We start from the raw sequence: 57671 nt of genomic DNA, 5'->3' as shown, positions 1-57671 counted from the left end.
CACCTGCCGCAGCCTACCCGGCGGCCCTCACGACGGCCCGGCATCCCTCACGACGGCCCGTGACCGCGTGCGCGCAGCCGCCGCCAGGCCGCGAGCCCGTCCGGCACCCACTCCCAGTCGTCGACGCGGCGTTCCAGCTCGGCGAGCGGCAGGAAGGCGTGCCAGGCCACCTCCTCCACCTGCGGGCGCACCGGCAGCTCGCAGCGCACCTCGTACACCGACGACCACCAGCTCAGCTCCCCGTCCTGGTAGAGGAACTTGAACAGGGGCGCGGGCCGGGGCAGCCCGGTGACCCCCAGCTCCTCCTCGGCCTCGCGCAGCGCCGCGTCGTCGTAGGACTCGCCCGCGCCGACCACACCGCCGACGAACATGTCGTACAGGGAGGGGAAGACCAGTTTCCGGGGGGTGCGGCGGTGGACGAAGACCCGGCCCGCCGCGTCCCGGGCCAGGACGAACACGCAGCGGTGGCGAAGGCCGCGCGCGTAGACGTCGGCGCGCCGGGCCTGCCCGGTCACGGTGTCGTGCTCGTCGACGATGTCCAGGATTTCGTCAGCCGGATTCATGGGCCCATGAAAGCATCCGGCCGCAGCCCGCAGCCCGCAGCCCGCAGCCCGCAGCCCGCAGCCCGCAGCCCGCAGCCCGCAGCCCGCAGCCCGCAGCCCGCAGCCCGCAGCCCGCAGCCCGCAGCCCGCAGCCCGCAGCCCGCAGCCCCCGCCTTCGACGCGCTCGGGGCCGTTCAGTGCGGCTGGAGGTCGCGGGCCTCCTCCTGGGACGCGCTGCCCGACGGCATCGCGGGATGCAGCCCGAGCAGCACGATGCCCGCGACGATCGCCGCGAGCCCGGCGGCCTCCCAGGCCAGCGCTCCGGTGTCGGTCCGCAGCCGGTCGCCGAGGAAGCCGACCGCGCAGGCGATCCCCGCGAGCGGCTGGGCCGCCGTGAGGGCGGGCAGCGACATGCGCAGCGGGGCCGTCTCGAAGGCGCTCTGCACGAGGACGAGTCCGCTCACCCCGAGCGCGATCACCGCGTACGGCTGCCAGCTCGCCATCAGCTCCGGCCAGCCGCCGCGCGACAGGCGCTGGCCGCTGATCCGGGTCAGCGCGTCCTGGAGTCCGTAGAGCATGCCCGCCGCGACGGCAAGCAGGACCGGGGCCGCCACGCTGAGCCGGGCGTGCTTGGCGAGCGCGGCGAGCAGCAGGGCGATGCCGACCACCAGACCCACGATCAGCCAGTGCCGCAGCGCCCCCGCGACCGCGACGCCACCCTGGGGCTGGCCCGCCACGATGAACGCGGTGACCCCGCCCGCGAGCAGCGCAAGACCCGCCCAGCCCTGGCGGCCGAGCGGCTGGTGGGTCTGGAGTCTGGACAGCCACATGGCGAAGAACAAGTTGGTCGCCACCAGCGGTTCGACCAGGGACACCTCGCCCCAGCCGAGCGCGAGGGCGCTCAGAGCCATACCCGCGACCATCAGGCCTATCCCCGCCAGCCAGCGCGGCATCCGCACCAGGTCGAGCAGCAGCCTCGGGGAGAGGAAGTCGCTCAGCGGGGCGTGCTGCGCCGCGTTCTGCTGCAACACGAAGCCCGAGCCCAGACAACACGCTGCGCTCACGGCGAGGACGAGGACCAGGACCGACACGACGTACACCTCAAGTACGGCCGGGGGGCGCTGCCTTGGCCGACGATAGCGCCCCGGACAGGCGGCTGCCCGCCGGGTGCCCGCAGTCGGGCGGTTGACGCCGGGTGGGTGCCGCCCGAAGATCTGACCCACGGGTAACGTGGCGGACGAGCGGAGTGAGCGGCCGATGGCGTACGACGCCGATGTGATCGTGGTCGGGGCGGGGCTCGCGGGCCTGGTGGCCACGGCGGAGCTGGTGGACGCCGGCAAGAAGGTGATCCTGCTCGACCAGGAGCCCGAACAGTCCATCGGTGGCCAGGCGCACTGGTCCTTCGGCGGGCTCTTCCTCGTGGACTCGCCCGAGCAGCGCCGCATGCGGATCAAGGACAGCCGGGCGCTCGCGCTCCAGGACTGGTACGGCACGGCCGGCTTCGACCGGGCCGAGGACCGCTGGCCGCGTGCGTGGGCCGAGGCCTACGTCGACTTCGCGGCCGGCGAGAAACGGGCGTGGCTGCGGGCCAGGGGCGTGCGGTTCTTCCCTGTGGTGGGCTGGGCCGAACGGGGCGGCTACGACGCCACCGGGCATGGCAACTCCGTTCCCCGCTTCCACATCACCTGGGGCACCGGGCCCGGCATCGTCGCCCCGTTCGAGCGGAGGGTGCGGGAGGGCGCCGCCCGGGGGCTTGTTCGGTTCGCGTTCCGCCACCGGGTGACGGGGCTCGGCCGCACGGCCGGCGTCATCGACACGGTGACCGGCGAGATCCTGGAGCCGTCGGGCGCCGCGCGCGGAACCGCGTCCACCCGGACCGTCACCGGTGCCTTCGAGCTTAAGGCGCAGGCCGTGATCGTGACCAGCGGCGGCATCGGCGGCAACCACGATCTCGTCCGCGCCCAGTGGCCCCCGCGGCTCGGCACCCCGCCCGAGCACATGCTCTGCGGGGTGCCCGCCCATGTGGACGGCCTCATGCTCGGCATCACCGAACAGGCCGGGGCCCACCACATCAACGGCGACCGCATGTGGCACTACACCGAGGGCATCCAGAACTGGAACCCGATCTGGGCCCGGCACGGCATACGCATCCTGCCGGGGCCCTCCTCGCTCTGGCTGGACGCGCGCGGCAGCCGCCTGCCGGTGCCGCTCTTCCCCGGCTTCGACACGCTCGGCACGCTGGAGCACATCATGCGGACCGGGTACGACTACACGTGGTTCGTGCTCGACCAGAAGATCATCGGCAAGGAGTTCGCCCTCTCCGGCTCCGAGCAGAACCCCGACCTGACCGGCAAGTCGGTGCGCGGGGTCATCGGGCGGGCCAGGGCCGAGGTGCCGGGCCCGGTCAAGGCGTTCATGGACCACGGCGCGGACTTCGTCGTCGAGAGGGACCTCGCGTCCCTGGTGCGCGGCATGAACGCGCTCACCAAGGAGCCGCTGATCGACGAGAGCGCCCTGCGCCGCGAAATCCGGGCCCGCGACCGCGAGATCGCCAACCCCTTCACCAAGGACCTCCAGGTCACCGCCATCCGGGGCGCGCGCCGCTACCTCGGCGACAAACTCATCCGCACCGCGCCCCCGCACCGCCTCCTGGACCCGGCGGCCGGCCCGCTGATCGCGGTCAAGCTCCACATCCTGACCCGCAAGTCGCTCGGCGGCCTGGAGACCGACCTGTCCTCGCGCGTCCTCACCCCTGGCGGCGACCCCCTTCCGGGCGTGTACGCGGCGGGCGAGGCGGCGGGCTTCGGCGGCGGAGGCGTCCACGGCTACCGCTCCCTAGAAGGCACCTTCCTGGGCGGGTGCGTCTTCTCCGGCCGCGCGGCGGGGCGGGCGGCGGCCCGCGCGGTGTCGTAGCGGCCTGCGGCAGCGCCGGGCCGCGCGGCGACGAGAAGTCGATCATGCGGTGGCCCCCGCACGGCAAGCGCGCATTGGGGCGGCGTCCCTTTCGTGTTCACGCGCGCGTTCTACGGTCACGACCGCGCCAACTCCCTTGAGTTGGAAGCGCGTTCACCGAAAGGGCGGCCATCCCGCATGCCGAGCGAGGCCGAGAGCACCACGTACGACGGGCAGGGTCGGGCGCTGAGGGGCGGGCGGCTCGGCGGGGCGGGCGTGCTGGCCTCGGTCCTCGCCGCGAGCGCGCCCCTGGTCGTCGTGGCCGGGGTGATGCCGGCCGCGTTCGCCGCGACGGGCGTGGTCGGCCAGCCGCTCCTCTTCGTGGTCATGGGAGGTGTGCTCGCCCTGTTCGGCGTCGGGTACGCCGAGATGAGCCGCCAGGTGCGCCACGCCGGCGCGCTCTACGCCTGCGTCGCGCGCGGACTCGGACCGACCGCGGGCGCCGCCGCCTCCTGGGGGGCGCTCACCGCCTACAGCGCGCTGCAATCCGGCCTCTACGGCCTGCTCGGAGCCGAGGTCTCGGGGCTCCTCGCCGCCCATCTGCGGGTGACCATCGACTGGTGGGTGCCCGCGCTGCTCGCGGCGGCCCTGGTCGGCGCCCTGGCCCGGCGGGGGGTCGCCCTCGGTGCCACGGTGCTCGGCGTGCTCCTGGCCGCCGAGGTCGCGCTCGTCCTCGTCTTCGACGTCGCGGCCCTCGCGCATCCGGCCGAGGGCCGGATCTCGCCGCACGCCTTCAACCCGCACCTGCTGGCCAGGGGCGGCGTCGGGATCGCGCTGTGTTTCTGCGCCGCCGCGTTCACCGGCTTCGAGCAGGCCCCGGTCTACGCCGAGGAGACCCGCCGCGCCGGCGTCGTGGTCAAGCGCGTCGTACTGCTCGCCATCGGCTGTGTGACAGCCCTGTTCGCGCTCAGTTCCTGGGCGCTGACCCTCGCCTCGGGCCCGCGCGACGTCGCGGACTCCGCGCAGAAACAGGGCGCGGGGCTGCTGTTCGCCCTCGCCGACAAGGACCTCGGCGGCACCTTCACCGACGTACTCCACGTCGTGTTCGTGACCGGTGTGTTCGCGGCGCTGCTCAGCGTCCACCAGGTCGTGTCCCGGTACGCCTTCGCCATGGGCCGTGAGGGACTGCTGCCCGCCGCTGTGGGCCGCACCACCGCGGGCGGCGCCCCGGCCGCGGGCTCACTGCTCCAGACCGCGCTCTCGGTGACCCTCGTGGCCGCTTTCGCGCTCACCGACCAGGGACCGCCCGGCGACGCGACGGCGCCGGTCACGCACCTGTTCACCTGGGCGAGCACGACGGGCGCGCTCGGCGTGGTGCTGCTCCTGGCCGCCGTCTCGCTCGCGGTGATCGTCTTCTTCGCGCGCCACGGCGCTCCCGCCGCCCAGTGGTGGCGGCTTCTCGCGGCGGGCGTCGCGGGCATCGCCCTGCTCGGGGTCGCCGCGTACACCGTCAAGCAATTCCCGGTGCTCATCGGCGTGGGCCCGGGTGACGCGGTGTCGAGGCTGCTGCCCGGGATCGTCGTCCTCGCGTGGGCGGGCGGCCTGCTCCAGGGGTTCGTGCTGCGGGCGAGGAGACCCGGGACGCACGCCCGGATCGGCCGGGGCGGGGAGCCGGAGCGCCCGGCCCCGCGCGGTGCGCCGGCCCCTGAACCGCCCACCGGAATTCTGACGGAACGGTGACGTGCGGCTCCGGCCCCTGGCACGACCCGCCCCCGGGTGTTCGAATCAGGGGGTGACACCAGAACCAACCCCGTCGCCGCCACGGGGCACCCCCATCGGCCGCAGGCTCGTGCTCGGCATGCTCGGGTTCGGTGTGGCGGGCGTCGCCTCCGCACCCTACGTCCAGGGCGGCGTCGAATCCTTCCTCGGCGCCGCCGCCGACAAGGACCCCACCGGACTCACCAGCCTGCTGCCCAACGGCGGCGGCTTCCGCTACTACTCGGTGACCTCATCGGTCCCCACCAAGAGCGCCGCCGACTACCGCCTCACCGTCGACGGCATGGTCACAAGACCCACGACCTACACCCTCGACGCCCTGCGCGCGCTGCCGCAGACCCGTCTGGTGCGCGATGTGCAGTGCGTGACCGGCTGGCGGGTGCCCGGCACCCCCTTCGCGGGCGTCCAGCTCTCGCGCCTCCTGGATGCGGCGGGCGTACGTCCCGGAGCCGGCGCGGTCCGCTTCACCTGCTTCGACGGGGCCTACAGCGAAAGCCTCACCCTCGAACAGGCGCGCCGCGACGACGTTCTGGTCGCCCTGAGCATGCAGGACAAGCCGGTCAGCCACGTCCACGGCGGCCCGGTCCGTCTGTATGTGGCGCCGATGTACTTCTACAAGTCGGCGAAATGGCTCTCCGGGATCACGGTGACGGAGAAGGCCGAGCGGGGTTACTGGGAGGAGCGAGGCTATGACACCGACGCCTGGGTCGGCCGGTCCAACGGACGCGACGACACCCCCACCGCCCCCTGAACTCCCTGGCGCCGTACGGAGGTTCACGCCCGGTGTGCGCTGGGTGCACCGCGTGACGGCCTGGCTGATGGGGGCCTGTGTGATCACTGCGGCGATCCTCTACGTGCCGCAGTTCGCCGAGGCCGTCGGACGCCGCGAACTGGTCGTGCGGGTGCATGAGATCTGCGGAGTGCTGCTGCCGGCGCCGGCCCTCGTCGGGCTCGCCTCACGGGCCTTTCGCGCGGAGCTCGGCCGGCTCAACCGCTTCCACCCCTACGACCGGACCTGGCTGCGCAGCGCACTGCGCCGGCTCCACGCGCCGCGGCCCGCCGGGAAGTTCAACGCGGGGCAGAAGGTGTACGCGGGCTGGATCGCGGGCGCCGCGCTGGTGATGCTGGGCACCGGGGTGCTGATGTGGTTCACCCACCTCGCGCCCATCGAGGTGCGCACGGGCTCCACGTTCGTGCACGACTGGCTGTCGCTGGCCATCGGCATCGTCGTCGCCGGCCATGTGTGGATGGCGCTCGGCGACCCGGAGGCACGCCGTGGCATGCGCACCGGGTCGGTCGAGCGGACGTGGGCGACGCGCGAACACCCTTTGTGGGAGCCGGAGTCGGAGTCCGACGGCGCGGCGGAACGCGCGCGCCTAGATCACGAGTGACAGCAGGAGCACGAAGCCGAGCGCCACCACCGAGATGATCGTCTCCATCACCGACCAGGTCTTGACCGTCTGGCCGACGTCCATCCCGAAGTACTCCTTCACCAGCCAGAACCCGGCGTCGTTGACGTGGCTGAAGAAGAGCGAGCCTGCGCCGACGGCGAGCACGAGCAGCGCCGTGTGCGCGCTGGACATGTCGGCTGCGAGCGGCGCCACCAGACCCGCGGCGGAGATGGTGGCCACCGTCGCGGAGCCGGTCGCGAGGCGGATCGCCACCGCGATCAGCCAGGCAAGGAGCAGGGAGGGGATCGCCCAGTCCTTGGAGAGGTCCAGGATCATGTGGCCGACGCCCGCGTCGATCAGGGTCTGCTTGAAACCGCCGCCCGCGCCCACGATCAGCAGGATGCCCGCGATCGGCGCGAGGGACTTCTCGACGGTCGTCGAGAGCCGCTCCCTCGTGAAGCCGGCGGCCCGGCCAAGGGTGAAGAGGGCGACGAGGACGGCCGCGAGCAGGGCGATCAGCGGCGATCCGACGACGTCGGCGACGCGCTGCACCTGGTCCTTGGGGTCGTCGACGACGATGTCGACCAGTGCCTTGGCCAGCATCAAAGCGACCGGGAGCAGCACGGTGGCCAGCGTCGCGCCGAAACCGGGGCGGCGCTCCAGGTCCTCGGAGGGGCGGGCCGGGATCATCTTGTCGGGGGCCGGGATGTCGACCCAGCGGGCGGCGTACTTCGAGAACACCGGCCCCGCGATGATCACGGTCGGGATGGCGACCACGACGCCGAGGGCGAGGGTGATGCCCAGGTTGGCGCCGATCGCGTCGATGGCGACCAGCGGCCCGGGGTGCGGCGGGATGAGGCCGTGCATCACGGAGAGCCCGGCCAGCGCGGGAATGCCGATCCGCATCAGGGAGTAGTTGCCGCGCTTGGCGACGAGCAGCACCACGGGGATCAGCAGCACGATGCCGACCTCGAAGAACAGCGGAAGCCCGATGATCGCGGCGATGGCCACCATCGCCCAGGGCATGGCCCGTCCGCCGGACTTGCCGGCCTTGGCCAAGATGGTGTCCACGATCTGGTCCGCGCCGCCGGAGTCGGCGAGCAGGCGGCCCAGGATCGCACCGAGCGCGATGAGCACGCCGACCCCCGCGACCGTGCTGCCGAGCCCGGCGCTGAAGCTGGCGATGGCCTTGTCGAGCGGCGCGCCCGCGAAGGCGCCGAGCGCGAGGGAGCCGATGGTCAGGGCCAAGAAGGCGTGCAGTTTGAACCGGGTGATGAGCAGGACGATGACGGCGATGCCCGCGAGTACGGCGATGCCCAGCTGGGTGTGGCCGGCCGAAGTGATCGGTTGCGTGGCGTCCGCTGCCAGGAACTCGACGCTGAGTCTGGTCACGGTGGAAATCCTTAGATGGTGAGCGTTCGCAGCGCGGTGGCGGCGCGCTCCGCGATGTCCTCGGGGGTGCCGCCGACGTCGACGGCGACGCCCGCCTCGTCGGCGCCGAGCGGCTGGAGGGTGGCGAACTGCGAGTCGAGCAGCGCGGCCGGCATGAAGTGGCCCCTGCGCTCCGCCATCCGCCGCTCGATGAGCGCGCGGTCGCCGGTCAGGTGCAGGAAGACGATCCCCGGGGCGGCCGCCCGCAGCCGGTCGCGGTAGCTCCGCTTGAGCGCGGAGCTGCTGACGACCCCGCCGAGTCCGGCGCGCCCGTGCGCCCACGCGCCGATCGCGTCGAGCCAGGGCAGGCGGTCGGCGTCGTCGAGCGGGATGCCCGCGGACATCTTGGCGACGTTGGCCTCGGGGTGGAAGTCGTCGCCCTCGGCGTAGGGGACGCCGAGCCGTGCCGCCACCAGCGGTCCGATGGTGGTCTTGCCGGTCCCGGCGACGCCCATCACCACGATGGTCAGGGGGGAGTTCATGCGGTGGTGCCTCGCTGTCCTCATCGACATCGATGTCCGTCGCGCACACTCAAACCCATTAGGTACGACATATTCAAGAGGTCGTGATGTAAAAGTCATACTTTTGAAGCCTCCTTGCGCCCCCGTAGGCTTGGCCCATGACGACTGGGGCCCGGGGCCTTCACCCGCATGTGCTCGAACGCCTCGGCCTGGCGATCACCGCAGGTGACTACGCGCCGGGCAGCGTGCTGCGCACCGATGAGCTGGCCCAGCGCTTCGACGTCTCGCGCACCGTGGTCCGCGAGGTGGTCCGGGTCCTGGAATCCATGTATCTGGTCGAGTCCCGGCGCCGGGTCGGCGTGACCGTACAGCCGCCCGAGCGGTGGAACGTCTATGACCCGCAGGTCATCCGGTGGCGCCTGGCCGGCGCCGACCGCCCCCGCCAGCTGCGCTCCCTGACCGTGCTGCGCTCCGCAGTGGAGCCGGCGGCCGCCGGGCTCGCGGCCCTGCACGCCACTCCCGAGCAGTGCGCCGACCTCACCGAGCGGGCCCTCGGCATGGTGGCCACCTCGCGCGGGCGCCGGCTGGAGGCGTACCTCGTACACGACGTCGCCTTCCACCGGATCGTGCTCAACGCCTCGGGCAACGAGATGTTCGCCCGGCTCGGCGACGTGGTGGCGGAGGTCCTGACCGGCCGCACCCACCACCGGGTGATGTTCCCCGACCCCGATCCGGCGGCCGTCACTTTGCATGTGCGGGTGGCCGAGGCGGTGCGCGCGCGAGACGCGGCGGAGGCGGAGCGGCTGACCCGGGAGATCGCGGTGGGAGCCCTCCAGGAACTCGACGTCCTCGCGCCCTAGGTACCCTGAGCAACAAAAACAGGCACCGGATACCTTTCGGTTACCTCAGAAACATCTCAAATCTGCCCGTACGTGACATTGGACACTGCCAAACTGTGCCGACAGCGGGGAGTATGGGCCGCCGGCCCGTGCCAGGGTGACGATCTGCATCACCGACGCGAACCGGTCCCGCACGACCGCATGACCCCTCACAAAGGCGAACTACTCCATGAGTGACCGCACCATGCCTGCGGCCGAGCCCCAGAGTGCCCCCGCGGGGGCGAGCACGGGCACCCCCCACATCGACGCCGGTGACGCCGGTTACAGCAAGGACCTCAAGTCCCGCCACATCAACATGATCGCCATCGGCGGCGCGATAGGCACCGGCCTCTTCCTCGGTGCCGGCGGCCGGATGGCGGGCGCGGGCCCCTCGCTGGCCATCGCGTACGCGGTCTGCGGCGTCTTCGCCTTCTTCGTCGTACGGGCCCTCGGTGAGCTCGTGCTCTACCGCCCCTCCTCGGGCGCCTTCGTCTCCTACGCCCGTGAGTTCATGGGCGAGAAGGGCGCCTACACGGCGGGCTGGCTGTACTTCCTGAACTGGTCCACCACCGCCGTCGCCGACATCACCGCGGCCGCGACCTATGCCCACTTCTGGGCCATGTTCAGCAGCGTCCCGCAGTGGGTCTGCGCGCTCGTCGCGCTCGCCGTCGTGCTCACCGCCAACCTGATCTCGGTGAAGTACTTCGGCGAGATGGAGTTCTGGTTCGCGATCATCAAGGTCGTCGCGCTCGTGGCCTTCATGCTGGTCGGCATCTACCTCGTGGTGACCCAGCACGACGTCGACGGCTCCACGCCCGGCTTCGCCAACATCACCAGCCACGGCGGCATCTTCCCGATGGGCATGCTGCCCATGCTGCTGGTCATCCAGGGCGTCGTCTTCGCGTACGCCTCGGTGGAGCTGTGCGGCGTCGCCGCCGGCGAGACGGAGAACCCGCAGAAGATCCTGCCCAAGGCGATCAACTCGATCATGTGGCGCGTCGGCATCTTCTACGTCGGCTCCGTGGTGCTGCTCGCGCTGCTGCTTCCGTACACCGAGTACTCCGAGAACCAGAGCCCGTTCGTCACCGTCCTCGACAAGGTCGGCGTGCCGGGTGCGGCCGGCGTGATGAACCTCGTGGTCCTCACCGCGGCGCTCTCCAGCCTGAACTCCGGCCTGTACTCCACCGGCCGGATCCTGCGCTCGATGTCGCTCGCGGGCTCCGCGCCCAAGTTCGTCGGCGTGATGAACAAGGGCAAGGTCCCCTACGGCGGCGTCCTGTTCACGGCGTTCTTCGGTGTCCTCGGCGTCGCCCTCAACGGCTTCGTGCCCGACGACGCCTTCGAGATCGTGCTCAACTTCGCCTCCATCGGCATCCTCGGCACCTGGGCGATGATCATGATCTGCTCGCTGCTGTTCTGGCGCCGCGCCCAGGAGGGCCGCCTCCAGCGCCCCTCCTACAAGCTGCCCTGGGCGCCCTACACCCAGATCGTGACGCTGGTCTTCCTCGCGGCCGTGGCGTTCTTGATGTGGTACGGCGGGGGAGTGGGCCGCACCACGATCTACTGCCTGCCGATCATCGCGGCGCTGCTCGTCGGCGGCTGGTACGTGGTGCGCAAGCGCGTCGGCGTGCTCGCCGCGGCCAAGCCCGAGGCGTAGCCTCACCGAGTCCCGGCTCCTTCGAGAGGGCGGTACCTCCGACCACGGGGGGCCGCCCTTTCGCGCGTCCGGTCCGCGTCCGCCCCTCGCCGGGTCCGCGTACGATCCACGCCCCGTCGGCGCCCGACCCGCGTCCGAGTCCACGCCGGGCTCATGCCCCCACGTGCCGCAGCCGGGCTGCGGCCGCCGCGAGCATCATCTCCAGGGCGGCCGGATAGGCGCTGCGGCCCATCTCCGCCACCAGGACCGGCGCCGTGGCGGCCACATGCGGATGGGTGTCCGCGCCGAGCGCCGCGTACCGCTCCCGCCAGGTCCGCTCCTCCAGCGCCCGGGACTGCTCGGACAGCGTGAGCACGGTCGCGTCGAGCGCCGCGAACGCCAGCGTCTGGTCCACGAACACGTGGTAGATCCGCACCGCCTCGGCGTCCGGGAACCCGGCCCCGCGCAGGATCTTGAGGATGGTCTCCACCGACCGCATCTCGTGCGCGCGCCCGGTCACCCGCGTGCAGGTGAGCACCGCCGCCCGGGGATGCGCCTGGTAGTCGGCGTGGATGCGCAGGCCGAGCGAGCGCAGGTCCGCCCGCCAGTCGCCGGACGGCCGCCACACGCGCAGGGTGCGCCCGATCAGTTCGTCCGCCACCGCGAGCAGCAGGTCGTCGGTGTCCTGGAAGTACCGGTAGAGCGCGCTCGGATCCGCGCCGAGCGCCGTGCCGAGCCTGCGCACGGTCAGCGCCGCCGCGCCGTGCTCCCCGATCAGGCGCAGCGCCGTCTCGACGATCAGGCCCTCCGACAAGACCGTGCCCCGCTTGGTGGGCCGGCGACGGCGCCGCTCGCCGTCCGCCACCACTCGCTCGCTCATGCGCCGCACCCTACGAACCGGGTGCCCTTATGACAACAGCGTTGACGCAATCGGGCCGCGAGGAGTTCGATGTGCCGCCATCGGGGCCGATGAGCGCCCCTCGGCGAAGGAGCCCGCGTGCGCACTCCCTACGGCAGCGACCCACCCGTTCTGCGCAAGAGCCTCGGCGTCCTGGACGGCGTCGCCATCGCCGCGTCCTCCACGGCGGCCACCACCAGCATCGGCATCGGCCTCGGCGTCACCGCCGGCGCCGTGGGCTCCCACCTGCCGATCGTCATGCTGCTCGCGTTCGTCCCGATCCTGGGCATCGCGAGCGCGTACACCCGGCTCAACAAGGTCGAGCCCAACATGGGCAGCGGCTATGTGTGGGTGGGCCGCTCGCTCAGCCCCTGGCTGGGCTTTCTGACCGGCTGGATCGGCATCGTCTCCACCGTCGTCTTCCTCGCCTACACCACCGCCGTGACCGGCTCCGCGCTGCTCCAACTGGCCGGCGAGACGGGCCTGCGCACCCTCTTCGGCCTTCGCCTGGACCCGGACTCCACGGCCCAGTCCACCGCGATCGGCATCCTCGTCCTGGTCGCCGTCACCTTCACCGCCGTCGTCGGCACCCGCTCGGCCGCCACCCTCCAGAAGTGGCTCCTGGTCTTCGAGTACGCGGTGCTGCTCGGCTTCTGCGGCTACGGACTGATCCAGGGCCCGCACCCCTTCAGCCTCGACTGGCTGAACCCCTTCACCATCCCCTCCGGGCAGGCACTCGCCCAAGGGCTGCTGCTCTCCGTGTTCTGCTACTGGGGCTTCGAGTCGACCTTCAGCGTGAACGAGGAGATACGAGACCCCGAGGACGCCTCGAAGGCGGGCCTCATCACCCTGTTCACCATGCTCGGCCTCTTTTTGCTCGGCTCCTTCGCCTTCCAACGGGTGCTCAGCCAGGACGAGTTGGTGGGCCACGGCGCCCAGGGGCTCACCTTCTTCGGCGACCGCCTCGCCGCCCAGCCGCTCGCGGCCCTTCCACTGGTCGCCCTGGTCTTCTCGGCGACCGCGTCCCTCCAGTCCGGCGTCATCCCCACCGTGCGCGGCATGTTCGCGATGAGCCGCGACCGCACGCTCGGCCCGCTCTGGCTCAAGGTCAGCCCCCGGTACGGGACCCCGGTCGCCGGCACCCTCGCCGTCGGCGCCGTCGCGGCGGCCATCGCCGTGCTCTCGCTGGTCATCCCCAAGATCGGCGATTTGATCCTGGCCTCGGTCAACGCCATCGGGATCGTGGTGTCCCTGTACTACGCGCTGACCGCCCTGGCCGCGGCCGGCCGCTTCCGCGGCGCCCTGAGGACGAGCCCGGGCGAGGCCGTGCGGGCCGTGGTGATCCCGGTGCTCAGCGCGCTCTTCCTGCTCGGCCTCGGCGGCTACCTCGCCTGGACCTTCTACACCTCGGCCGACCACTTCGAAGTCAGCCCCGACAACGGCTGGTTCATGCTGGCCTGCCCGGCGGCGATGCTGCTGAGCGGGTTCGCCGTGGGGGCCTGGGCGAAATGGGTGAGGAAGTCCCCGTACTTCGTCACCGGCCTGTCCGCCACCGAGGCCGGGGCGGCGCCGCAGCTGGGCGCCGCGTCCGAGGCCGTCTGAGCCGTCCGCCAGGATGGCCGGGCACCGTACCCCGAACCGTGTGGCCCACCCGCGCCGGCCTTCCTCGCCCTGCCTCCCGCGGAGAACCTTCCTCCGGCCTCCCGCACAGAACCGCGCCGTCTCCCTGCCTCCCCACAGGGACCTGCCCCACACACAGAACCGCACCTCCCTCCCTGTCCCCCCGCACAGAAACGGATCCCGCATGCGCCACGACCCCGCCGACCTCGTCTTCACCGGCGGCCCGGTCCTCACCCTGGACGCCGCCCGCACCCGTGCCACCTCCGTCGCCGTCACCGCGGGTCGCGTCACCGCCGTCGGACACGACGAGGTGCGCGAACTGATCGGCCCCAGGACCGAAGTCGTCGACCTCCACGGCAAGTTGCTGATCCCGGGCTTCCAGGACGCCCATGTCCACCCGGTATCGGCCGGCATCGAGCTGGCGCGCTGCGACCTCACGGGCACGCGTACGGCGGCCGACACCCTCGCGGCGGTACGGGCCTACGCCGACACCCACCCCGAGCAGGAGTGGATCACCGGCGGCGGCTGGTCCATGGAGGCTTTCGAGGGCGGCAGCCCGACCCGCGACCTCCTCGACCGCGTCGTGCCGGACCGCCCCGTCTACCTCCCCAACCGGGACCACCACGGCGCCTGGGTCAACACCACGGCCCTCACGCTCGCCGGGATCACCCGGGACACACCCGAGCCCGCCGACGGCCGCATCGAGCGCGACGCGGCGGGCGAGCCGACCGGCCTGCTCCAGGAGGGTGCCATGGACCTGGTCGGCCGGCTCACCCCCCGCTCCACCCCCGCCGAACGCCTCGCGGCGCTGCTGCGCGCCCAGGCCCACCTCCACGCGTACGGGATCACCGCCTGGCAGGACGCGATCGTCGGTACTTTCGGCTCGATGGACGACCCCGCCGACGCCTACGGGAGCGCCGCCCGGGACGGCTCGCTCACCGCGCGGGTCGTCGGCGCCCTGTGGTGGGACCGCGAGCGCGGCGCCGAGCAGATCCCCGAACTGGTGGAGAAGCGCCGGGAGTTGGGCCATGGACGCTTCCGCGCCGGATCGGTCAAGATCATGCTGGACGGCGTCGCCGAGACCGGCACGGCGGCGCTGCTCGGCCCCTACCTCGACGCCTGCGGATGCGCCACCGCGAACACCGGCACCAGTTTCGTGGACCCGGAGCAACTGCGTTCCCATGTGACGGAGCTGGACGCGCTGGGCTTCCAGGCGCACTTCCACGCGCTCGGTGACCGTGCCGTGCGCGACGCCCTTGACGCGGTGGGCGCGGCCCGCGAGAAGAACGGGTGGACCGACACCCGCCCGCACCTGGCCCACCTCCAGATCGTCCACCCCGACGACATCGCCCGCTTCCGCGCGCTGGGCGCCACCGCCAACATCCAGCCCCTGTGGGCCTCCCACGAACCCCAGATGGACGAGCTGACCATCCCCTTCATCGGCGAGGAGCGGGCCGGGTGGCAGTATCCGTTCGCGGCGCTGCTGGGCGCCGGGGCGACGGTGGCGGCGGGCTCGGACTGGCCGGTCAGCAGCCCCGACCCGATGCAGGGCATCCACACGGCGGTGAACCGGGTCGCGCCCGGCGAGAAGGGCCCGGTGTTCCTGCCGGCACAGCGCATCACCCTGACCGCCGCGTTCGCCGCGTACACCTCGGGCACGGCGTACGTGAACCACCTCGACGACACGGGCTCCATCCGGGCGGGCGCCCTCGCCGACCTCGCGGTGCTCGACCGCGACCCGTACGCGGGGCCGCCCGAGGAGATCGGCGACACCCGGGTGCTCGCGACCTATGTGGGAGGCCGACGCGTGCACCAGGTCTCCTCATAGGGTGTATTCCTGATACGTCCGACGGCAGGGTAGAGGGAGTGGCGGCATGGCGCAGCAGGTCCAAGGGGTCATCGCACCGGGCAGGAACCAGCCCGTACGGGTGGAGACCATCGTGGTGCCCGACCCGGGCCCCGGCGAGGCGGTGGTGAAGATCCAGGCCTGCGGCGTCTGCCACACCGATCTGCACTACAAGCAGGGCGGCATCAACGACGACTTCCCGTTCCTGCTGGGCCACGAGGCGTCCGGGATCGTGGAGTCGGTGGGCGAGGGCGTCACCGACGTCGCGCCCGGCGACTTCGTGATCCTCAACTGGCGCGCGGTGTGCGGCGGTTGCCGGGCCTGCCTGCGGGGCCGGCCGCAGTACTGCTTCAACACGCACAACGCGCGGCAGAAGATGACGCTCCTTGACGGCACCGAGCTGTCGCCGGCCCTCGGCATCGGGGCGTTCGCCGAGAAGACCCTGGTGGCGGCCGGCCAGTGCACCAAGGTCGACCCGGCGGTCTCGCCGGCCGTGGCGGGGCTGCTCGGCTGCGGGGTGATGGCGGGCATCGGCGCCGCCATCAACACCGGCAACGTGGGCCGGGGCGACTCGGTCGCCGTCATCGGCTGCGGCGGCGTGGGCGACGCGGCGATCGTGGGCGCGAGGCTCGCGGGCGCGGCGCGGATCATCGCCATCGACATCGACGACCGCAAGCTCGCCACCGCCAAGTCGATGGGCGCCACGCACACCGTCAACTCCCGTGAGCAGGACGTCGTGGAGACGGTCCGCGAGCTGACCGGGGGCAACGGCGCGGACGTCGTCATCGAGGCGGTGGGCCACCCCGAGACGTACAAGCAGGCGTTCTACGCCCGCGACTTGGCGGGCACGGTCGTCCTGGTCGGCGTGCCCACCCCCGAGATGACCCTGGAGCTCCCGCTCCTTGACGTCTTCGGCCGGGGCGGCGCCCTGAAGTCCTCCTGGTACGGCGACTGCCTGCCGTCCCGCGACTTCCCGATGCTGATCGATCTGCACCAGCAGGGCCGGATCGATCTCGGAGCGTTCGTCACCGAGACGATCGCGCTCGACGAGGTCGAGAAGGCATTTGAGCGTATGCACGAAGGCGATGTACTGCGTTCGGTGGTGGAGTTCTGATGAGCGTTCGCGCGCGTATCGATCATTTGGTCACGTCCGGCACGTTCGCTCTCGACGGCGGTACCTGGGACGTCGACAACAACGTGTGGATCGTCGGGGACGACGAGGAGGCCGTCGTCATCGACGCGGCGCACGACGCCGACGCGATCCTGGCGGCGCTGGGCGGGCGCACGCTGCGGGCGATCGTCTGCACGCACGCTCACAACGACCACATCGACGCCGCGCCCGCGCTGGCGGATGCGACGGGTGCGCCGGTCCTGCTCCACCCGGACGACCTTCCGCTGTGGAAGCAGACGCATCCGGACCGGCTCCCGGACGGCGACCTCACCGACGGGCAGCGTCTGCCCGTCGCCGGGGCGGCCCTGGAGGTCATCCACACCCCGGGCCACGCGCCCGGCGCGGTGTGCCTGTACGCCCCCTCCCTCGGCACGGTCTTCACGGGCGACACCCTGTTCGCCGGCGGCCCCGGCGCGACGGGCCGCTCCTTCTCGGACTTCCCGACGATCATCGACTCGCTCAGGGAGCGGGTGCTGACGCTCCCGCCGGACACAGTGGTGCGGACGGGGCACGGGGACACGACGACGATCGGCGCGGAGGCGCCCGCGCTGGGGGAGTGGGTGGCGCGGGGGCACTGAGGCGATCGCGTCAGGCCCGGGTCGGCGCCGATCCGGCGGCGCGGGCGTTCGGGTGCGGGGAGCGGTCGCTTCTCGCGCGGTTCCCCGCGCCCCTCAGTATCCGGCGCCGGCCCGCATGGGCATGTTGAGCCTGTCCGGCGATTGAGGACGAGCGCCCTTCAGGCGCGACCGGGGTCTGGGGCGGAGCCCCAGGAGGCTCTTTCACCCCCGGTGGGTACAGGGAAGGGGCGGGGAGGGGCCTGCGAAGCCGGGGCGGAGCCCCGGGTCAGGCCGACGGGCCCGGGCCGGCCCACGCCGAGAGGTGGCGCGCGCTTTCGAAGCGACGCACCCGCCCGTCCACCGGATCGACGAACTCCAGCGCCCTCGCGAGCAGTTGAAGCGGCGCTTCGAACTCGCCCGGCCCCGGCCCCCGCTCCGGCAGCACCACCGGATACACCGGATCGTTCAGAATGGGCAGCCCCAACCCGTTCATATGGACCCGCAACTGATGGGTACGCCCCGTCGCGGGCAGCAACCGGTACCGCCCCAGCGCCCCGCGCCGCTCCACCAGCTCGATCCGGCTCTCCGCGTTGACCTCCCCCGCCTCCTCCCGCGCCGCCATCACCCCCCGCTCCTTCACGATCCGGCTGCGCACCGTCACGGGCAGCGCCACCCCGGGCTCGTGGGCGGCCACGGCTTCGTACTCCTTGCGCACCCGGCGCCCGCTGAACAGACCCTGGTACGCCCCCCGGTCCTCGGGCCGTACGACGAAGAGCGCGAGACCCGCGGTGAGCCGGTCGAGCCGGTGGGCGGGCTGGAGCGCTGGCAGGGCCAGCTCCCGCCGCAGCCTGGCCAGCGCGGTCTCGGTGATGTGCCGGCCCCGTGGCGTGGTGGCGAGGAAGTGCGGCTTGTCCGCGATCACGATCCGCTCGTCGCGGTGGACGATGCCCACGTCGAACGGCACCGGCGTCTCCGGCGCGAAGTCCCGGTGGAACCACACATACGCCCCGGCCCGGTACGCCTCCGTGCCGAGCAGCACCCCATCGGCGCCCACGAACCGCCCCTCGCGCAGCATCGAGGCCACCCGGTCCGCGCCGATGGCCCCCGCGAACCGGCCCATCAGATGATCACCGACCGTCGCCCATGCGCCCTCCGGATCGGCGGGCAGCCGCACACGCACCGGATCGACGCCGTCGCGCTGGGCGAGCGGTGCGGCCGGGGTCCTGGATCTGCGTCTCACGGAACCAGAGAACCCCACCGGGCCCGCCAGAAGCAAGAGAGGCCCAGGTCAGCACCGGTCGCGCACAGGCCACGCGCCGGGCCGACGCATTCCGCGCATCCGCCCCGCACTGCCTTCCGCCCGCCGAAGAGGCATGCTGCCTACAGGGTTTGCGCCGAAACACCCGATTAGTCCCTGTGAGGGCACGCACGGCATGCAGGGCACGTCAAGAACGTAAGGCTTGGGTCCACGATGAGCGAAGAGTCGGTCATGGGCGGCGCCTGCTATCTGCTCACCACGAGTGAACTGGTGCCCGGCGACGTCATCGCGACGGACCCGGAGGGCCCCTGGCTCGTCGTGGTGAGTACGGCGCCCGCCACCGAGACCAGGACCAGACTGCGGCTGCGTCCGCTGACCGGCGGATCCGGCGTGGAACGCGTACTGCCGCGCTACGAACGCCAAGTCGTCCGCAGGTCGCGGGTCGACCCCGAGGGACTGCCCGGGCCCGCGCCCTGGGCGGCACCTCGGGGGAGGCAGGTGGTGGTGACGGGCCTCGGCGCCCTGAGCCCACTCGGCGGTGACGCGCCGGGACTGTGGCAGGGGCTGCTCGACGGCCGCTGCGGGGTGTCGGTGATGCGGGGGCCGGGGTTCGACGGGCTGCCGGTGCGGCTGGCGGCCCGGTCCGCAGTCGACCCGGCCGAGCTGCTGCCGAGGGCGGTGGCCCGCCGGATGAACAGATCCGCCCAGTTCGCGCTGCTCGCCGCCCGCGAGGCCTGGCGCGACGCGGGGCTCGACCCCGCGGGATCCGTCGCGTCGGGGCTGCGCCCGGAGCGTACCGGGGTGTCGATGGGCACGATCATCGGCGGCGCGCCCGTCCTGGTCGAGAACCGGCTCGCCCTGGACGCGCGCGGGCCCCGGGCGGTCTCCCCCCACACCACCCCCATGATCGTGCCGTCCGCTTCGGCCGCCCAGATATCCAAGGACCTGGACATCCGGGGCCAGTCCCGTACCTTCGTGTCCGCGTGCGCGTCCGGCACGGAAGCGATCGGGCAGGCCATCGACGCGGTGCGGGACGGACGGCTCGACCTCGTCGTCGCGGGCGGCACCGAGGCGGTGATCACCCCGGAGATCCTTGCGGCCTTCGCCGCGATGCGGGCCGTGTCGACGCGCAACGACCAACCCGAGCACGCATCGAGGCCGTTCGACGACGCCCGCGACGGATTCGTCCTGGGCGAGGGCGCGGGCATCGTCATCCTGGAGGCCGAGGAGCACGCCCGCGCGCGCGGCGCCCGCGTCTACTGCGAGGCGGCCGGCTGGGGGCTGTCCGCGGACGCGTACCACATGGCGGCGCCGCAGCCCGAGGGCCGGGGCGTCGAGGCCGCACTGCGCCGCGCACTCGCGGACGCGGGCGCCACCGTCGCCGATGTCGCCCACATCAACGCCCACGCCACGGCCACGATTGAGGGCGACCGCACGGAGGCGCTGGCGCTCGGCCGGCTCTTCGGCCACCAGATCCGGGACATCCCCGTCACCGCCAACAAGGGCGCCCTGGGGCATCTTCAGGGGGAGCGGGCGCGGTGGAGGCGGTCGCGGCGGTGTTCACCCTGCGCGACGGTCTGATCCCGCCGACGGTCGGCTGCGACGACCCCGAGGAAGGCCTGGGCCTGGACATCGTCCGTGGCACCCCGCGCCCCCTCCCACCCTGCGGCAACCTGGTCCTCAGCAATTCGTTCGGCTTCGGCGGCCACAACGCGGTGCTGGCTTTGCGAAGGCTGTGACCCTGGGGCGCCGACTGCGTAAACGAGGGGGTGTTCTGTTCTCTCGACGACCTCAAGGCCGCACTCGAGAACTGGGCCAAGGTCTGGAATCACGACGCCCGGCCGTTCAAGTGGACCAAGACCGCCGACCAGATCCTCGACCGCGTCTGCCGCTGCTGCTCACGCATCTCCGAACCAGATCACCGGGGTCATTCCATCGGCCTCGGAAGCGATCGGGAGGGCGTGGCGTAATGGAGACGGAACCCACGCGGCGGCAGGAAGAGCCCGTGACGCTGCCTGCGCGGAAGGAACGTCCCGCACCCCGGCCGGTGGCCGGTTGTCCCGAGTGCGCGCGGCTGGGCCGGCTCCCAAAGGCCGCCGCGATGGAGCGGGACAGCAGCACGATCGCTGGCTGCGACATCCTGCCGCGGATGCACGGGACCGGCCACTGACCCGGGCATGCTCCCCGCCGCCGTGGTGGAGCAGATGGCCGAGACCATGAGGGCCACGGAGACTTCCGCCCGGTGAGGGCGGGAGACGGTCTGACCAGGGCCGTCAAGCAGAAGGTGCGGTGCAGGCATGACCGACCCCCCGCGACAAGACCGAGGCCGGCGGAGAGAAGCCCCCGCCCCAGCCCGCCGCTTAGCCGGCCCCCAACCGTCGAGAGAGGGAATCTCACTGTGACGTCCATGCTGGAAACCCCCGTCGCCCTCCGGCATGGGCGGGACCTTGTCAGTCCCGAGCTGTTCGAGAAGGTGTCGGAGTTCTGCGCGCAGGAGTACGGGCACGAGTTGTCCACCGCCCGTCGGACCGTGGACCAGGCCCTTGCCTTCCTCAAGGTCACGGGCAACACCCGCGCCTTCGACATGACCCCGTCCGACGCCGTGGGCCTCGGATGGCGCTCGTTCGTGCTCCACACCCAGGCATACGCCGCGTGGTGCCACGAACAGGAGTGGATCCTGACCCAGGCAACCCGCTCGTTCGTCTGTGGCAGCGACCGCATCGCCCAGTTCCAGGACCAGGGCTGGCAGCTGGAGCCCGGCGGGAAGCGCGTCTGCTTCGAGTCCACCTGTGCCAACCGGGACCACCTGTGGACCGGCGACCTGACCGTGTACGGCCTCAGTCCTGACCAGGTGGCCGAGCGTTCTTCGCACTACGGGGCGTAGCTCGGTTGCCTTGCCCCCGGGACGGAGCATCTGGGCTGTTGGGCACGTGGTTGGTCACGCCGCACCCCAGAAACGCAGAAAACCCCAGATCAACTGGGGTTCTCGCTGGTGTCCGAGGGGGGACTTGAACCCCCACGCCCGATAAAGGGCACTAGCACCTCAAGCTAGCGCGTCTGCCATTCCGCCACCCGGACAAGGTGTCTGTCTCGCGGGCCGTGCCCGTTCCGACGTGGAAAACAATAGCAAACATCCGGGGGTGCTCGATCACCCTCTTGGCCTGCGTGAACTCCGGATGTCGGGGACGGGCCGCCCTTGGGCGCCGAGGGGGCGCGGGGGCAGGATGGGGAGGACGACACGGAGCGACAGCGGGAGGAAGCAGCGTGAGCGAATCGAGCACGACCCGGACCGGCGGCCTGACCGGCGAGGACGAGGTCGTCGGCCTCTGTCGCGATCTGATCAGGATCGACACCAGCAACTACGGCGACCACTCGGGGCCGGGTGAGCGCGCGGCCGCGGAGTACGTCGCGGAAAAGCTCGCAGAGGTCGGCCTCGAGCCGAAGATCTTCGAGTCGCACAAGGGCCGCGCCTCCACCGTCGCCCGGATCGCGGGCGAGGACCCCTCGCGGCCCGCGCTGCTCATCCACGGCCACACCGACGTCGTGCCCGCCAACGCCGACGACTGGACCCACGACCCGTTCGGCGGCGAGATCGTCGACGGCTGTGTCTGGGGCCGGGGCGCCGTCGACATGAAGGACATGGACGCGATGACCCTGGCGGTCGTGCGCGACCGGCTGCGCAGCGGGCGCAAGCCCCCGCGCGACATCGTCCTCGCCTTCCTCGCCGACGAGGAGGCCGGCGGCACCTACGGGGCGCGCTTCCTCGTGGACAAGCACCCCCAACTCTTCGAGGGCGTCACCGAGGCCATCAGCGAGGTCGGCGGCTTCTCCTTCACCGTCAACGAGAAGCTGCGGCTCTATCTGGTCGAGACGGCCCAGAAGGGCATGCACTGGATGAAGCTGACCGTGGACGGCACCGCCGGACACGGCTCGATGATCCACAAGGACAACGCCATCACCGAGCTGTCCGAGGCGGTGGCGCGACTTGGCCGGCACAAGTTCCCGGTGCGGGTGACCAAGACGCTGCGCCACTTCCTCGACGAGCTCTCCGACGCGCTGGGCACCGAGCTCGACCCCGAGAACATGGACGACACGCTCGCCAAGCTCGGCGGCATCGCCAAGCTCATCGGCGCCTCCCTCCAGAACACCGCCAACCCCACCCAGCTGGGCGCCGGTTACAAGGTCAACGTCATCCCCGGGCAGGCCACCGCCCATGTGGACGGGCGCTTCCTGCCGGGGTACGAGGAGGAGTTCCTGGCCGACCTCGACCGGATCCTCGGCCCGCGCGTCAAGCGGGAGGACGTCCACGCGGACAAGGCCCTGGAGACCACCTTCGACGGGGCCCTGGTCGACGCCATGCAGACCGCGCTCCAGGCCGAGGACCCGATCGCGCGCGCCGTGCCGTACATGCTCTCGGCCGGCACCGACGCCAAGTCCTTCGACGACCTCGGCATCCGGGGCTTCGGCTTCGCGCCGCTGAAGCTGCCGCCGGAGCTGGACTTCGCGGGCATGTTCCACGGCGTGGACGAGCGGGTGCCGGTGGACGGCCTGAAGTTCGGCGTACGCGTCCTGGACCGGTTCATCGACGCGTCCTGAGGCGGGGCCCTGCTGACGCGTCCTGACGCGGAGTCCGCTCCGTTAATCGTCTGAGCGTACGTATCGGACTGAGAAGAGTGAATGTGCTCATATGCTCGTAGCTCCATAACTTCCCCCTCGTTACAGGGTGTGCGGTCCGCGGCTGGGATCGCACCTTTGCCAACAAGGAGGAAATTATGATCAAGAAGGTCGTCGCTGCTGCGGCTGTCACCGGTTCTCTGGTTCTCGCGGGCGCGGGCATTGCCGCTGCCGACGCGGGCGCGCAGGGCGCCGCCGTGAACTCCCCGGGCGTCGCGTCCGGCAATGTCCTCCAGGTCCCCGTTCACGTGCCGGTGAACGTGTGCGGCAACACGGTGTCCGTGATCGGCCTGCTGAACCCCGCCTTCGGCAACACCTGCGTCAACAAGTGACGTTGTGCCTCTACCCGTGAGGGTCTGAGCCGGGCGGCCCCGGAGTGCGCGCCATGCACTCCGGGGCCGCCGGGCGTTCCACCTCGGGCGCGACGGCGCGACCGGGTTTTCCGCAAGGCAGAGGGCAGGGGAACGAATCCATGCGACAGGTCACCCGCAAGTCACTGATCACCATGGCGGCCGCGAGCGGTGTCATCGCCCTGGGCAGCGGCGCGGCGCACGCCGACTCGGGGGCTCAGGGCAGTGCGTCGAACTCGCCGGGCGTGCTGTCCGGCAACGCCGTCCAGGTGCCGGTGCACGTGCCGGTCAACGCCTGCGGCAACACCGTCACCGTGATCGGCGCGCTCAACCCGGCGTTCGCCAACCACTGCGCCAACACGGGCGGTGGGCACCGGGGCGGCGTCGGAGCGGGCGCCAAGGGTCACACCAGTGGCTCGCCCGGCGTCGGCTCGGGCAACACCATCCAGGCGCCCATCGACGTCCCCGTCAACGTGTGCGGGAACAGTGTGAACGTGGTGGGCGTCGGCAACCCGGTGTTCGGCAACGACTGTGTGAACGGCGAAAGCGGCCACCAGCGCCACCCGCAGCACCCGGGCCACCCACAGCACCCGGGCCGGCCCCACCACCCCGGGCACCCGGGGCAGCACCAGCCGCCGTGCACGCCGGGGCAGCCGGGCCACCCCGGCGTTCCGCAGCACCCCGGTCAGCCGGGTCACCCCGGCCACCCCGGTGTGCCGCAGCACCCGGTGGGGCCCATCGCGCACCAGCCGGGCGCGCCCGCTCACCCGGCCGGGCCGGCGATGCCCGTCGGTACGGGTCACACCGCCGCCCCGGTCACCGCCGTCGTGGCCGCCACCGCGCGCACCAGCGCCCCGGCCGCGCTGGCGCACACCGGCTCGGACGGCATGGGCTACGCCGTCCCGGCCGCCGCGGGGCTGCTCCTCGGCGGCGCGGTGCTCTACCGCCGTGGACGTGCCGCGCGCTAGCACCACGGCCGCGCCACACGGCGGATCGGACGGAGCGGGCCCCGCACACGCGGGGCCCGCTCCGTCGTCACCCCGTGCGTGCCCGCGTCACCACGTGGCACGCACCTGACGGATGATCCGCCTGCGCAGCCGCACTCGGCGGCTTCCGTCGCGACGCAGACTCAGTCGGTCCAACTCCCAGTGTCCGTACTCGGCATGGTCGGTCAGCAGACGCGTCGCTTCCTTGCGGGACACCCCGCGCGGCACGTACACGTCGACAAATTCGTATTCCGGCATCGCATCTATTGTGCGGGCAGAGGCCCGGTACGGATAGCGTCTGCACTATGTCTGATGCTGCGCAGCCCACCGCTGCCGAGGTACGTGCCGCCGCCGAGGCGGTCAAAGCCGCGCTGGACCGTCACCTCGATGCGGTGGAACGCCGCACGGGGGACGACGATCCGGACGTGTACGAGGCCTTCAACGCGCTCGCGGCGGCAGCCGAGGCGTACGACGAACGGCTCTACGACCGCTACGACGAGGTGACCCCCTTCGAGATCCCCGGCGCCGACGACTCCCTGCCGCCCTACGCGGGCCCGGAAGAACCGCACGCCCTCAGCGTCCTCATCCGGCGCGACTACGCCGTGGCCGAGCCCCAGCGGCTCCTCGCCCAGGCCCGGCGGATCACCGATCTCGACCCCGGCGTGGACGACGCCGACGACGCCGGCGTGGCCGAGCACACCCTGCCGGTGGTCGGCAGCAGCGTCCATGCCGCGCTCGGGGTGCTCTTCGGCGAGTACGAACCGGACGAAATCGCCTCGCGGCACAAGGAGTTCGGCCTGGAGGAGGGCGATTCCACGCTGTGGGTGTCGGCCGTCGACGAGCTGCCCGAGCCGGGGGAGTGGCTGAGCACGCCGTTCGACCACGCCGACCCCCAGCGCGTGGTGTGCCGCTTCGACGTGAGCGCCGTCTTCGACGAGGAGGAGCTGGAGGACGACCTCGACGACGAGGACGATCTGCGGCCCGCACCCTGAGTCCCCGTCCACCACGGCAGAGGCCGCGCACCCCGCCCGGGGTGCGCGGCCTCCGCCGTGTGCGTGGGGCGCCGCCCGGCTACTCCCCGGTCTTCAGAAGACCCCGCAGCAGCGGCGCGAGCCGGGTCGTGCGCGGCGGCGGCAGGACCTCCGCGACCGCGCGGGGCAGAGCCTGGTCGACGCCGTGGACCACGGACAGATGCCGCTCCGCCCGGCCGAACGCCGTATACACCCAGGCCCGGTTGAGCCCCTGCGCCGCGTCACCCGGCAGCACCACGACCACCGCGGGCCAGCGCATCCCGGCCGCCTGGTGCGCGGTGAGCGCCCAGCCGTGCCGCAGCGCGGACTCGACGCGCTCCTTCGGTACGAGGACGGGCGTGCCGGCGCAGTCGAGCCGCAGGCCCTCCGCGTCCGCCCCGACGACCGTGCCCGTCACCGTACGGCCCACTACCTCCGCGTACGCCACCCGGTCGCCCGGGTCGAAGCCGCCGAAGCGGCCGGGGCCGGGGTTGAGGCGCTGCTTCAGGGCCGCGTTCAGCGCGCGGGTTCCCGCCGAGCCGCCGTGGCCGACCGTCACCACCTGGGTCTGCTCGGCCGGGATGCCGATCGCCCGGGGGATGGAATCGGCCAGGAGCTGCACCGAGCGGTGCACGGCCTCGCCCGCGTCCCGCACGGGGACGATCACGACCTCCTTGCCGGGGGCCTCTACCTGGTTGAGCTCGCCGATGCCGATGCCGGAGACCAGCTCGCCGACCGGGCCGGGGTCGGGGACGCGGGAGGCCACCACCGGGCAGATCCGGGCGGTCAGCACATCCTGGAAGACCAGACCGGCGCCCGCCGGGCGGAGCACACCCGGGTCGCCGCTCAGGACGAGCCGGCAGCCGTCGGGCAGCGATTCCACAAGCATGGCCGCGGTCTCCACGTCCAGCTGTGTCGCGTCCTGCACCACCAGGACGTCCAGGGCGAGCGCGCCCTCCGCGTCCCGCCCCGGGCCGTCGGCGGACAGCAGGCCCGCGACGGTGAACGCGGCCAGCGGGCCCGTCAGTTGGGCCAGGCGGCGCTGTCCGTCCACGGTGTGCGCCGCGCCGGCGGCCCGCAGTCCGGCGGCGGCCGCGGCCGTCACCACCGAGGCCGACTCGGCGCGCGCCGCCTCGCCGCCGGTGTGGGCGACCAGGCCGCTGCCCGCGACCGCGCGGACCAGCTCCCCGGCGTCTGGCCACACCGAACCGTCGTCCCGCACCGGTGCGTTGAGCAACCGGGCCAGGCCGTCGGCCAGGCTCTCCTCGGCCAGCGCGTACCGGTCGAGCCCGAGCAGCACCTCGACAGGCTCCGCCGGTTCGCCGTCCTCGGTCTCCGGCGCCGCCTCGGTCCGGACGTCGTCCGCGCCCTCTTCCAGGCCGGGCCGGTCCGGGAGGCCGTCCTGGAAGACCAGCACCACGCCCTCGGCGACGGCCTGCTGCACCGCTTCGTCCGGGTCGGGCACGGACCGGGCGGCCAGGGCCTTGCGTACGTCGTCCGCGAGCAGCGCGGTGTGCCCGCGCGCGGCCGCCTGTTCCAGGATCCAGCCCACGAGCGCGGCCGACCTGCGCTCGTCGTCGGGCCGGCACGCCTCGCCGAGCAGCGCCCGCGCGAAGCCGTCGGCCTGCTCGGGGCGTACCCCGGGCACCGCGAGGAGCTGCCAGGGGTCGCCGCCCAGACGTTCGGCCGCCTGTTCGCCGAGGACGCCGGTGACCTGTACGGCCAGTGTCTCGGGGGCGCCGCCCCGGGTCAGCACGGTCCGTACGGCGGCCAGCGCCTCGGCCGATGTGGCGGGCGGCTGCGCCGGTTCTGGCGCGCGGGGGCGGGCTGCGGCGGCGTCCTGGGCGGGGCCGGGGCCGGGGGCGGGCCTGCGGGGGGCGGGCGGGGGGCCGGCGAAGAACGCGGCGCCCGACTTCTCGCCCTTCTCCACGGCCCGCACCGCCGCGAGCAGGTCGGCCGCCTGGCCGCTCAGCTTGGTGCCGGCCGGGATCGGCGCCTCCTTCTCGGCCTTGCGCCGCTCGATCCTGGCCCGCAACTCCCGCTGCGCCGCGAGTTCGGCGGCCGCCTCGGAAATCCCAGCCCCGTCGGCGTCAACCCCGGCTTCCGGGTTTCCGGGTGCGTCGGAGTTGGCGCCGTCGGTTTCCGCATCCCCGGGCGCGTCATCACCGGGGTCGGCCTCCGGCTCCCCGGCGGCGTCGGCAGTGGCGTCCGAATCCGGGCCGGCAACCGCGTCGGCGTCAGCGTCCGCTACCTGGCCCCCAGCTGCGTCAGCGTCGGCCTCCGGGGTTCCGGTCGCGTCGGCGTCGGCGTCCGCTACCTGGCCCCCAGCTGCGTCAGCGTCGGCCTCCGGGGTTCCGGTCGCGTCGGCGTCGGCGTCGGCGTCCGCTTCCGGGCTCCCGGCTGAGTCGGCGCCAGCATCAGCCTTCGGCGTCCCAGCCGCGTCGGCGTTGGCGTCCGCATCCGGCCCCCCGGCCGTGCCGGCCAGCGCATCGGCCTCCGGGGTTCCAGTCGCGTCGTCGCCGGACTCCGAGGCACGGGGCAGGTCGGCGCCGACCGCCCCGGTGGCATCGTCGCCCTGGCCCTCGCCCCCGGCGCCCCCGGCGCCCCCCGCGCCCCCGTCAGCCGCCTCCGCCCGCGCCGCCGCGACCTCCGCCACCCCCACCTCGACCGCCTCCGGCGTACCCTCCGCCACCGGCCCGGCGGGGCCGTTCGCGGTCGCGACTCGGGCCACCTCCGTCTCGGCGGGTTCGTCGGCCGTGGATCCAGGGGCCGAGCCCTGGGGAAGCGCAGTCACAGCGTGCTCCAGTCCTGATCGGGATAGCGGTGCACGGGCGCCGACACATCGTCGAGCGCCTGGCAGATCTCGTCAGGAAGACTAAGGGTCTCCACTGACAACGCCGCCGCGAGCTGGTGTGCCGTGCGCGCGCCGACGATCGGCGCCACCACTCCCGGCCGGTCCCTCACCCATGCCAGCGCCACCTGAAGGGGTGTCGTGGCCAGACCGTCCGCGGCTATCGCGACCGCGTCCACGATCCGGCTCGCCGCGTCGTCCAGGTAGGGCGCGACGAACGCCGAAAGACCCTCCGACGCGCCCCGCGAGTCCGCCGGCGTGCCGTGCCGGTACTTGCCCGTCAGGACGCCACGACCCAGCGGCGACGAGGGCAGCAACCCCACACCCAGGTCGAGCGCGGCGGGCAGCACCTCGCGCTCCACCCCGCGCTGGAGCAGCGAGTACTCCATCTGCGTGCTCGCGAGGCGGGTCCGGGTGCCGGGCGCGGCGAGCTGCCAGGTCGCGGCCTTGGCGAGCTGCCAGCCGCTGAAGTTGGAGATGCCCGCATAGCGCGCCCGCCCGCTGGCGACCGCGATGTCCAGCGCCTGGAGGGTTTCGTCCAGCGGGGTCTCGCAGTCGAAGGCGTGCACCTGCCACAGGTCCACATGGTCGGTGCCGAGCCGTTCGAGCGAGGCGTCCAGCGCGCTCAGGAGGTGGCCGCGCGAACCGTCGAACCGGCGGTCGGGGTCGGGCACGCTGCCCGCCTTGGTCGCAAGGACCAGGTCCCCGCGCGGCACCAGACGCTCCATCATCCGGCCGAGCAGATACTCCGCGTCCCCGCCGCCGTACACGTCGGCCGTGTCGATCAGTGTGCCGCCCGCTTCCCAGAACCCCTTCAGGAGGTCGGCGGCGTCCTGCTCGCCGACGTCCCGGCCCCAGGTCAGGGTGCCGAGCCCGATCCGGGATACGCGCAGGCCCGTGCGGCCGAGATGCCTCTGCTCCATGGGCGCGAGATTACTGGCCAAGGACCTGCGGGGAGAGAGCCTGTGGACAACTCGGCCCTGCCGCATCACCGCGGCGCGCGCTAGAGTCCCCGGCACAGGAACGTTACTCATGAGTAAGACGCGGGAGCGGACGCGCACGGACGCGTCCTGACGAGTAAGGGGATCGGCCATGCGGCTCGGCATCAACCTCGGCTACTGGGGCGCGGGAATGGACGGCGACAACCTCGCCGTGGCCAAGGAGGCGGACAGGCTCGGCTACGACGTGTGCTGGGCGGCCGAGGCCTACGGTTCGGACGCGCCCACCGTGCTCGCCTGGGTCGCGGCCCAGACCGAGCGCATCGACGTCGGCTCGGCGATCCTCCAGATCCCGGCCCGCCAGCCCGCGATGACCGCGATGACGGCCGCCACCCTCGACTCGCTGTCCGGCGGCCGCTTCCGCCTCGGCCTCGGCGTCTCGGGACCGCAGGTCTCCGAGGGCTGGTACGGCGTCAAGTTCGACAAACCGCTGGCGCGCACCCGCGAGTACGTCGAGATCGTCCGCAAGGCGATGACGCGCGAGCGTCTTTCCTACGAGGGCGAGCACTGGACGCTGCCGCTGCCCGGCGGCCCGGGCAAGCCCATCAAGCTGACCGTGCACCCCGAGCGCGAGCACATCCCGCTCTACATCGCCGCGATCGGCCCGAAGAACCTGGAGCAGACCGGTGAGATCGCCGACGGCGCCCTGCTGATCTTCCCGGCCGCCGAGCACATCGAAGCCACCGCGATCTCCCATCTGCGCGCGGGCCGCGAGAAGGCCGGTCTGAGCATGGAGGGCTTCGACGTCTGCCCCACGCTGCCGATCGCGCTCGGCGCCGACGCGGACGTCCCGGCGCTCGCCGACATGTTCCGCCCCTACACCGCGCTGTACGTCGGCGGTATGGGCAGCCGCAAGCAGAACTTCTACAACCAGCTCGCCCAGCGCATGGGATACGAGAAGGAAGCCGCCGAGATCCAGGACAAGTACCTCTCCGGCGACAAGGCGGGCGCGGGCGCCGCGGTGCCCCAGCAGCTCATCGACTCGACCACGCTGCTCGGCTCGGTGGAGCGCATCGCCGACCGGATGGAGGCCTACGCCGCCGCCGGTGTCACCACCCTCACCCTGGCCCCCGCCGGCTTCACGCTCGACGAGCGGCTTGCCTCGTTGCGCGCGGGCACCGAGGCGCTGGAGCGCGCGGGCCTGGCGTAAGGGGGTAGGTGTACCGCGGCCGTGGTGGGGGCTCGGGGGTCTTCCCCGCCACGGCCGTCACGTCTATCAACGCCCGGGCCGCCCGCGCGGTTACGGTGCGGGGGGCACCGCACATTCCTTCGTTCGGCCCAGCGTGGCGCGACCCCTGTTGCCGCCGCCGGCATGCCGCATTTGACTCGGTTGCGCAGAGTCCTGCGCGCACCCGGAGGTACGGCAACGATGCTCTCGGCCAAGAGCCTGTTCCAGGAAATCCTCGACCACGACGAGTCGTTCCGTCTTTTCTGCTCCATCGCGGCCAGCGGCGAGGCGCAGGGCGGCTGGGAGAACCGCCGGATCGCCGCCCTCCTGCCCGACAAGTGCCGCGACCTGGCCCCCAAGGCGGCCCGGCACGGCGCCGACGAGGACAAGCACGGCCGGATCTTCCACGCCCTCCTGAAAAGACGCGGCCTCAAGCCCGTGGACGTACCCGGCGACACCGACTACACGCGGCTGCTGGAGCGGCGCGGGATCGGCCTCGGTCACGACCAGCTCCGGCGCGAGGAACAGCTCACCGAACGGGACGTCGTGGTCTACCTCGCGTACAGCCGCGTCACCGAGCAGCGCGCCGGCGAACAGATGCGGCTGCTGCGCAGGCACTTCGGCGACCACCCCGACATCGGGCGCGCGGTGCGGATGATCGCCGAGGACGAGGACAACCATCTCGCGTACTGCCACGAGGAGTTGCTGCGCCTGGCCCGGGCCGGGCACGGCCCCGCGATCCACCGGGCGCTGCGGGCGTGCGCCCTCGCCGAGATCCGCGTCCACCGCGACGTGAGCCTCGCCGTCATGGCCCACATGGGCCGCATCCTGGGCTGGTCCGGCGCCAAGGCGGCGCTCCTGAGGGCCGCGATCCACGCCGTGTACGCCTATGAACGGCTTGCGGGGTGGCGCCGCATGGTCACCCTGGCCATGCCGCAGCGGCGCGACGCGCTGGGCGGCCCCGCCCTGCCCGCGCCCGGCTTCGCCTGACGGGAGCGCCGGTGGGACAGGGCCCGGCGCCCCGGCTACAGCCAGCCGCGCCGCTTGAACAGGCGGTACAGGCCGAGTTCCAGGACCACCATCAACGCGATCAGCGCCGGGTAGCTCCACCTCCAGTGCAGCTCCGGCATGTGGTCGAAGTTCATGCCGTAGACACCGGCCAGCATGGTGGGGACCGCAGCCATCGCCGCCCACGCCGAGATCTTGCGCATGTCGTCGTTCTGGCGGACGCTCACCTGCGCGAGATGGGCCGAGAGGATGTCCGAGAGCAGCCGGTCAAGGCCCTCCACCGCCTCGTTGGCCCGCATCAGGTGGTCGTCCACATCGCGGAAGAACGGCTGCGAGTCGGCGTTCACGAACGGCACGCCCGCGCTCGCGAGCCGCTGCACCGGCTGCGCCAGGGGGCCCGTCGCCCGGCGGAACTCCAGGAGCTGGCGCTTGAAGGTGTAGATCCGCGACGCGGTGTTCTTCGTGTCGTCGCCGCCGCTCGGCGAGAAGATCCGCGCCTCCAGCTCCTCCAGGTCGGTCTGGAGCTCGGCCGCCACCTCGGTGTAGTGGTCGACCACGGCGTCGCTCACCGCGTACAGGACGGTCGTCGGCCCGTGCCGCAACAGCTCCGGCTCGGCCTCCAGGCGTTGGCGCACGGCCTTGAGCGGCGCGCCCTCCCCGTGCCGGACCGTCACCACGAAGCCGTCGCCGACGAACAGCATCAGCTCCCCGGTGGACACGGTGTCGCTCTCGGGCTCGTACGCGACGGGCTTGAGGACCATGAACAGCGAGTCGTCATAGACGTCAAGCTTGGGCCGCTGATGGGCCTTCAAGGCATCCTCGACGGCCAGCTCGTGCAGCCCGAACTCGGTGCTGACCAGGTCGAACTCCTCCTCGGTCGGCTCATGCAGCCCCACCCAGAGGAAACTGTCGCCGGTGGCGCGCGCCTGCGCGAGGGCGTCCGAGAAGTCCTTGGGGCCCTCGGTCCGGCGGCCCTGGCGGTAGATGGCACAGTCGACGATCATCGCGGGCATTCTCCCGTGAACGGGAGCCGCCCGCACCCGCGGTGCACCGGCCGCCTAGGCTGACGCCCATGGCCACGCTGATCCTCGTACGTCACGGACGTTCCACCGCCAACACGGCGGGGGTGCTGGCCGGCTGGACGCCGGGTGTCGCCCTCGACCAGCGGGGCGCCGCCCAGGCCGCCGCCCTGCCCGCCCGGCTCGCCGGGGTGCCGCTCGCCGCCGTCGTCACCAGCCCCTTGCAGCGCTGCCGCGAGACGGTGCGCCCGCTCCTCGACGCCCGCCCGGGACTGCCGCTGCACCCCGAGGACCTGATCGGGGAGTGCCACTACGGCGACTGGTCGGGCGGCAAACTCGCCGAACTGTCCGCCGATCCGCTGATGGAGGTCGTGCAGCAGCACCCCTCCAACGCGGCCTTCCCCGGCGGCGAGTCGATGCGCGCGATGCAGGCCAGGGCCGTCGAAGCCGTACGGGGCTGGAACACGCGCATCGAGACCGAGCACGGCTCCGACGCCACTTATGTCATGTGTTCGCACGGCGACATCATCAAGTCCGTCGTGGCGGACGCCCTCGGCATGCATCTGGACCTCTTTCAGCGGATCTCGGTTGAACCGTGTTCCCTGACCGTGATCCGCTACACCCGCCTGCGGCCCTATCTCCTGCGCCTTGGAGACACCGGCGACCTCGCCTCACTGCTGCCGCGCGAGACCCCCGCGCAGGATCAGGCGGAGGTCGGTGGCGGTGCGGGAGCACCGTGATCGCTCGGCGCAGTAGGGTGGACGCGCCGAAAACCGCTGCTCCAACTCCGAACTAGGGAGACCAGAACGTGTCCCGTCAGGTGTTCTTCTACGACCCGCCGGACCGTTTCGTGGCCGGCACGGTCGGGCTCCCCGGGCGCCGTACGTTCTTCCTCCAGGCGTCCGCCGGCGGCCGCACCACCAGTGTGGCGCTGGAGAAGACCCAGGTTGCCGCGTTGGCCGAGCGGATCGACGAGCTGCTTGACGAGGTCGTGCGCAGGACGGGGGAAACGCCCCCGTGCCCGCCGTCGCCCCGCCCGACGTCACCGACAGCGCGCCGCTCGACTCGCCGGTCGAGGAGGAGTTCCGGGTCGGCACCATGGCCCTGGCCTGGGACGGCGACGAGCAGCGCATGATCATCGAGGCGCAGGCCCTGGTCGAGCTCGACGCCGAGACCGAGGACGACCTGGCCGAGGCCGAGGAGCGGATGCTCCAGGACGAGGAGAACGGCCCGCCGATGCTGCGGGTGCGCCTGACCGGCGCCCAGGCCAGGGCCTTCGCCAAGCGGGCCCTGGACGTGGTCAACGCGGGGCGGCCGCCGTGCCCGCTGTGCAGCCTGCCGCTCGACCCGGAAGGACACGTATGCCCGCGCCAGAACGGATACCGCCGCGGAGCATGACCTCTGCCGAGCTCCTTGCCCGGGGTGAGCTGACCGTCCTCGGCCGGATCCGCGAGGCTTCCAACGCCGTCCTGTACTGCTCGGTGGCGTACGGGGACGAGAGCGCGCATTGCGTATACAAGCCCGTCGCGGGGGAGCGGCCGCTGTGGGACTTTCCCGACGGCACGCTCGCGCAGCGCGAAGTCGCGGCGTACGAGGTGTCGCGGGCGACCGGCTGGGACCTGGTGCCGCCCACCGTGCTGCGTGAGGGGCCCTACGGCGAGGGCATGGTCCAGCTGTGGATCGAGCCGGTGGAGGGCGACTCGGGGCTGCTCGCGCTCGTGGAGGACGAGGAGCCGGCCCAGGGCTGGAAGGCGGTAGCGCTCGCGGAGGTGGGCGAGGGACGGACCGCGCTGCTCGTGCACGCGGACGACGAGCGGTTGCGGCGGCTCGCGGTGCTCGACGCGGTGATCAACAACGGGGACCGCAAGGGCGGGCATCTGCTGCCCGCGCCCGACGGGCGGCTCTACGGGATTGATCACGGGGTCACGTTCAACGTGGACGACAAGTTGCGGACGCTGCTGTGGGGGTGGGCGGGGGAGCCGCTCACCTCGGAGGCGGTGGGCGCCTTGAAGGGCCTGGCCGAGGCCCTTGGGCCGCGGGAGCCGCTTGCCGTGCGGCTTGCTTCACTGATCACGGAGGCGGAGCTGGACGCGGTCCGGGCGCGGGTGGCTGCCCTCCTGTCCACGGGCCTGCACCCCGCCCCTTCGGGCGAGTGGCCCGCCATCCCGTGGCCGCCGGTCTGACCGTGCCCGGCGGGTCCTGCCCCTCCCCGCCCCTTCCCGAAACCCGCCGGGGGTGAAAGACCCTGGGGCTCTGCCCCGGACCCCGTTCGGGCCTGAAGGGCCCTCGTCCTCAATCTCCCCCAAGGCCTTAAGGGCCAGGGCCCCCATGACGGGCTGACGGTGCTCATGCGGGCCGGCACGGCCCTGTCAGGGGCGCGGGGAACTGCGCGACCGGCCACGCACGGTCCGCGGCCGAAGGCGCGCCCCCGGAAGGGCTTGGGGAAGGGGCGGGGCGGGGCGCTTCCCGGGGCTGGGGCGGAGCCCCGGCGCTTAGCAGGTCGGCCCGGGTCCGGGCAAGCGGTGGCATTCGGCCAAGAGCGGGATCCGGTTCGTATCCGGAACGTGCGTCCGGTTACGCTCAAGACATGCATGCCTGGCCCGCTTCTGAGGTCCCCGCCCTGCCCGGCAAGGGCCGCGACCTCCGGATCCACGACACCGCGACCGGCGGTCTGGTCTCCCTCGACCCCGGTCCCGTCGCCCGTATCTACGTCTGCGGGATCACCCCGTACGACGCGACCCACATGGGTCACGCGGCGACCTACAACGCGTTCGACCTCGTGCAGCGCGTGTGGCTCGACACCAAGCGGCAGGTTCACTATGTCCAGAACGTGACAGACGTGGACGATCCCCTCCTTGAGCGAGCCATCCGCGACGGCAAGGACTGGACGGAGCTCGCCGAGGGCGAGACCGCGCTGTTCCGCGAGGACATGACCGCCCTGCGCCTGCTCCCCCCGAAGCACTACATCGGCGCGGTCGAGGCCATACCCGGCATCGTCCCGCTCGTCGAACGGCTGCGGGACGCGGGCGCGGCGTACGAACTCGAAGGGGACATCTACTTCTCCGTCGAGAGCGACCCGCACTTCGGCGAAGTCTCGCACTACGACGCCGAGTTCATGCGCGCGCTGTCCGCCGAGCGCGGCGGCGACCCCGAGCGGCCCGGCAAGAAGAACCCGCTCGACCCGATGCTGTGGATGGCCGCCCGCGAGGGCGAGCCGAGCTGGGACGGCGCCTCGCTCGGCCGGGGCCGCCCCGGCTGGCACATCGAGTGCGTCGCCATCGCCCTCGACCACCTCGGCATGGGCTTCGACGTCCAGGGCGGCGGCTCCGACCTGATCTTCCCGCACCACGAGATGGGCGCCTCGCACGCCCAGGCGCTCACCGGCGAGCACCCCTTCGCCCAGGCGTACGTGCACGCGGGCATGGTCGCCCTGGACGGCGAGAAGATGTCCAAGTCCAAGGGCAATCTGGTCTTCGTCTCGCGGCTGCGCCGCGACGGCGTGGACCCGGCCGCCATCCGGCTCTCGCTGCTCGCCCACCACTACCGGGCCGACTGGGAGTGGACCGACCAGGTCCTCCAGGACGCCGTGGACCGCCTTGGCCGCTGGCGCGCCGCCGTGGCGCGGCCCGACGGGCCGTCCGCCGACGCGCTGGTCGAAGAGGTGCGCGACGCCCTCGCCGACGACCTGGACGCGCCGGCCGCGCTCGCCGCGGTCGACCGCTGGGCCGAGGCCCAGGACGCGGCCGGCGGCACGGACGAGTCCGCCCCCGGCCTGGTGTCCCGCACCGTGGACGCCCTGCTCGGCGTGGCCCTGTAACGCCAACACGCAGGCCCGACACCGCCCTTGGACTCCTTGTGAGTCCGGGGGCGGTTTTCTTTTTTCCTGGGTCCACCCCATGGCCCCATGCTCGTTCGTGCGCTAAACACGCTCTATGCAATCACCAATACGCACGAGAGTGGCGCTCGTGGGTGCGGCCGTGCTCGGTCTGCTCGCGGTGTGCGCCGGACCCGGCAGCGCCCAGGCCGACCCGTCCGCCGGCGCGGCGAGCGAAACCTCCGTCGGCGACGTGACCGGCTTCCGGGCAGCCCCCGGCGGAGTGTTCACGCTGCGCGCGGGCACGGCCGAGGCCCGCGTCAGCTTCGTCGCCGCCGACACCTTCCGCATCCAGCTTGCCCCGGACGGCACCTTCACCGACCCGACGGGCTCCGACATCGTCCTGCCGCAGGGCAAGCCGCCGGCCGTCCGCTGGAAGGACAAGGGCGACCGCTACGAGCTGAGCACCGACCAGGTCACCCTGCGCGCTTTCAAGTCCCCGCTGCGCTTCGCCCTGTACAAGGCGGACGGCACCCGGCTCTGGGCCGAGTCGAAACCGCTCAGCTGGACCAAGGACACCACCACCCAGACCCTCGCCCGTGGCGCCACCGAGCAGTTCTACGGCGGCGGCATGCAGAACGGGCGCGGCAACACCTCCCACCGCGACCGGACCGTCGAGGTCGGCGTCGACGACAACTGGAACGACGGCGGCCACCCCAATTCCGTGCCGTTCTACCTCTCGACGGCCGGCTACGGCGTCTTCCGCAACACCTACGCCCCCAACACGTACGTCTTCGGTGAGCCGGTCACCGCGAGCGCCAAGGAACAGCGCTTCGACGCCTACTACTTCGCGGGCGATGCCAAGCACGTCATCGGCGCCTACACCCAGTTGACCGGCAAGCCGTTCATGCCGCCGGTGTACGGCCTTGAGCCGGGCGACTCCGACTGCTATCTGCACAACGCCAACCGGGGCGAGCGCCACACTCTCGACGCGCTCAAGGTCGCCGACGCGTACAAGACCCATGACATGCCCAATGGCTGGATGCTGGTCAACGACGGCTACGGCTGCGGCTACGAGAACCTTCCCGAGACCGGCGCCGGTCTCCAGAAGGACGCGATGCACATGGGCCTGTGGACCGAGGACGGGCTCGACAAGCTCGCCGACCAGGTCAAGGCCGGCCAGCGGGTCGCGAAACTCGACGTGGCCTGGGTCGGCGACGGGTACAAGCACGCGCTCGACGGCTGCAAGGACGCCTACCGGGGCATCGAGGCCAACAGCGACGCCCGCGGCTTCACCTGGGCCCCCGAGAGCTGGTCGGGCGCGCAGCGCTGCGGCGTGCAGTGGTCCGGCGACCAGTCGGGCAGCTGGGACTACATCCGCTGGCAGATCCCGACGTACGCGGGCGCCAGCATGTCCGGGCTCGCCTACACCAGCGGTGACATCGACGGCATCTTCGGCGGAAGCCCCAAGACCTACACCCGCGACCTGGAGTGGAAGTCGTTCCTGCCCGCCGTGATGACCATGGACGGCTGGGCGGCGAGCGACAAGCAGCCCTACCAGTACGGAGAGCCCTACACCTCCATCAACCGCGACTACCTCAAGCTCAAGGAGTCGCTGCTGCCCTACATGTACTCCTACGCCCACGACGCGACGAAGACCGGCGTCGGACCGGTGCGACCGCTCGCGCTCGAATACCCCGACGACCCGAAGGCGGCGACCGACGCCGCCACGTACGAGTTCCTGTCCGGCGAGGACTTCCTGGTCGCGCCGGTCTACCAGGACACGGCCGTACGCGACGGCATCTACCTGCCCAAGGGCACCTGGATCGACTACTGGAGCGGGCGCACCTACCAGGGCCCGGCCACCCTCGACGGCTACAGCGCGCCGCTCGACACGCTGCCGCTGTTCGTGAAGGCGGGCGCCGCCGTCCCGATGTGGCCCGGCATCCGCTCCTACCAGGACCGCACCGCCACCTCACCGCTCGCCTGGGACATCTACCCCCAGGGCCGATCGTCCTTCCAGCTGTACGAGGACGACGGCGTGACCCGCGCGAACCGCGACGGCGCCTTCGCCACCCAGCGCGTCGACGTCGATGCGCCCCGGCGCGGCGCCGGTGACGTACGGGTCCAAGTCGGCGCCGCGAAGGGCCGGTTCGCGGGACAGCAGACCGCGCGCCCCTACCAGTTCACCGTGCACACCGGCGGCGCCCCGGCCAAGGTGGAGATCCAGGGCCGCGCACTCGCCCGGCTCGGCTCGAAGGCCGCGTACGACAGGGCGGGCACCGGCTGGTTCTACGACGCGAGCGACCGGGGCGGGGTGGTCCTGGTGAAGACCGCGACCCTGCGCACGGACAAGGCGTTCGACGTCGAGCTGAAGGGGGCCAGCGCCGTGGGCGGCAAGGTTCCGGGCGCCGCGGTCACCCTTGCCGCGCCCACCGGGCAGGAGCTCGGCGCGGGCGCGGCCGGAAAGGTGGCCGTGGACGTCACGGCCGGCGCGCAGGACACCACCGGTGTGCGGGTCTCCCTCTCCGCGCCGGCCGGCTGGACCGTGACCCCGGCGCCCGCCCTGGACCGCGTACCGGCGGGCACCACCCGGCGCGTCGAGGTGGGCGTCACCCCCGCCAAGGACGCCAGGCCGGGCGAGGTCACGCTGACCGCCAACGCCGCCTACGCCAACGGCAGTTCGCAGCAGAGGACCGCCGTCTCGGTGATGCCCGCGCCGCCCTCGGGCGACACCTGGGCCAGTGACATGGCCTGGCTGACCTCGGTCAACGGATACGGGCCGCCGGAGCGCGACCGCTCCAACGGCGAGTCCGGGGCGGCCGACGGACACCCCCTCAAGCTCGCGGGCACCACGTACGCCAAGGGCATCGGCGGCCACGCCGACTCCGACATCGAGGTCTACACCGGCGGCCGGTGCACGGCCTTCACCGCCGACGTGGGCATCGACGACGAGATCAACGGCTACGGGGAAGTGGCCTTCTCCGTCGAGGCGGACGGCAAGGTGCTTCTGACCTCGCCGAAGGTGACCGGCGCCTCGGCGACGGTGGCGGTGAACGTGCCGCTCGGCGGGGCCCGGCACGTCCATCTGAAGATCACCGACACCAACAACTCCAAGTCCGGTGACCACGGGGACTGGGCCGGCGCGAAGTTCAGCTGCGCCTAGCGCCGCTCGCGGGGCGGCGGGCGGGAGCGACACCCGCCCGCCGCCCCGCCGTCCCGCCGCCCCCGCTGTCAGGAATCCGAGGGCTCGGCCCCGTGCCACACCGTCGTCACATTGCAGAACTCGCGGATGCCGTGCCCGGAGAGCTCCCGGCCGTAGCCGGACCGTTTCACGCCGCCGAAGGGGAAGGCGGGGTGCGACGCGGTCATCCCGTTGAAGAAGACCCCGCCGGCCTGGAGGTCGCGCACACAGCGCTCGATGTCGCCCGCCTCCCGCGTCCAGACGTTGGAACTCAGGCCGAACGGTGTGTCATTGGCGAGCGCCACCGCCTCGTCCAGGTCCCGCACCCGGTAGAGCGTGGCGACCGGGCCGAAGGTCTCCTCGCGGTGGATGCGCATGTCGACGGTGATGTCGGCCAGGATCGTCGGCCGGTAGAACCAGCCCCGGTCCATCCCCTCGGGCCGCCCGCCGCCGCACAGCGCGACCGCGCCCTTGCGCACGGCGTCCTCGACCAGCTCCTCCAGGTCCGCGCGGCCCCGCTCGCTGGACAGGGGCCCGATGTCGGTGTCCTTATCGAGCGGGTCGCCGACGTTCAACGCCCGCATCCCGGCGGTGAATCGCTCGGCGAAGGCGTCGTAGACGTCCGTGTGCACGATGAAGCGTTTGGCCGCGATGCACGACTGCCCGTTGTTCTGCGTGCGGGCGGTCACCGCGGTCCGCGCGGCCCGTTCCACATCGGCGGAGGGGAGCACCAGATAGGGGTCGCTGCCGCCGAGTTCGAGCACGGTCTTCTTGATCTCGTCGCCGCAGATCGCCGCGACCGAGCGGCCGGCGGGCTCGCTGCCGGTCAGGGTCGCCGCCGCCACCCGTCGGTCACGCAGGACCTTCTCGACGCCGGCGGAGCCGATCAGGAGCGTCTGGAAACAGCCCTCGGCAAAGCCCGCCCTGCGGAACAGGTCCTCCAGGTACAGGGCGGTCTGGGGCACGTTCGACGCGTGCTTGAGCAGCGCCACGTTGCCCGCCATCAGCGCGGGCGCGGCGAACCGCACGACCTGCCACAGCGGGAAGTTCCACGGCATCACCGCGAGGACCACACCGAGCGGCCGGTACACGACCCGGGCCCGCTCGGCGCCGGAGTCGCGGATGTCGTCCTGGCCGGGCTCCTCGTCGGCGAGCAGGGCCGGCGCGTGCTCGGCGTACCAGCGCAACGCCTTCGCGCACTTCGCGGCCTCCGCCCGGGCCGCCACGACCGGCTTGCCCATCTCCAGGGTCATGGTGCGCGCGATGTCGTCCCGGTCGGCGTCCAGGAGGTCGGCGGCCCGCAGCACGAGCCGGGCCCGCTCCTCGAAGCCCGTCGTGCGGTAGGAGCCGAAGGCGGTCTCGGCCGTGGCCAGCCGCCGCTCCACCTCCTCAGCACCCATGACGCCGAAGCTCTTGAGCGTTTCACCGGTAGCCGGGTTCACCGTGGCGATGGCCATGACGTACGACACCTCCTGAGGGCACGGGTCCTTCGACCTTCCCGCGCGATCGCGGGGGCCGCAACGCGGGACGGTGGCCGCGGCGGGCTCCTGTGCGGCCCATACGGCCGACCGGTGCCCCGGGTGGAGGCGGCTATGCGCCCTGGCGCTCACTCATCGAGGGTGTCCTCGCCCGGGTCCTCCACCTTGGGGGGCTTGGGCGGCCGGGTGCGCCCACTGGAGGTGTCGCGCAGATAGGACCCGTCGGCCTCGGTGGCGGGCCCGCCCGCCGTGCCCTGGCCGGGGCCGCCGTCGCGCCGCCTGAGGTAGCGCTCGAATTCCCGGGCGATGGCCTCGCCGGACGCCTCGGGCAGGTCCGCGGTGTCCCGCGCCTCCTCGAGCGTCTGCACGTACTCCGCCACCTCGCTGTCCTCGGCGGCCAGTTGGTCGACGCCGAGCTGCCAGGCGCGGGCGTCCTCGGCGAGTTCGCCGAGCGGGATCCTGAGGTCGATGAGGTCTTCGAGGCGGTTGAGCAGCGCGAGCGTCGCCTTCGGGTTCGGCGGCTGGGAGACGTAGTGCGGCACCGCGGCCCACAGACTGACCGCGGGGACGCCCGCGTGGGTGCACGCCTCCTGGAGGATGCCGACGATGCCTGTGGGGCCCTCGTACCGCGTCTCCTCCAGATCCATGGTCCGCGCCAGGTCCGGGTCGCTGGTGACGCCGCTGACCGGCACGGGCCGGGTGTGCGGGGTGTCGCCGAGCAGCGCGCCGAGGACCACCACCATCTCGACGCCCAGCTCGTGGGCGAACCCCAGGATCTCGTTGCAGAACGAGCGCCACCGCATCGACGGTTCGATGCCGCGCACCAGCACCAGATCGCGCGGCTTGTCGCCGCCGACCCGGACGACGGAGAGCCGGGTGGTGGGCCACGTGATCTTGCGGACGCCGCCGTCCAGCCACACGGTGGGCCGGTTGACCTGGAAGTCGTAATAGTCCTCCGCGTCCAGCGCGGCGAAGACCTCGCCCTTCCACACCGCGTCCAGGTGCGCGATCGCGGAGGATGCGGCGTCGCCCGCGTCGTTCCAGCCCTCGAACGCGGCGATCATGACCGGGTCGACCAGCTCGGGAACGCCCTCCAGCTCGATCACCCAGTGCCTCCCTCAGAAGTTCCTTGCGTACGTCCCAACCTTACGGCTTCAGACCTACCCCGCCGCAGCCCCTGTGCACGGCCCCGTGCCGGTGGGAGTGACGCGGCGGTGCGGGGGTGACGGCCAGGGGCCCGGGCGGCGCGGCCCGGGCGCGGCGAAGGGGCGGCTCCCGGTGGGAACCGCCCCTTCCATCAGAGCTGACGCAACGTCAGTTCTTCTTGCCCAGCAGGTCGTCGACCTTGCCGCGGATCTCGTCCGTGGCCAGACCCCGGATCGTCAGGGTCGTACGGCGGCGCAGCACGTCGTCGGCCGTCTCGGCCCACTCGTGGTCGCGGGCGTAGGCGACCTGGGCCCAGATCTCGGGGGCGTCGGGGTGGATGCGCTCGGCGAGCGCCGCGTCCTCGCTCGCCAGACGCGCGATGTCGAAGGACAGCGAACCGTAGTGCGTGGCCAGGTGCCGGGCGGTGTCGGCAGCCATGCGCGGGCCGGGCGCCGGGCCGTCCACCATCAGGCGGTGGGCGACGGCGCGCGGGTTGGCGATGCCGGGCAGCGGCATCTTGCCGGGGAGCTGCGAGATGGGCACGGACCCCTCGGCGTAGGTGCCGAGCGGGTGGCCAGGCAGCTGCTCCAGCTTCTTCATCACGGTGCGGCCGATGTGGCGGAACGTGGTCCACTTGCCGCCGGCCACCGACAGCATGCCGCCGCGGCCCTCGGTGACGACCGTCTCGCGCTTGGCCTTGGAGGTGTCACCGGGACCGCCCGGCAGCACCCGAAGCCCCGCGAAGGAGTACGTGATCAGGTCACGCGACAGCTGCTGGTCCCGGATGGAGAACGCGGCCTCGTCCAGGATCTGCGCGGTGTCCGCCTCGGTGACCTTCACATCCGCCGGGTCGCCCTCGAACTCCTCGTCGGTGGTGCCGAGCAGGAGCATGTCCTCCCAGGGAAGGGCGAAGGTGATGCGGTACTTGTCGATCGGGGTCGCCAGCGCGGCCTTCCAGGGGGACGTGCGCTTGAGGACCAGGTGCGCGCCCTTGGACAGGCGTATGGAGGGAGCCGATGCCGGGTCCTCCATCTTGCGCAGGTGGTCGACCCAGGGGCCGGTGGCGTTGAGGACGAGGCGCGCGTCGACGCCGAACTCCTCGCCGTCCAGGCGGTCCTTGAGCTCGGCGCCCGTGACCCGGCCCTTGGTGAAGCGCAGCCCGGTGACCTCGGCGTGGTTGAGGACGACCGCGCCGGCCTCGACGGCGGCGCGCACCGTCATCAGCGCCATGCGGGCGTCGTTCATCTGGTCGTCGCCGTAGACGGCCACGGCCTTCAGGTTGTCGGTCCGCAGCTCCGGCACGTCCGCCGAGGCCTTCGCGGGGGACAGCAGGTGGCCGACGCCGTCGCCGAAGGCGGAGAGCGCCGAGTAGGCGAACACACCCGCGCCCAGCTTGGCGGCGCCGTGCGGGCCGCCCTTGTACACGGGCAGGTAGAAGGTGAGCGGGTTGGCGAGGTGCGGGGCCACCTGACGGGACACCGCACGCCGCTCGAAGTGGTTCTCCGCCACCAGCTTCACCGCGCCGGTCTGCAAGTAGCGCAGACCGCCGTGGAGCAGCTTGGAGGAGGCGGAGGAGGTGGCGCCGGCGAAGTCGCCGGCGTCCACCAGGGCCACCCGCAGACCGGCCTGCGCGGCGTGCCAGGCGGTGGAGATGCCCAGGATGCCGCCGCCGATGACCAGGAGGTCGTACGTCGCCTTGGACAACTGCTCCCGGGTCTCGGCGCGGCTCACCGCCTTGAAGGAAGACAGGGGGGAGCCGGGCGCCGGGTGCGTCCCGACGGCAGGGACGCTCTGCAGGGTGGTCATGTCGATTACTCCTCGTCCTCGATCCAGCCCATGGTCCGCTCTACGGCCTTGAGCCAGCTCTTGTACTCGCTCTCACGCCTGTCGGCGTCCATGCGAGGGGTCCATTCCGCCGCCCGGCGCCAGTTGGCGCGCAGCGCGTCGGTGTCCGGCCAGAAGCCGACGGCGAGGCCGGCGGCGTAGGCGGCGCCGAGGCAGGTCGTCTCGGCGACCATCGGGCGCACCACCGGCGCGTCCAGGAAGTCCGAGAGGTTCTGCATCAGCAAGTTGTTGGAGGTCATGCCGCCGTCGACCTTCAGCGCGGTCAGCTCGACGCCCGAGTCCTTCGTCATGGCGTCGCTGATCTCACGGGTCTGCCAGGCGGTGGCCTCAAGAACGGCGCGCGCGATGTGCGCCTTGGTGACGTACCGGGTGAGGCCGGCGATCACACCGCGGGCGTCGGGGCGCCAGTACGGGGCGAAGAGGCCGGAGAAGGCGGGCACGAAGTAGGCGCCGCCGTTGTCCTCGACGGAGGAGGCAAGCGTCTCGATCTCGGCGGCGGTCTTGATCATGCCCATCTGGTCGCGCATCCACTGGACGAGCGAGCCGGTGACGGCGATCGAGCCTTCGAGCGCGTAGACGGGCTTCTGGTCGCCGATCTGGTAGCCGACGGTGGTGAGCAGCCCGTTGTAGGAGTTCACCGGCTTGTCACCGGTGTTCATCAGCATGAAGGTGCCGGTGCCGTAGGTGGACTTGGCCTCGCCCTCGGAGAAACAGGTCTGGCCGAACAGGGCCGCCTGCTGGTCGCCGAGCGCGGAGGCGACCGGGACGCCATCGAGGATGCCGCCCTTGGCGTTTCCGTACACCTCGGCGGAGGAGCGGATCTCGGGCAGCACGGCCGCCGGGATGTCCATGGAGGCGAGGATCTTCTGGTCCCACGCCATCTCGTGCAGGTTCATCAGGAGGGTGCGCGAGGCGTTGGTGACGTCCGTGACGTGCACACCGCCGTCGGGGCCACCGGTCAGGTTCCAGATGATCCAGGAGTCCATCGTGCCGAAGAGGATGTCGCCTCGCTCGGCGCGCTCGCGCAGCCCCTCGACGTTGTCGAGCAGCCAGCGCACCTTGGGCCCCGCGAAGTACGAGGCGAGCGGCAGACCGGTCTGGCGGCGGAAGCGGTCCTGGCCGACGTTGCGGCCGAGCTCGCGGCACAGGGCGTCGGTGCGGGTGTCCTGCCAGACCAGCGCGTTGTGCACGGGCTCGCCGGTGTTCTTGTCCCACAGCAGCGTGGTCTCACGCTGGTTGGTGATGCCGATCGCCTTGACGTCGGCGGCGGTGATGTCCGCCTTGTCGAGCGCGCCGGCCACGACTTCCTGGACGTTGGTCCAGATCTCGGTGGCGTCGTGCTCGACCCAGCCGGGCTTGGGGAAGATCTGCTCGTGCTCCTTCTGGTCGACCGAGACGATCCGGCCGTCCTTGTCGAAGACGATGCAGCGGCTGGATGTGGTGCCCTGGTCGATGGCGGCGATGAACGGGCCGTGGCCGTGGGAGGAAGTCCCGTGGCCGTGGGAGGGAGTGCCGCTGGAGTGGTTGTCGCTCATGGGTGCTCCTGTAAGTCCGAAGGGGTTCTCGACGTGTCTCGTCAGGCGAAGGCGATGTTGTAGATACCACCGGCGATGGCGCCGCCGATCAGCGGTCCGACGACCGGGATCCACGCGTAGCTCCAGTCCGAGCCGCCCTTGTTGGGCAGCGGGATCAGGGAGTGCACGATGCGGGGACCGAGGTCACGGGCCGGGTTGATGGCGTAGCCGGTGGGGCCGCCCAGCGAGAGGCCGATGCCGACGACGACGAGCGCCGTGATCAGGACACCGATGACGCCGAGACCCTTGCCGTCGCCGTTGAGGCCCTGGGTCAGGATCGCGAGGACCAGGACCACGGTGGCGATGACCTCGGTGACCACGTTCTGGACCACGTTGCGGATCTCGGGTCCGGTGGAGAAGACGCCGAGCACCGGACCGGCCGCGCTCTCGCGGGCCTCGACGGACTTGCCGTCACCCACGCCGTCACCCACTATCTCGGGGTCGGTGAGGTGGGCGTGGAACTGGCCGTAGTAGGCCAGCCACACGAGGACCGCGCCGAGCATGGCGCCGAGGATCTGTCCGCCGAGGTACACGGGGACATCGCTCCACTTGGTGCCGCCCTCTATCGCCAGACCCAGGGTCACGGCGGGGTTGAGGTGGGCGCCCGAGAGAGGGGCGGAGATGTAGGCGCCGGTCAGTACCGCGAAGCCCCATCCGAAGGTGATCGCGAGCCAGCCCGCGTTCATTGCCTTCGAGCGCTTCAGGGTGACGGCGGCGCACACGCCGCCGCCGAGCAGGGTGAGTACGGCGGTACCGATGGTCTCGCCGATGAAGATGTCGTGGCTGGACACCCGCGACTCCTTTGTCCTTCGTCCAGGGGAAACCCCAACAGGCGAAGCGCCGGTTTCATCCGGTGCTCCGCGCCCTCATGGCTGAGGGCTGCCGGCCCATGGCGTTGTCACACTCTAACTCGTATTGCCGGTAGGTGTTCGACAATGCCGACCGTTGAACGGCAGTTTTCCCCCGGCTCAACGGGACGTCAAGGTTTCCGCGAGCAGGGATCCCTGATCGTTACCAGGTGGTACGAACCCCCAAACATCCGCGCATGCGGCCCCGGCCCCGCGACCAAGATCATGCGGTGGTATGGGGACGGTGCCACGCGGGCCTGTCGGCCGCCCGGGCCTGGCCGGGGTCTGGCCGGGGCCTGGCCGGTGAGCCCTGGTCGGCAAGCGCCCGGCCCAGGAAGCGCCCGGGGCGCCGCGAGCCACGGGATCCCGGGCTCCGACGCTAGAAGCGCCCGGCGCCCAGGTCGCGCGAGACGGCCCGGGCGCAGTCCCGTACCGCCGCCACGAGGTCCGGGCGCACCTCGCCTTCCTTGCAGACCCGCTCGACCGCGCCCGTGACGCCCACCGCTCCGACCGGCATCCTGCGCCGGTCGTGGATGGGGGCGGCCACCGAGGCGACGCCCTCCCAGGTCTCCTCGACGTCCGAGCCCCAGCCGCGCGCGCGGGTCACGCCGAGCACCTGCTCGAAGGCGTCGGCGCCGGTGACCGTACGGGGCGTGAACGCCTCAAGGGTGTGGTCCACCGCTTCGCCATGAGCCACCGGGTCGTACGCCGAAAGCACCTTGCCCAGCGCCGTCGAGTGCAGCGGCTGCATGGCGCCCACCTCGAGGACCTGGCGGCTGTCGTCGGGACGGAAGACGTGGTGCATGATCAGCACGCCCTGCTGGTGGAGCACCCCCACATACACGCTCTCGCCGCTTGAGCGGGCCAGATCGTCCGTCCACACCAGGGCGCGCGCCCGCAGCTCGTGGACGTCCAGATAGCTGTTGCCCAGACGCAGCAGCTCCGCCCCCAGCTGGTAGCGGCCCGACGCGGGGTCCTGCTCCACGAAGCCCTCGGCCTGCAACGTCCGCAGAATGCCGTGCGCGGTACCCTTCGCAAGGCCGAGCGTGGAGGCGACCTCCGAAAGGCCGAGCCGCCGCTCGCCCCCGGCGAGCAGCCGCAGCATGGCGGCCGCCCGTTCGAGCGACTGGATGTTGCGCGCCATCGCGCTCCCTCCCTTTCGGGCACTGCCGAGCCGGCGCTCGCCGCAGGAGCGGCCGACTCTGAAATCGACTGGTTCGACAATGCTGAACAGTATCGGCCGTTGCCGACCTCATGTCACCGCAGTGGGAACCCCGCGCACTGCTTCCGGACAGCTTGGCCTGTTCCCTCGCCCGGCGTCCGCCCCCTGATACACCCGCGCGCCGCCCGGGTCCGCCCGGTTAGGCTGACGTCGTGCGCCCTCCCACTGGACGGCGCAAAGCCGACAGCCGTCGCACTCCAGGGAGTACATCCATGGCCTCGTTGCCGTCCCCTTCCACTGACAGCCGGACCCGCGTCGACGCCCTGCGCGACGCGCTCGCCACCCGGGTGGTGGTCGCCGACGGCGCGATGGGCACCATGTTGCAGGCGCAGGACCCCACCCTGGAGGACTTCCAGGACCTCGAAGGGTGCAACGAGGTCCTGAACGCGACCCGGCCCGACATCGTGCGCTCGGTCCACGAGGCGTACTTCGCGGTCGGTGTGGACTGCGTGGAGACCAACACCTTCGGTGCCAACCACACCGCGATGAGCGAGTACGACATCCCCGAGCGGGTCTTCGAGCTGTCGGAGTCCGGTGCGCGCATCGCCCGCGAGGTCGCCGACGAGTTCACCGCATCCAGTGGACAGCAGCGCTGGGTGCTCGGCTCCATCGGGCCGGGTACGAAGCTGCCGACCCTGGGCCACATCGGCTACAGGACGTTGCGCGACGGTTTCCAGGCCAACGCCGAGGGCCTGATCGCGGGCGGCGCCGACGCCCTGATCGTCGAGACGACCCAGGACCTGCTCCAGACCAAGTCCGCCGTCCTCGGTGCCCGCCGCGCCATGGCGGCGGCCGGGGCCGACCTGCCGCTGGTGGTCTCGCTCGCCTTCGAGACGACCGGCACCATGCTGCTGGGCTCCGAGATCGGCGCCGCGCTGACCGCGCTCGAACCGCTCGGCGTCGACATGATCGGCCTGAACTGCTCGACCGGCCCCGCCGAGATGAGCGAGCACCTGCGCTACCTCACCCGCCACTCCCGCATCCCGCTGCTGTGCATGCCGAACGCGGGCCTGCCCGTCCTGACCAAGGACGGCGCCCACTTCCCGCTCGGTCCCGAAGGTCTGGCCGACGCACAGGAGAACTTCGTCCGCGACTACGGGCTCTGCCTGGTGGGCGGCTGCTGCGGCACGACCCCCGAGCACCTGCGCCAGGTGGTCGAGCGGGTACGCGGCCTGAGCCCCGCCGCCCGCGACCCGCGCCCCGAGCCCGGCGCCGCCTCGCTCTACCAGACGGTGCCCTTCCGCCAGGACACCGCGTACATGGCGATCGGCGAGCGGACCAACGCCAACGGCTCGAAGAAGTTCCGCGAGGCCATGCTGGAGGGGCGCTGGGACGACTGCGTGGAGATGGCGCGCGACCAGATCCGCGAGGGCGCCCACATGCTCGACCTGTGCGTCGACTACGTGGGCCGCGACGGCGTGGCCGACATGAACGAACTGGCCGGCCGCTTCGCCACCGCCTCCACCCTGCCCATCGTCCTGGACTCCACCGAACTCCCGGTCCTCAAGGCCGGGCTGGAGAAGCTGGGCGGGCGCGCGGTCATCAACTCCGTCAACTACGAGGACGGCGACGGACCGGAGTCGCGGTTCGCGAAGGTCACCGCGCTCGCCGCCGAGCACGGCGCCGCGCTGATCGCCCTGACCATCGACGAGGAGGGCCAGGCCCGTACCGTCGAGCACAAGGTCGCCATCGCCGAACGCCTCATCGCCGACCTGACCGGCTCCTGGGGCATCCGCGAGTCGGACATCCTCATCGACACCCTCACCTTCACCATCTGCACCGGCCAGGAGGAGTCGCGCGGCGACGGCATCGCCACGATCGGGGCGATCCGCGAACTCAAGCGCCGCCACCCCGACGTGGGGACCACGCTCGGCCTGTCCAACATCTCCTTCGGCCTGAACCCGGCCGCCCGGGTCGTGCTGAACTCCGTCTTCCTCGACGAGTGCGTGAAGGCGGGCCTGGACTCCGCGATCGTGCACGCCTCCAAGATCCTGCCCATCGCGCGCCTGGAGGAGGAGCAGGTCAAGGTCGCCCTCGATCTGATCTACGACCGGCGCTCTGAGGGATACGACCCCTTGCAGAGGCTCATGGAGCTCTTCGAGGGCGTCAACATGAAGTCGATGAAGGCGGGCAAGGCGGAGGAACTGGCCGCGCTCCCGCTGGACGAGCGTTTGCAGCGCCGCATCATCGACGGCGAGAAGAACGGTCTTGAGGCCGACCTCGACGAGGCCCTGCAGTCCGCGCCCGCCCTGGACATCGTGAACAACACCCTGCTCGCGGGCATGAAGGTGGTCGGTGAGCTGTTCGGCTCCGGTCAGATGCAGCTGCCGTTCGTCCTGCAGTCCGCCGAGGTCATGAAGTCGGCCGTGGCCCATCTTGAGCCGCACATGGAGAAGTCCGACGCGGAGGGCAAGGGCACGATCGTCCTCGCCACCGTGCGCGGAGACGTCCACGACATCGGCAAGAACCTCGTGGACATCATCCTGTCCAACAACGGCTACAACGTGATCAACCTCGGCATCAAGCAGCCGGTCTCGACGATCCTGGAGGCCGCACAGGAGCACAAGGCCGACGTGATCGGGATGTCCGGCCTCCTGGTCAAGTCCACAGTGATCATGAAGGAGAACCTGGAGGAGCTGAACCAGCGCAAGCTGGCCGCCGACTACCCGGTGATCCTCGGCGGCGCCGCGCTGACCCGCGCCTACGTCGAACAGGACCTGCACGAGATCTACGAGGGCGAGGTCCGCTACGCCCGCGACGCCTTCGAGGGCCTGCGGCTCATGGACGCCCTGATCGGCGTGAAGCGCGGCGTGCCCGGCGCCGTGCTGCCCGAGCTGAAGCAGCGCCGCGTCCCGAGGCGCCCCGCGACCGACGGGGAGCCGGCCGAACAGGACGCGCCCGAGGGCTCGGTGCGCTCCGAGGTGTCCACCGACAACCCGGTGCCCACCCCGCCGTTCTGGGGCACCCGCGTCATCAAGGGCATCGGCCTCAAGGAGTACGCGTCCTGGCTGGACGAGGGCGCGCTCTTCAAGGGCCAGTGGGGCCTCAAGCAGGCCCGCGCGGGCGGCCCCACCTACGAGGAGCTGGTCGAGACCGAGGGCCGCCCCAGGCTGCGCGGCCTGCTGGAGCAGCTGCACACCCGCAACCTGCTCGAAGCGGCCATCGTCTACGGCTACTTCCCGTGCGTGTCCAAGGGCGACGACCTGATCCTGCTCAACGAGGACGGTTCCGAGCGCACCCGCTTCACCTTCCCGCGCCAGCGCCGGGGCCGCCGGCTGTGCCTGGCGGACTTCTTCCGCCCGGAGGAGTCCGGCGAGATTGACGTGGTCGGGCTCCAGGTCGTCACGGTCGGCTCGAAGATCGGCGAGGCCACGGCCGAGCTGTTCGAGGCCAACTCCTACCGCGACTACCTCGAACTGCACGGCCTGTCCGTCCAGCTGGCCGAGGCGCTGGCCGAGTACTGGCACGCGCGGGTCCGCTCCGAGCTCGGCTTCGCCGGCGAGGACCCCTCGCAGGTGGAGGACATGTTCGCGCTCAAGTACCGCGGCGCGCGCTTCTCGCTCGGCTACGGCGCCTGCCCCGACCTGGAGGACCGGGCGAAGATCGCCGAACTGCTCGAACCCGAGCGCATCGGCGTCCACCTCTCCGAGGAGTTCCAGCTCCACCCCGAGCAGTCCACCGACGCCATCGTCATCCACCACCCCGAAGCCAAGTACTTCAACGCCCGCTGACCGGACGCCGCGCCGAATTCGACGCGCGTTCAGCGGGACCGACGTACACTGGTCGGCCCAGTAGAAGGCCGGTCGCTTTTCCCCGCTGGGGAGAGCGGCCGGCCTTCTCGTCCCCCCAGGAGGTGTGCCGATGACCAGTACGGTCCCCCAAGCCATGACCAGGACGGCCGAAGGCTCCGCCCTTCAGGCCGTCCTGCTCGACATGGACGGCACGCTCGTCGACACCGAGGGTTTCTGGTGGGACGCCGAGCGTGAGGCCTTCGCGGCCCTCGGCCATGTCCTGGACGAGTCCTGGCGGGACGTGGTGGTCGGCGGCCCCATGACGCGCAGCGCGGCCTTCCTGATCGAGGCCACCGGCGCGGACATCACCGTGCCCGAGCTGACCGTGCTGCTCAACGACCACTTCGAGGCGCGGATCAGCCGGGGCGTGCCGCTGATGCCCGGCGCTGCCCGGCTGCTCGCCGAGCTCGCCGACCACCGCGTGCCCACCGCCCTGGTCTCCGCCTCGCACCGGCGCATCATCGACAAGATCGTGCGCTCGCTGGGCCCTGAGCACTTCGCGCTGACCGTCGCGGGCGACGAGGTGGCCCGCACCAAGCCCTACCCGGACCCGTATCTGATCGCCGCCCGAGGCCTGGGCGCCGACCCGGCCAGATGCGCTGTCGTGGAGGACACCGCGACCGGGGTCGCGGCCGCCGAGGCCGCCGGCTGCCGGGTCGTCGCCGTGCCGTCGGTGGCCCCCATCGCGGCCGTGGACGGCCGGGTCGTGGTCGGCTCGCTCGAAGACGTCGACCTGGCCTTCCTGCGCACCCTGATCACCCGGGCGAACTAGCCGGCCTCCCCTCTGCCCGCGCGGACAGAGGCGAGGAAACGCATCGCAGTCGCCCGTGCGGCGTCGGTGACCTCCCGGGCCCCGGATCACGGTCCGTCAAAGGGACCCGCGGGTGATGTTCGTCACCCACTCAGGGGTCGACGCGGCGCCGATCACGTCCCTCCGGTTCCCGTCGGGCCACCCTTGTGTCCCGTTTGGTGAACCGGTGTACGAATCATTCCGGCACCCCGTGCCGGGGCCCCGGCGCGACGGCCGCCCCACCGATTCCCCGCGCACCGAAGCCGGTTCCAGCTTTGCCGCGCGGCGCACTAATCTCGTCGCGAGAACTTCGCCGCACCCTTATCTGCCCCGCCGCACACCCAGCGGACGGGAGCGCAGGTCCGATCGCACAAACCCGGCCCGATCGCCCCGCCCCGAACGGGCGGACGCGGCGGAGTGTCCCGTACACAGCTCCACCCCAAAGTGCCGGACAAGGGAGATCGTCCAGGATGAACCGCAAGACTTTGGTGCTGCCGGCCGTAGTGGGCCTGCTCGCCCCCGTACTCGCCGCGTGCGGCGGATCGGAGAGCGGGGGAGACGGCGGCAAGACCATCGTCGTGGGTACCACGGACCAGTTCGTGGCGACCAAGGACGCCCCCGCCCCGTTCGATCCGGCGCATGCCTATGAAACGGGCATCTGGAACGTGATGATGCAGACCACGCAGTCGCTGGTCCACGTTCCGCGCGGCGGCGGACTGCCGGTCCCCGACGCGGCCTCCTCGTGCGGCTTCACCGACAAGGAGAACGAGAGCTACCGCTGCACCCTGCGCACCGGCCTCGAGTTCTCCGACGGCACCAAGGTGACCGCCACCGACGTCAAGTACTCCATCCAGCGCGTGATGGACATCAAGGACGACAACGGCCCCGCCGGTCTCCTCGACAACATCGACACGATGGAGACCAAGGGCGACGCCGAGATCGTCTTCCATCTCAAGACGCCGGACGCCACCTTCCCGTACAAGCTCGCGACGCCCGCCGCGGGAATCGTGCCGAAGGACAAGTACGAGCCGAAGAAGCTGCGCAGTGGCTTCCAGATCGACGGTTCGGGCCCGTACAAGATGAAGGCCGAGGTCAAGAACGACCAGGCGGTCAAGGTCACCTTCACCAAGAACCCGAACTACAAGGGTGACGTGAAGTTCGCCAACGACAAGGTCGAGCTGCGCTCCTTCCCGACCGCCGAGGCCATGGGCACCGCGCTCGACAAGGGCGACATCGACCTGATGGCGCGCGCCATGTCGCCGGGGCAGATCCAGCAGATGCAGGTCAGCCCGAGCAAGGACATCAACCTGGTCGAGATGCCGGGCCTTGAGATCCGCTACTTGGCCTTCAACACCGACGACCCGTCGGTGAAGAACAAGGCCGTGCGCCAGGCGATGGCGCAGTCCATCGACCGCGGCGCGCTCGTGAGCAAGGTGTACGGGCAGTCCGCCGAGCCGCTGTACTCGCTGATCCCGGCCTCCATCGCCGGGCACACCAACTCGTTCTTCAACAAGTACGGCGAGGCCAGCAAGGCGAAGGCGGCGCAGATCCTCAAGGCCGCCAACATCTCGACGCCGGTCAAGCTCACGCTCAACTACACCAAGGACCACTACGGTTCGATCACCGCGGACGAGTTCAAGAACCTCTCCGAGCAGTTGAACGCGACCGGCCTGTTCAGCACGACCGTGCAGGGCACCGAGTGGTCGAAGTTCCGCCCGGCGCAGAAGAAGGGCGAGTACGCGGTCTACGGCCTCGGCTGGTTCCCCGACTTCCCCGACCCGGACAACTTCGTCGCCCCGTTCTTCGACAAGGACAACTTCCTCAACACGCCCTACCTCAGCACGGACATACGCAACACGCTGATCCCCGAGTCGCGGGTGGCCGCCGACCGCAACCAGGCGTCGAAGTCGTTCGAGCAGATCCAGGACATCGTCGCCAACGACGTCCCGGTCATCCCGCTGTGGCAGGGCAAGCAGTACGTCGCGGCCCGCACCGACATCACCGGCACCGAGTGGGCCATCGACTCCTCGTCCAACCTCCGGCTCTGGGAGCTGGGCCGGGGCAAGGCGTAACCCGGTCCAGACCGTCCCGCCCCCGGCTCGCTGGAGCCGGGGGCGGGACGGTCTGGATGGCGCTCCCGAGGAAGCCGGGGGCCGGCGCGCTCTACTGGGCGCCCGGCCGGACCAGCCCGCTCTCATACGCGTAGACCGCCGCCTGCACCCGGTCGCGCAGCCCGAGCTTCGTCAGCACGTGCCCCACGTGCGTCTTGACCGTCGTCTCGCTGACGAACAGGTCGGCGGCGATCTCCGCGTTGGACAGACCGCGCGCGACCAGCTTCAGGACCTCGACCTCGCGGTCGGTCAGGGTGTGCAGGATGTCCGGCACCGGGTCCTCGCCGGAGGGCAGGTGATCGGCGTACTTGTCGAGCAGCCGCCGTGTGATCGAGGGCGCCAGCATCGCCTCGCCGGCCGCGACCACCCGGATCGCCTGCACCAGCTCGTTGGCGGGAGCGTCCTTCAGAAGGAAGCCGCTGGCCCCCGCCTTCAGCGCCTCCACCACGTACTCATCGAGGTCGAACGTGGTCAGGACGAGCACCTTGGCCGGGCCGTCCTTGCCGGGACCGCTGATCTGCCGGGTGGCCTCCACCCCGTCCATCCGCGGCATCCGGATGTCCATGAGCACCACATCGGGCTGAAGCGCCCGCACCTGGTCGATGGCTTGCAGACCGTCACCGGCCTCACCGACCACCGCGATGTCCTGCTCGGCCTCCAGGATCATCCGGAAGCCGGTGCGCAGCAGCGGCTGGTCGTCGACCAGTAGGACGCGGATCGCCACGGGTACTCCTCATCAGGATTGCTGGACCGGGCCCATTCTGCCCTGCTCACCCCGGGTGGGAGGAAAGCCGGTGGGCTCAGCCTGCCGAATCCGGCGCCGCGACGACGGGGAGTGGGTATACCGGGGGAGTCCCGCCGAATTCGGGGCAGACCGCCTGGTGATCGCACCAGCCGCACAGCTTCGTGGGTCTCGGCCGCCAGTCGCCCGTCTCCGTGGCCAGCCGGATCGCCTCCCACAGCGCGTGCAGCTTCCGCTCCACCTGCACCAGATCCGCCTCGACGGGGTCATAGGTGAGCACGTCGCCGCTGCCGAGGTAGACGAGCTGGAGTCTGCGCGGCACGACCTGCTTGAGGCGCCACACCACCAGGGCGTAGAACTTCATCTGGAACAGCGCGCCCTCCGCGTACTGCGGACGCGGGGCCTTGCCCGTCTTGTAGTCGACGATCCGCACCTCGCCGGTCGGCGCCACGTCCACGCGGTCGATGACCCCGCGCAGCCGCAGCCCCGAATCCAGCTCCGTCTCCACGAAGAACTCCCGCTCCACCGGCTCCAACCGGGTCGGGTCCTCCAGCGAGAACCAGCGCTCCACCAGCCGCTCGGCCTCACCAAGCCACTTGGCCAGACGCTCACCCTCGGCGTCCTCGGCGAACAACTCGGCCAGCTCCGGCTTCGCCTCGCGCAACCGGTCCCACTGCCCGGGGATCATCGACTTGGCGCGCGGCGCGGTGCGCTCGGCCGCCGGATCGTCGAAAAGCCGCTCAAGCACCGCGTGCACCAGCGTGCCGCGCGTCGCCGCCTCGCTGGGCTTCTCCGGCAGCCGGTCGATCACGCGGAACCGGTACAGCAGCGGACACTGCATGAAGTCGTTCGCCCGCGACGGCGACAACGACGTCGGCTGCTGTGCGGCCGAAGCCCCACCGGTGCTCTCACTCATGACTCAGACCCTACGACCCGCCACTGACAGCGAGCGGAATACCATCGACGACAGGCGCCCTCACCCGGCATGATCGTGACATCGCAACCACGAGACAGACCGGCGAAGATTCGGCGGACGAGAAGAGTCCGGCCGGTACCCCTGGGCACATTCTCAGGGCAGACATCGTACCGACGAAGGGAACCCGTGGAAGACAGCGGCAAGCGCGGACGGCCGCGGTCCGGCGCGGAGGACAAGCCATCGGGCACGGGAGCGGGCCCCGGCAAGCAGCCCCGCCCGGGGCCCGGCGGCGGCCTGCTGATGGGACGCCCCTTCGGCGTGCCCGTCTACGTCGCCCCCAGCTGGTTCCTGGTCGCCGCCCTCATCACCTGGGTCTTCGGCGGACAGCTCGACCGCGTCCTGCCGGAACTCGGCGCCGCCCGCTACCTCGTCTCCCTCTTCTTCGCCGTCGCCTTCTACGCCTCCGTCCTGGTGCACGAGCTCGCCCACACCGTGGCCGCGCTCCGCTTCCAACTGCCGGTGCGCCGCATCCAGCTCCAGTTCTTCGGCGGCGTCTCGGAGATCGAGAAGGAGACCGAGACACCGGGGCGCGAGTTCGTCCTCGCCTTCGTCGGCCCCCTGCTCTCGCTGGTCCTGTCCGGCCTCTTCTACCTCGGCATGAAAGCCGTCGAACCCGGCACCGTGCCCGGTGTGCTGCTCGCCGGACTGATGATCTCCAACCTCATCGTCGCCGGCTTCAACCTGCTGCCCGGGCTGCCCCTGGACGGCGGCCGCATGCTCCGCGCCGTCGTCTGGAAGATCACCGGCAGACCCATGAGCGGCACCGTCGCCGCCGCCTGGGTCGGCCGCGCCCTCGCCGTCACCGTCCTCATCGGCCTGCCGATGCTCACCCAGACCGGGGTGCTCGGCAATTCCCCCGACGAGGTCAGCGGCATGGACACCGTCACCGACGCGCTGCTCGCCGCCATCCTCGCCGCCATCATCTGGACCGGCGCCGGCAACAGCCTGCGCATGGCCAGGCTGCGCGAACACCTCCCCGAACTGCGCGCCCGCACCCTGACCCGCCGCGCGGTTCCCGTCGAATCCACCACCCCGCTCTCCGAGGCGCTGCGCCGCGCCAACGCGTCGGGCGCGCGCGCCCTGGTCGTCGTCGACGGACACGGCGACCCGACCGCGCTGGTCCGCGAGGCCGCCATCGTCGGCGTACCCGAGCACCGCCGTCCCTGGGTCGCCGTCAGCGGCCTCGCCCAGGACCTCACCGACGGCATGCGCGTCCCGGCCGAACTCGCGGGGGAGCCGCTGCTCGACCTGCTCAGGGCCACCCCCGCCACCGAGTACCTGGTGGTCGAGGAGACCGGTGAGATCTATGGAGTGCTCTCCGCGGCCGACGTGGAGAAGGCCTTCGTCGCCGCCATGGCCCGGCCCGGCTCCTAGCGCCCGCCCAGTCACCCCGGACCCGGACCTCCGCCCCGGACCCGGACCTCCGCCCCGGACCCGGACCTCCGCCCCGGACCCGGACCTCCGCCCCGGACCCGGACCTCCGCCCCGGACCCGGACCTCCGCCCCGGACCCGGACCTCCGCCCCGGACCCGGACCTCCGCCCCGGACCCGGACCTCCGCCCCGGACCCGGACCTCCGCCCCGGACCCGGACCTCCGCCCCGGACCCGGACCTCCGCCCCGGACCCGGACCTCCGCCCCGGACCCGGACCTCCGCCCCGGACCCGGACCTCCGCCCCGGACCCGGACCTCCGCCCCGGACCCGGACCTCCGCCCCGGACCCGGACCTCC

At 71.7% G+C, this 57671-nt stretch carries 46 protein-coding genes, 1 tRNA gene and 1 pseudogene; 29 read left to right on the top strand and 19 right to left on the bottom strand.

Features of this window, described 5'->3' with window-relative positions:
- Positions 1 to 47: 47 nt before the first annotated feature.
- Together ABR738_RS09290 and ABR738_RS09285 are read right to left on the bottom strand one after the other, a co-directional pair.
- Positions 48 to 563 carry an NUDIX hydrolase gene (locus ABR738_RS09290; protein WP_350229490.1) on the bottom strand — a complete coding sequence of 172 codons (516 nt, stop codon included), beginning with the start codon at positions 561 to 563 and terminating at the stop codon, positions 48 to 50.
- Between the two features lie 173 nt (positions 564 to 736).
- Positions 737 to 1633, bottom strand: coding sequence for a DMT family transporter (locus tag ABR738_RS09285; RefSeq protein WP_350229489.1), 897 nt, complete (start codon positions 1631 to 1633; stop codon positions 737 to 739).
- Between the two features lie 166 nt (positions 1634 to 1799).
- Here ABR738_RS09285 and ABR738_RS09280 point away from each other — a divergent pair, with 166 nt between their 5' ends.
- The 4 genes from ABR738_RS09280 to ABR738_RS09265 all read left to right on the top strand — a co-directional run bounded on the left by ABR738_RS09280 (position 1800) and on the right by ABR738_RS09265 (position 6601).
- Positions 1800 to 3455, top strand: a complete 1656-nt coding sequence (locus ABR738_RS09280; protein ID WP_350234494.1) for an FAD-binding dehydrogenase — start codon at positions 1800 to 1802, stop codon at positions 3453 to 3455.
- A 177-nt stretch (positions 3456 to 3632) separates the two neighbouring features.
- A complete protein-coding gene (locus ABR738_RS09275) occupies positions 3633 to 5174 on the top strand; it encodes an APC family permease (protein WP_350229488.1) in 1542 nt (513 codons plus the stop codon).
- A 52-nt stretch (positions 5175 to 5226) separates the two neighbouring features.
- Positions 5227 to 5961 carry a molybdopterin-dependent oxidoreductase gene (locus tag ABR738_RS09270; protein WP_350229487.1) on the top strand — a complete coding sequence of 245 codons (735 nt, stop codon included), beginning with the start codon at positions 5227 to 5229 and terminating at the stop codon, positions 5959 to 5961.
- On the top strand, positions 5900 to 6601 hold the full coding sequence (locus ABR738_RS09265; protein WP_350229486.1) for a cytochrome b/b6 domain-containing protein: 702 nt from the start codon (positions 5900 to 5902) through the stop codon (positions 6599 to 6601). The genes ABR738_RS09270 and ABR738_RS09265 overlap by 62 nt, the downstream gene beginning before the upstream one ends.
- Here the strand turns inward: ABR738_RS09265 and ABR738_RS09260 are convergent.
- The gene (locus ABR738_RS09260) at positions 6587 to 7993 is read right to left on the bottom strand and encodes a GntT/GntP/DsdX family permease (protein ID WP_350229485.1); all 1407 of its coding nucleotides are present in this window, start codon (positions 7991 to 7993) and stop codon (positions 6587 to 6589) included. The two genes, ABR738_RS09265 and ABR738_RS09260, sit on opposite strands and share 15 nt — an antisense overlap.
- Positions 7994 to 8004: 11 nt before the next feature.
- Positions 8005 to 8514, bottom strand: coding sequence for a gluconokinase (locus ABR738_RS09255; protein ID WP_350229484.1), 510 nt, complete (start codon positions 8512 to 8514; stop codon positions 8005 to 8007).
- Positions 8515 to 8651: 137 nt separating this feature from the next.
- Here ABR738_RS09255 and ABR738_RS09250 point away from each other — a divergent pair, with 137 nt between their 5' ends.
- Complete coding sequence (locus ABR738_RS09250) at positions 8652 to 9353, top strand: FadR/GntR family transcriptional regulator (RefSeq protein ID WP_350229483.1); 702 nt, start codon at positions 8652 to 8654, stop codon at positions 9351 to 9353.
- A gap of 208 nt (positions 9354 to 9561) precedes the next feature.
- A complete protein-coding gene (locus tag ABR738_RS09245; RefSeq protein WP_350229482.1) occupies positions 9562 to 11028 on the top strand; it encodes an amino acid permease in 1467 nt (488 codons plus the stop codon).
- Positions 11029 to 11179: 151 nt separating this feature from the next.
- On the opposite strand, the gene ABR738_RS09240 is transcribed toward ABR738_RS09245, so the two are convergent.
- A complete protein-coding gene (locus ABR738_RS09240; protein WP_350229481.1) occupies positions 11180 to 11887 on the bottom strand; it encodes a TetR/AcrR family transcriptional regulator in 708 nt (235 codons plus the stop codon).
- 117 nt (positions 11888 to 12004) lie between these two features.
- On the opposite strand from ABR738_RS09240, the gene ABR738_RS09235 reads away from it, so the two are divergent.
- The 4 genes from ABR738_RS09235 to ABR738_RS09220 all read left to right on the top strand — a co-directional run bounded on the left by ABR738_RS09235 (position 12005) and on the right by ABR738_RS09220 (position 17120).
- Positions 12005 to 13507, top strand: a complete 1503-nt coding sequence (locus ABR738_RS09235) for an APC family permease (protein WP_350229480.1) — start codon at positions 12005 to 12007, stop codon at positions 13505 to 13507.
- 202 nt (positions 13508 to 13709) lie between these two features.
- On the top strand, positions 13710 to 15353 hold the full coding sequence (locus tag ABR738_RS09230; protein ID WP_350229479.1) for an amidohydrolase: 1644 nt from the start codon (positions 13710 to 13712) through the stop codon (positions 15351 to 15353).
- Between the two features lie 46 nt (positions 15354 to 15399).
- Complete coding sequence (locus ABR738_RS09225) at positions 15400 to 16485, top strand: S-(hydroxymethyl)mycothiol dehydrogenase (protein WP_350229478.1); 1086 nt, start codon at positions 15400 to 15402, stop codon at positions 16483 to 16485.
- On the top strand, positions 16485 to 17120 hold the full coding sequence (locus ABR738_RS09220; RefSeq protein WP_350229477.1) for an MBL fold metallo-hydrolase: 636 nt from the start codon (positions 16485 to 16487) through the stop codon (positions 17118 to 17120). Before ABR738_RS09225 ends, ABR738_RS09220 begins: the two co-directional genes overlap by 1 nt.
- 265 nt (positions 17121 to 17385) lie before the next feature.
- Here ABR738_RS09220 and ABR738_RS09215 read toward each other — a convergent pair whose 3' ends face one another.
- Complete coding sequence (locus ABR738_RS09215; RefSeq protein ID WP_350229476.1) at positions 17386 to 18339, bottom strand: pseudouridine synthase; 954 nt, start codon at positions 18337 to 18339, stop codon at positions 17386 to 17388.
- Between the two features lie 231 nt (positions 18340 to 18570).
- Between ABR738_RS09215 and ABR738_RS09210 the strand changes: the two genes are divergently transcribed.
- The 4 genes from ABR738_RS09210 to ABR738_RS09195 all read left to right on the top strand — a co-directional run bounded on the left by ABR738_RS09210 (position 18571) and on the right by ABR738_RS09195 (position 21241).
- Positions 18571 to 19938 carry a beta-ketoacyl-[acyl-carrier-protein] synthase family protein gene (locus ABR738_RS09210; protein ID WP_350229475.1) on the top strand — a complete coding sequence of 456 codons (1368 nt, stop codon included), beginning with the start codon at positions 18571 to 18573 and terminating at the stop codon, positions 19936 to 19938.
- A complete protein-coding gene (locus tag ABR738_RS09205) occupies positions 19896 to 20096 on the top strand; it encodes a hypothetical protein (RefSeq protein WP_350229474.1) in 201 nt (66 codons plus the stop codon). Before ABR738_RS09210 ends, ABR738_RS09205 begins: the two co-directional genes overlap by 43 nt.
- Before the next feature lie 30 nt (positions 20097 to 20126).
- On the top strand, positions 20127 to 20327 hold the full coding sequence (locus ABR738_RS09200; protein WP_350229473.1) for a hypothetical protein: 201 nt from the start codon (positions 20127 to 20129) through the stop codon (positions 20325 to 20327).
- Positions 20328 to 20764: 437 nt separating this feature from the next.
- Positions 20765 to 21241 (top strand): hypothetical protein, encoded by a 477-nt coding sequence (locus ABR738_RS09195; protein WP_350229472.1) that lies wholly within the window; start codon positions 20765 to 20767, stop codon positions 21239 to 21241.
- Between the two features lie 106 nt (positions 21242 to 21347).
- Here the strand turns inward: ABR738_RS09195 and ABR738_RS09190 are convergent.
- Positions 21348 to 21435 (bottom strand) — tRNA-Leu (locus ABR738_RS09190).
- 186 nt (positions 21436 to 21621) lie between these two features.
- Between ABR738_RS09190 and ABR738_RS09185 the strand changes: the two genes are divergently transcribed.
- From ABR738_RS09185 to ABR738_RS09175, 3 genes are all read left to right on the top strand, one after another.
- Entirely contained in the window at positions 21622 to 22953 is a 1332-nt protein-coding gene (locus ABR738_RS09185) for a M20/M25/M40 family metallo-hydrolase (RefSeq protein ID WP_350229471.1), read from the top strand.
- A 176-nt stretch (positions 22954 to 23129) separates the two neighbouring features.
- Complete coding sequence (locus ABR738_RS09180; RefSeq protein ID WP_350229470.1) at positions 23130 to 23363, top strand: chaplin; 234 nt, start codon at positions 23130 to 23132, stop codon at positions 23361 to 23363.
- 140 nt (positions 23364 to 23503) lie between these two features.
- Entirely contained in the window at positions 23504 to 24349 is an 846-nt protein-coding gene (locus ABR738_RS09175) for a chaplin (protein ID WP_350229469.1), read from the top strand.
- Positions 24350 to 24436: 87 nt separating this feature from the next.
- On the opposite strand, the gene ABR738_RS09170 is transcribed toward ABR738_RS09175, so the two are convergent.
- Complete coding sequence (locus tag ABR738_RS09170) at positions 24437 to 24625, bottom strand: DUF5703 family protein (RefSeq protein WP_018535088.1); 189 nt, start codon at positions 24623 to 24625, stop codon at positions 24437 to 24439.
- Between the two features lie 47 nt (positions 24626 to 24672).
- On the opposite strand from ABR738_RS09170, the gene ABR738_RS09165 reads away from it, so the two are divergent.
- Positions 24673 to 25359 (top strand): hypothetical protein, encoded by a 687-nt coding sequence (locus ABR738_RS09165; protein ID WP_350229468.1) that lies wholly within the window; start codon positions 24673 to 24675, stop codon positions 25357 to 25359.
- 79 nt (positions 25360 to 25438) lie between these two features.
- On the opposite strand, the gene ABR738_RS09160 is transcribed toward ABR738_RS09165, so the two are convergent.
- Together ABR738_RS09160 and ABR738_RS09155 are read right to left on the bottom strand one after the other, a co-directional pair.
- Entirely contained in the window at positions 25439 to 27919 is a 2481-nt protein-coding gene (locus ABR738_RS09160; RefSeq protein ID WP_502964213.1) for a helix-hairpin-helix domain-containing protein, read from the bottom strand.
- A 248-nt stretch (positions 27920 to 28167) separates the two neighbouring features.
- Positions 28168 to 29151, bottom strand: a complete 984-nt coding sequence (locus tag ABR738_RS09155) for an aldo/keto reductase (RefSeq protein WP_350229466.1) — start codon at positions 29149 to 29151, stop codon at positions 28168 to 28170.
- A gap of 169 nt (positions 29152 to 29320) precedes the next feature.
- On the opposite strand from ABR738_RS09155, the gene ABR738_RS09150 reads away from it, so the two are divergent.
- Positions 29321 to 30376 (top strand): LLM class F420-dependent oxidoreductase, encoded by a 1056-nt coding sequence (locus ABR738_RS09150; protein WP_350229465.1) that lies wholly within the window; start codon positions 29321 to 29323, stop codon positions 30374 to 30376.
- Between the two features lie 219 nt (positions 30377 to 30595).
- Entirely contained in the window at positions 30596 to 31384 is a 789-nt protein-coding gene (locus ABR738_RS09145) for a ferritin family protein (protein ID WP_350229464.1), read from the top strand.
- Positions 31385 to 31419: 35 nt separating this feature from the next.
- Here ABR738_RS09145 and corA read toward each other — a convergent pair whose 3' ends face one another.
- Positions 31420 to 32415: a magnesium/cobalt transporter CorA gene (corA, locus tag ABR738_RS09140; RefSeq protein WP_350229463.1), complete on the bottom strand. Its 996-nt coding sequence runs from the start codon at positions 32413 to 32415 to the stop codon at positions 31420 to 31422.
- 59 nt (positions 32416 to 32474) lie between these two features.
- Here corA and ABR738_RS09135 point away from each other — a divergent pair, with 59 nt between their 5' ends.
- From ABR738_RS09135 to ABR738_RS09115, 5 genes and pseudogenes are all read left to right on the top strand, one after another.
- Complete coding sequence (locus ABR738_RS09135) at positions 32475 to 33161, top strand: histidine phosphatase family protein (protein ID WP_350229462.1); 687 nt, start codon at positions 32475 to 32477, stop codon at positions 33159 to 33161.
- 68 nt (positions 33162 to 33229) lie between these two features.
- Positions 33230 to 33819, top strand: a pseudogene (locus ABR738_RS09130) (DUF3090 domain-containing protein).
- Entirely contained in the window at positions 33783 to 34604 is an 822-nt protein-coding gene (locus ABR738_RS09125) for an SCO1664 family protein (protein WP_350229461.1), read from the top strand. Before ABR738_RS09130 ends, ABR738_RS09125 begins: the two are co-directional and overlap by 37 nt.
- 404 nt (positions 34605 to 35008) lie before the next feature.
- Positions 35009 to 36238, top strand: a complete 1230-nt coding sequence (mshC, locus tag ABR738_RS09120) for a cysteine--1-D-myo-inosityl 2-amino-2-deoxy-alpha-D-glucopyranoside ligase (protein WP_350229460.1) — start codon at positions 35009 to 35011, stop codon at positions 36236 to 36238.
- A gap of 115 nt (positions 36239 to 36353) precedes the next feature.
- A complete protein-coding gene (locus ABR738_RS09115; RefSeq protein WP_350229459.1) occupies positions 36354 to 39401 on the top strand; it encodes an NPCBM/NEW2 domain-containing protein in 3048 nt (1015 codons plus the stop codon).
- Between the two features lie 68 nt (positions 39402 to 39469).
- On the opposite strand, the gene ABR738_RS09110 is transcribed toward ABR738_RS09115, so the two are convergent.
- The 6 genes from ABR738_RS09110 to ABR738_RS09085 all read right to left on the bottom strand — a co-directional run bounded on the left by ABR738_RS09110 (position 39470) and on the right by ABR738_RS09085 (position 47454).
- A complete protein-coding gene (locus ABR738_RS09110; protein WP_350229458.1) occupies positions 39470 to 40876 on the bottom strand; it encodes an NADP-dependent succinic semialdehyde dehydrogenase in 1407 nt (468 codons plus the stop codon).
- A 149-nt stretch (positions 40877 to 41025) separates the two neighbouring features.
- A complete protein-coding gene (locus ABR738_RS09105; RefSeq protein ID WP_350229457.1) occupies positions 41026 to 42003 on the bottom strand; it encodes a PAC2 family protein in 978 nt (325 codons plus the stop codon).
- A gap of 208 nt (positions 42004 to 42211) precedes the next feature.
- Positions 42212 to 43849 (bottom strand): glycerol-3-phosphate dehydrogenase/oxidase, encoded by a 1638-nt coding sequence (locus tag ABR738_RS09100; protein ID WP_350229456.1) that lies wholly within the window; start codon positions 43847 to 43849, stop codon positions 42212 to 42214.
- 5 nt (positions 43850 to 43854) lie between these two features.
- Entirely contained in the window at positions 43855 to 45423 is a 1569-nt protein-coding gene (gene glpK, locus ABR738_RS09095; protein WP_350229455.1) for a glycerol kinase GlpK, read from the bottom strand.
- Between the two features lie 41 nt (positions 45424 to 45464).
- On the bottom strand, positions 45465 to 46253 hold the full coding sequence (locus ABR738_RS09090; protein ID WP_350229454.1) for an MIP/aquaporin family protein: 789 nt from the start codon (positions 46251 to 46253) through the stop codon (positions 45465 to 45467).
- Between the two features lie 436 nt (positions 46254 to 46689).
- Positions 46690 to 47454 (bottom strand): IclR family transcriptional regulator, encoded by a 765-nt coding sequence (locus ABR738_RS09085; protein ID WP_350229453.1) that lies wholly within the window; start codon positions 47452 to 47454, stop codon positions 46690 to 46692.
- Between the two features lie 290 nt (positions 47455 to 47744).
- Here ABR738_RS09085 and metH point away from each other — a divergent pair, with 290 nt between their 5' ends.
- From metH to ABR738_RS09070, 3 genes are all read left to right on the top strand, one after another.
- On the top strand, positions 47745 to 51263 hold the full coding sequence (gene metH, locus ABR738_RS09080; RefSeq protein ID WP_350229452.1) for a methionine synthase: 3519 nt from the start codon (positions 47745 to 47747) through the stop codon (positions 51261 to 51263).
- A gap of 130 nt (positions 51264 to 51393) precedes the next feature.
- Complete coding sequence (locus ABR738_RS09075; RefSeq protein ID WP_350229451.1) at positions 51394 to 52095, top strand: HAD family hydrolase; 702 nt, start codon at positions 51394 to 51396, stop codon at positions 52093 to 52095.
- 488 nt (positions 52096 to 52583) lie between these two features.
- Positions 52584 to 54185 (top strand): ABC transporter substrate-binding protein, encoded by a 1602-nt coding sequence (locus ABR738_RS09070; protein WP_350229450.1) that lies wholly within the window; start codon positions 52584 to 52586, stop codon positions 54183 to 54185.
- A gap of 91 nt (positions 54186 to 54276) precedes the next feature.
- Here the strand turns inward: ABR738_RS09070 and ABR738_RS09065 are convergent, their stop codons facing one another.
- Positions 54277 to 54948, bottom strand: coding sequence for a response regulator (locus tag ABR738_RS09065; RefSeq protein WP_350229449.1), 672 nt, complete (start codon positions 54946 to 54948; stop codon positions 54277 to 54279).
- A 76-nt stretch (positions 54949 to 55024) separates the two neighbouring features.
- Positions 55025 to 55882: a RecB family exonuclease gene (locus ABR738_RS09060; protein WP_350229448.1), complete on the bottom strand. Its 858-nt coding sequence runs from the start codon at positions 55880 to 55882 to the stop codon at positions 55025 to 55027.
- Between the two features lie 186 nt (positions 55883 to 56068).
- Here ABR738_RS09060 and ABR738_RS09055 point away from each other — a divergent pair, with 186 nt between their 5' ends.
- On the top strand, positions 56069 to 57316 hold the full coding sequence (locus ABR738_RS09055; protein ID WP_350229447.1) for a site-2 protease family protein: 1248 nt from the start codon (positions 56069 to 56071) through the stop codon (positions 57314 to 57316).
- The last annotated feature ends 355 nt before the right edge of the window (positions 57317 to 57671 follow it).

The organism is Streptomyces sp. Edi4 (assembly GCF_040253615.1).
Lineage (GTDB): Bacteria > Actinomycetota > Actinomycetes > Streptomycetales > Streptomycetaceae > Streptomyces.
This window is presented reverse-complemented; position numbering and strand designations above follow the sequence as displayed.

What these genes read in the sequence shown, in the direction of transcription:
- ABR738_RS09220 (WP_350229477.1), top strand. Translation starts at nt 16,485, where the DNA reads ATGAGCGTTCGCGCGCGTATCGATCATTTGGTCACGTCCGGCACGTTC.
- ABR738_RS09100 (WP_350229456.1), bottom strand. Translation starts at nt 43,849, where the DNA reads ATGACCACCCTGCAGAGCGTCCCTGCCGTCGGGACGCACCCGGCGCCC.
- ABR738_RS09170 (WP_018535088.1), bottom strand. Translation starts at nt 24,625, where the DNA reads ATGCCGGAATACGAATTTGTCGACGTGTACGTGCCGCGCGGGGTGTCC.
- ABR738_RS09230 (WP_350229479.1), top strand. Translation starts at nt 13,710, where the DNA reads ATGCGCCACGACCCCGCCGACCTCGTCTTCACCGGCGGCCCGGTCCTC.
- ABR738_RS09135 (WP_350229462.1), top strand. Translation starts at nt 32,475, where the DNA reads ATGGCCACGCTGATCCTCGTACGTCACGGACGTTCCACCGCCAACACG.
- ABR738_RS09180 (WP_350229470.1), top strand. Translation starts at nt 23,130, where the DNA reads ATGATCAAGAAGGTCGTCGCTGCTGCGGCTGTCACCGGTTCTCTGGTT.
- ABR738_RS09195 (WP_350229472.1), top strand. Translation starts at nt 20,765, where the DNA reads ATGCTGGAAACCCCCGTCGCCCTCCGGCATGGGCGGGACCTTGTCAGT.
- corA (WP_350229463.1), bottom strand. Translation starts at nt 32,415, where the DNA reads ATGCCCGCGATGATCGTCGACTGTGCCATCTACCGCCAGGGCCGCCGG.
- ABR738_RS09150 (WP_350229465.1), top strand. Translation starts at nt 29,321, where the DNA reads ATGCGGCTCGGCATCAACCTCGGCTACTGGGGCGCGGGAATGGACGGC.
- ABR738_RS09085 (WP_350229453.1), bottom strand. Translation starts at nt 47,454, where the DNA reads ATGGCGCGCAACATCCAGTCGCTCGAACGGGCGGCCGCCATGCTGCGG.
- ABR738_RS09155 (WP_350229466.1), bottom strand. Translation starts at nt 29,151, where the DNA reads ATGGAGCAGAGGCATCTCGGCCGCACGGGCCTGCGCGTATCCCGGATC.
- ABR738_RS09125 (WP_350229461.1), top strand. Translation starts at nt 33,783, where the DNA reads ATGCCCGCGCCAGAACGGATACCGCCGCGGAGCATGACCTCTGCCGAG.
- ABR738_RS09210 (WP_350229475.1), top strand. Translation starts at nt 18,571, where the DNA reads ATGAGCGAAGAGTCGGTCATGGGCGGCGCCTGCTATCTGCTCACCACG.
- ABR738_RS09075 (WP_350229451.1), top strand. Translation starts at nt 51,394, where the DNA reads ATGACCAGTACGGTCCCCCAAGCCATGACCAGGACGGCCGAAGGCTCC.
- ABR738_RS09265 (WP_350229486.1), top strand. Translation starts at nt 5,900, where the DNA reads ATGACACCGACGCCTGGGTCGGCCGGTCCAACGGACGCGACGACACCC.
- ABR738_RS09250 (WP_350229483.1), top strand. Translation starts at nt 8,652, where the DNA reads ATGACGACTGGGGCCCGGGGCCTTCACCCGCATGTGCTCGAACGCCTC.
- ABR738_RS09145 (WP_350229464.1), top strand. Translation starts at nt 30,596, where the DNA reads ATGCTCTCGGCCAAGAGCCTGTTCCAGGAAATCCTCGACCACGACGAG.
- ABR738_RS09165 (WP_350229468.1), top strand. Translation starts at nt 24,673, where the DNA reads ATGTCTGATGCTGCGCAGCCCACCGCTGCCGAGGTACGTGCCGCCGCC.
- ABR738_RS09245 (WP_350229482.1), top strand. Translation starts at nt 9,562, where the DNA reads ATGAGTGACCGCACCATGCCTGCGGCCGAGCCCCAGAGTGCCCCCGCG.
- glpK (WP_350229455.1), bottom strand. Translation starts at nt 45,423, where the DNA reads ATGAGCGACAACCACTCCAGCGGCACTCCCTCCCACGGCCACGGGACT.
- ABR738_RS09110 (WP_350229458.1), bottom strand. Translation starts at nt 40,876, where the DNA reads ATGGCCATCGCCACGGTGAACCCGGCTACCGGTGAAACGCTCAAGAGC.
- mshC (WP_350229460.1), top strand. Translation starts at nt 35,009, where the DNA reads ATGCATGCCTGGCCCGCTTCTGAGGTCCCCGCCCTGCCCGGCAAGGGC.
- ABR738_RS09175 (WP_350229469.1), top strand. Translation starts at nt 23,504, where the DNA reads ATGCGACAGGTCACCCGCAAGTCACTGATCACCATGGCGGCCGCGAGC.
- ABR738_RS09240 (WP_350229481.1), bottom strand. Translation starts at nt 11,887, where the DNA reads ATGAGCGAGCGAGTGGTGGCGGACGGCGAGCGGCGCCGTCGCCGGCCC.
- ABR738_RS09290 (WP_350229490.1), bottom strand. Translation starts at nt 563, where the DNA reads ATGAATCCGGCTGACGAAATCCTGGACATCGTCGACGAGCACGACACC.
- metH (WP_350229452.1), top strand. Translation starts at nt 47,745, where the DNA reads ATGGCCTCGTTGCCGTCCCCTTCCACTGACAGCCGGACCCGCGTCGAC.
- ABR738_RS09280 (WP_350234494.1), top strand. Translation starts at nt 1,800, where the DNA reads ATGGCGTACGACGCCGATGTGATCGTGGTCGGGGCGGGGCTCGCGGGC.
- ABR738_RS09275 (WP_350229488.1), top strand. Translation starts at nt 3,633, where the DNA reads ATGCCGAGCGAGGCCGAGAGCACCACGTACGACGGGCAGGGTCGGGCG.
- ABR738_RS09060 (WP_350229448.1), bottom strand. Translation starts at nt 55,882, where the DNA reads ATGAGTGAGAGCACCGGTGGGGCTTCGGCCGCACAGCAGCCGACGTCG.
- ABR738_RS09255 (WP_350229484.1), bottom strand. Translation starts at nt 8,514, where the DNA reads ATGAACTCCCCCCTGACCATCGTGGTGATGGGCGTCGCCGGGACCGGC.
- ABR738_RS09115 (WP_350229459.1), top strand. Translation starts at nt 36,354, where the DNA reads ATGCAATCACCAATACGCACGAGAGTGGCGCTCGTGGGTGCGGCCGTG.
- ABR738_RS09225 (WP_350229478.1), top strand. Translation starts at nt 15,400, where the DNA reads ATGGCGCAGCAGGTCCAAGGGGTCATCGCACCGGGCAGGAACCAGCCC.
- ABR738_RS09070 (WP_350229450.1), top strand. Translation starts at nt 52,584, where the DNA reads ATGAACCGCAAGACTTTGGTGCTGCCGGCCGTAGTGGGCCTGCTCGCC.